The organism is Salinibaculum salinum (genome assembly GCF_037645885.1).
Classification (GTDB): Archaea; Halobacteriota; Halobacteria; order Halobacteriales; family Haloarculaceae; genus Salinibaculum; species Salinibaculum salinum.
Map to the genome: position 1 here is coordinate 56,989 of NZ_JBBENW010000001.1, position 57,671 is coordinate 114,659.

The following is a 57,671-nucleotide window of genomic DNA, read 5'->3' on the forward strand; positions in this document are numbered from 1 at the left end:
TTTTGCCACGGCGTAGGTGGGAACGTCGAGGTCCGGGTCGAGCAACACACCGTCCTGGAGCAAGACGAGACATGCGTCCTCGTCTCCGGCGGCGGTTCGGAAGGCGATGTCGGCCATGGGTTTGTCGACGAGATAGAGCATTGTTAGAAATCCAGCGTGTAGTCGGCGTCTCGAATGATCGCTGCGACGGTCTCGCCCGAGCGGACCGTGATATCCTCGGCAATCGACTCTTCTTGTACGCCGCGCTCGGCCATCGCAGCGGCGTCGACGACCATCTCGCCGCCCTCTCGCAGGAGATCGTCGATGTGACCGGGCATGTTCAGCGCGGCTCGGTCGACAGATTCGCGGGCGGCGTAGACGCCGTCCTGCGTAAAGACGACCGTCACGTCGTGACGGTCGAACCCCGCCGCGACGCCGCGGGCCGCGCGCAATCCTTCGGGGACGTGCACCCGGCCGTACGGTGCTCGCGTCAGGAGGACACTGACGTCTTGTTTCACAGGGAGATCACCCGGTCTGCCTCGCCGAGCAGGTCCGCGAGGTCGGGCAGCAGTCCGACCTCGACACCGTCGGGATAGTCGGTTTCGGCGTCGATGCCGCGGGCGTTGACGCAGAGTCCACAGCAGATGACCGACGCGCCGTCGGCGACGAGTTCCTGAAACTTTACCGTTGGCATCGCGTCGTACAGACCGGTATCCGAACAGTTCGGCAACTCCTGGTCTGCGACCGGGACGAGCGCCCCGTCGAGGTAGGCGAAGTAGGTCACCTCGTGGTCCGCGTCGAGTGCCGAGCGCCCGAGTTCGTAGGCCGTCCGCCACCGCTGGCTGTCGAAAGGGCCGCCTGTGAGCAGGAAACCGATGTGCGCCATCTACGCCTAATTCTGCCTGCGAGATAATAATCGTTCGCCTCGTCCCGAAGAATCGCCACGAACGGGCGGTTCCGTGCCGGAGGCCGTCTCACTGCTCGTCTGGGTCGGCGAGTTTCGCCGCGATATCCTCGGCGGTTATCGGGAGGCTGTTGACGCGTACGCCGACGGCGTCCCGGATGGCATTCGAGAGTGCCGGCGGGACGCCGTTTGTCGGGAGTTCGGCGATGGATTTCGCACCGAAGGGCCCGGTCGGTTCGTGGGTCTCGACCAGTATCGTCTCCATCGACGGGTGGTCGGTCGTGCGTGGCATCCCGTACTGTCGGAAGCCCAGCGTCTGTGGCTGCCCGTCGTCGTCGAACTCCAACCCGCCGCTGGTCGCGTACTCGAGACTCATGTGTTCGCCGCCCTCGATCTGCCCCTCGACCTGGGCCGGGTTGAGTGCGACGCCGCAGTCGGCGGCAAAGACCAGCTTCTCGAGTTCGTACTCGCCGGTGCGTTCGTCGACGGTCACCGAGACGAACTGCGCGCCGAACGGCGGCGGACTCTCGTCGGTCGAGTGGTTACCCTTCCCGAGAATCTGCTCGCGCTCGTCGTCGCCGTAGGTCGTCTCGTAGCCGATCTCTTCGAGTGTCACGGCGTCGCCCGTTGCCTCGCTGTACACGGTCCCGTCTCCGGTCTCGAGGTTCTCGACCGGTTCGTCGAGCATGCGCGACCCCCACTCGAGGAGGCGCTCTTTGGCGTCTTCGGCGGCCTTCTTGACCGCTGCGCCGCTGATGTAGGTCGTCGAAGAGGCGTACGCGCCGTAGTCGAACGGCGTCAGATCGGTGTCGGAGGACTTGATGATGACGTCTTCCGGGTCACAGCCGAGCACCTCCGCAGAAATCTGACTGAACGTCGTGTCCGTTCCGGTTCCGGTGTCGACGCCGCCGACCTGGAGGTGAAAGGAGCCGTCCTCGTTCATCCGTATCTGGGCGGCCCCGAGTTCCTTGCCGGCGACGCCGCTGCCCTGCGCGATGAGTGCCATCCCGACGCCGCGGTGCAGGTGATCTTCGTCGGGTTGTTCGATATCGTCGTAGCCGATGGCGTCCTTTCCGCGGTCGATACACTCCCGGATGCCACAGGAGCGAATCCGGCGGGCGAAGCGGTCGTCGTGCTTGAGGATTGCGACGGCCCTGTCGAGGTCGCCTTCACGGACGGCGTGCTTGCGCCGAAACTCGATGGGATCGTGGCCGAGTTGCCGGGCGACTTCGTCCATGTGGGATTCGACAGCGAAGTGCCCCTGCGGTGCGCCGTACCCTCGCATCGCCGCGCCCATCGGGAGGTTCGTGTGCACGACATCACCTTCGAAACGGACGTTCGGGACGCGCGGATAGAGCGGGAACGGCTTCGTCCCGACGTTGTTGGCCACAGTCATACCGTGGGTCCCGTAGGCGCCCGAATTCGACAACGTGTAGAGGTCCATCGCCGTCAACTCGCCGTCCCCGGAGACGGCGGTCCGAACTCGCATCTGCATTGGATGGCGGAACCTGAGGGCGAAAAACTCCTCCTGACGGGTCATCTCCAGTTTCACTGGGACGCCCGCGGCCAGGTGGAGCGCGAAGGCGATCGGCTCGATTGCCATCTCCTGTTTCGACCCGAACCCAGCGCCGATGCGAGGCTTCTTCACGCGGATATCGCGGATGGGGACGTCGAACAGGTGCGCGAGCTGCCGGCGGGTGTGAAACGGGACCTGCGTCGCGGTAATAAAGGAATAGCGGTCGTCCTCGTCGGTGTGTACGATGGTCGCGTGCGGCTCGGGGACGCAGTGGGACTGGTAGGGCGTCTCCCACTCGGTCTCGATGACGTGCTCGTCCGGGGCCGCCTCGACGGCCGACTCAACGTCGCCGATCTCTCCCTCGAAGTGTGATTCGAGATTGCGCTCGTAGTCTGCGCCCGACTGTTTGTTCTCGACGTCATCGACCTCGAATAGCTGTGGTGCGTCGGGGTCCATCGCCTCGCTCGGGTCGAAGACGCCGTCGAGTCCCTCGTACTCGACGTCGATTTTGCGTGCGGCGCGGTCGGCCGTCTCGCTGTCGACGGCCGCGACGGCGGCGATCGGGTCGCCGACGTAACGGACGTGTTCTCTGAGGACCGTGAGGTCCCAAGGGCTCGGTTCGGGGTAGGACTGGCCGGAACTGGAGTACAGTTTGTCCGGAACCTCCTCGGACCACGGCGTGATGACGGCGTAGACGCCGTCCATCGCTTCTGCGGCCTCGGTGTCGATGTCGGTGACGTAGCCGTGGGCGATATCGCTCCGGACGACTTTCCCTTCTGCAAGTTCCGGAAACCGTCGGTGGTAGTCGGCCGTGTACCGCGCGTCACCGGTGACGATTTTCCGGGCGTCGTTCTTCTCGGCCTCGGTGTTGATGCTGTCGCGTTCCTCCAGTGTTTTCCGGTTGTTGTCCGGTTCGTCCCACGTCATCGGGTGGTCCTGCAAATCGACGACACCGTCCGCACCAGGACCGTCTCCATTGCCGCCACTCTCAGCGCCGTCCGATTCGGTAATTTCGTCCGGCTTGCTCATTTTTGCGCCTCCCGAGCACAGCCACACGGGCCCCCGTGGTCGGGTAGCTGTCCGCCGTCGGCGGCGACAGACTGGGACTCGCCGTCATCCATCGCGTCGGCAGCGTCCTGAACGGCTTCGACGATTTTCTTGTAGCCCGTACACCGACAGAGGTTGTCCGAGAGCGCGTCCCGGACCTCTTCTTCAGTCGGGTCGGGATTCGCATCTAGCAGTGCCTTCGAGCGCATAATCATGCCCGGAATACAGAACCCACACTGGAGTGCAGTGTTGTCGACGAAGGCCTGCTGAATCGGGTGGAGGTCCGACTGGCTGCCGAGTCCTTCGATAGTTTCGACGGTCGAGCCGTCCGCTTTCGCGGCCGGGAGGACACAGGAGTTTCGCGGCTCGTCGTCGACCAAGACGGTACAGAAGCCACACGCGCCGGTGTCACAGCCGCGCTTGGCGCCGGTGTAGCCGTGCTCGCGTAGCACGTCCAGCAGGCTGTCTGATTTCGATGCATCGAACGTCTCCGTTCGCCCGTTGATTGTTAACGCTACATCCATAGCTATCTCAGTCGAGCGGCTAGCTCCAACTATCACACTAATAGGCTGTCTTTCGCATAAATAGATTTGTGAGGTGGCGAATTCTCGCACGTCCGTTCATACTTCCGGGATCCACGCGGTGATCTTCCCGGGGTCCACGCGGTGATCTTCCCGCGAACACCCACTGTTAAGTAGCGTGCCAGAGGATCTGACAGGTATGAAGCGCATACTCAGCACTGACGACGCGCCCGCAGCAGTCGGCGCGTACAGCCAGGCGACGACGGACGGTTCGCTCGTCTTTACCGCCGGACAACTCCCGATGACGCCGGACGGCGATCTGCTCGACGACGAATCGGTCGCTGTCCAGACCGAGCAATCGCTCTCGAACATCGAAGCCATCCTCGCCGAGGAGGGACTCAACATGACCGACGTGCTGAAAGTGACCGTGTTCCTCGGCGATATCGAGGACTTCGACGAGATGAACGAGACGTACAGCGACTTCTTCGATGCGGAACCACCAGCGCGGAGCGCGGTCGAAGTCGGAAACGTGCCGAAAGGTGCGGCAGTCGAAATCGAGGCGATCGCTGCAAACGAGTAGTCGGCGGACGTGCGGGCACCGTTTCGTGCGCCAAACGCTTTCCGTCACCTGTTTTTCGTGGTCGGTGGAGAGTCGGTACTATTGACGACTTTCTCTCTCTCATCCTACGCTGCCACACTTGATTAATGAGAACTAAAACACGAATATAGTGGATGAATATTTTATAATCTATGCCGATTGGCGCAATATTCAACATATTCGCCGCATATAAGTTATGGTAGTATAAAGACTGGCCGTAGATATGGCAGAGCAAGAGCGTTTCGTCGGGAGAAGAACTCTATTGAAAGGGCTCGGGGTGGCCGGTGTGACCGCACTCGCCGGCTGTAGCGCCGGTGGGGACAGTGGCGGAGACTCGGACACCGTCCAGGCCGCGTTCGCGTATCTGACCCAGCCCGGTGACCACGGGTGGACCGCCGAACACCACGAGGCCGTCGAGGCGGTCGACGAGAAGTTCGACTGGCTCGAAGTGTCCACGACGAACGAAGTGAGCAACGAGGATGTCGGTCGAATCATGCGCCAGTACGCCGAGAGCGGCCAGGACATCTGTGTCGGAACCTCCTTCGGATATATGGACACGATGCACGAGGTAGCGAGCAACTACGAGGACACGCTCTTCGAACACTGTGCCGGGTTCCGAACGCGCGAGAACATGGGTCGGTATTTCGCCCACATGGACCAGACGTACTTTCTGGCCGGCGTCGCGGCAGGGATGGTGAGCGAAACAGACACGATCGGATTTCTGGCGCCGTTCCCGATTGCGGAGGTCCTCCGATTCGTCAACGCCTTCGCGATCGGGGGTGCGCTCAACAACGAGGACATTTCGGTGCGGGTCCGGTGGATGGACAGTTGGTTCGACCCGCCGACGGCAAAACAGGGCGTCAACAGCCTCGTCGATTCGGGGGCAGACGTGGTGACCGGTGCGATGGACTCCCCGGCAACCGTCGAGGCGACGAAATCCAACGGCGTGTGGGGAATCGGCGCGAACTCCCCGATGAAGTCCTTCGGTGGAGACACCTACCTCACTGGCGTCGTCTACAACTGGGAACCGTTCTACACGCAACTGATGCAAGACGTCCGGAACGACGAGTGGGACTCGGACTTTTACTGGGGACACATCCGCGACGAGGCCGTCGAACTCGACGAGTGGGGGCCACAGGTCCCGAGCGAAGTCAAGGACGCTGTGGAGACGGAAAAACAGGCGCTCGTCGACGGCGACCGGACCATCTGGGACGGGACGAAATTCGAGGGCGAGAGCGACGAGTTCCTCTTCTCGGAGATGGGGTCGTTCGTTCCGGAGGTCGATTCCGAGATCCCCTGACGGTTCTGCCGCCCGAGCAACTGGCGGCTTTTGCGGCCACTGTCAGACGAACCGGTCGAGAGCTACCTGTTCGAATTACAGTTCCGTTTTCGGCGTAGGACTCGCGCTGCTGGAATATTCTGACGAAACTGCCCACATTCACTCTCCATTTCTGACAATCGGGCAAAGATATTTCAATACTTCTGCTGATTAGACGCTTGATGACAGAATATCTCGACACGGACGCACACGGCTCCCTCCAGGAGACCTCGAAGACGCTCGTGGCGGTTGCTCGCGGCGACAGAGAGCCAGACGTGATAATCAGGAACGGCGACCTCGTGAACGTCCACACGGGCGAAGTCATGCCCGGCACCGACTTGGTCATCAGCGAGGGCCGAATCGTCCGCATGACTGATACGGGAGCGGTTGAGGCTGGCGAGTCGACCGAGGTAATCGACGCCGACGGCCAGTTTCTCTCGCCGGGCTTTCTCGATACACACGTCCACTACGAGTCGAGCATGGTCACCGCGACGGGATTCTGTCGCGGCGCGCTCCCGACGGGGACGACGGGCGCGTTCATGGACCCGCACGAAATCGGCAACGTCCTCGGACTCGACGGTATTCGACTCCTGCTCGACGAGGCGGCGGACCTCCCGCTGAAGACGTTCTGTACGATCCCCTCGTGTGTTCCCGCGGCACCGGGGTTCGAGGACGCCGGTGCAGTCATCGGTTCGGCGGACATCGAGGAGGCACTGGAGTGGGACGACGTCATCGCACTCGGCGAGATGATGAACTACCCCGGCGTCGTCTCGGGCGACGAGGAGGTCCACGACAAACTCGCAGCCACCTACGAGACGAACAAACGTGCGACGGGGCACTTTGCCAGCCGCGAGACTGGCGCAGAACTCGACGCGTTCATCGCGGCCGGTATCTCGTCGTGTCACGAATCGATTCGGAAGGAAGAGGCACTGGCTCGGCTCCGCCGCGGGATGTGGACGATGCTCCGACAGGGCTCCGCCTGGAAGGACATTCCCGAGACGATCAAGGCGGTCACAGAGACGGACGTGGACACGCGCCACCTGCTCCTGGTGAGCGACGACACGCACCCGGATACGATCACGGAGAAGGGACACCTCGACCGGGTGCTCAGGGTCGCGATTTCGAACGGATTGGACCCAGTTACGGCCATCCAGGCCGTGACACTGAACGCGGCCGAGTACTACGGCGTCGACGCCGACCTCGGTGCGCTCTCGCCCGGCAAGATGGCCGACGTCGTTTTCCTGGACGACCTCGCGACAGTCGACGTGAGCCGGGTGATGGTCGACGGGTCGATGGTCGTCGAGGACGGCGAGTGGGTCGACGAGGGCGCGCTCCCGTCGGAGAGCGAGCATACCGCAGCAGTCCACGAGGTCTTTCCGGAGTGGGCGCGGGACACGGTGAAACTCGACCCGCAACCGGCCGACGCATTCGAGATACCAGCGCCGGAAGGAGCCAGCGAGGTGTCCGCCGAGGTTGTCCGGGTCCACGAGAATCAGGTCGTCACCAGCCGGGAGTCGGCGACGCTGCCGGTCGAGGACGGCGCAGTCGCGCTGGACGGTGATATCTCGAAGGCGGCGGTACTCGAACGTCACGGCGGCGACGAGTCGGTCGGTCGCGGCTTCGTCACCGGCTTTGGCTTCGAGCGCGGGGCTGTCGCCTCGACCGTTGCCCACGACAGTCACAACCTGCTCGTGGTCGGCACCAGCGACGAGGCGATGGCGCGCGCCGCTGAGCGGACGATCGAACTCGACGGCGGGATGGTCGCCGTCGACGACGACGGCGTCCTCGCCGAGGTTCCCCTCCCTATTGCGGGGCTGATGAGCGACCTCCCGCTGTCGGAGGTGTCCGAACGGGTCCACAACCTCGAAGACGCCTGGGAAGCGCTCGGCTGTGACCTCGACTCGCCGTTCATGACGATGTCGCTGCTCGCGCTGGCAGTGCTCCCGGAGCTTCGCATCACGAACCGGGGCGTCGTCGACACCGTCGGATTCGATTTCATCGAGCCGGTCGGAGCCGACTGATACTGCCGGCTACAATCTGATAGATATTCGGCACCCTGAGGTGCCGAAATTATTCAGAGGATATAGCCGACAGTATGACGCGGCGGCGCTCTCACCTTGTCAGGGTTCGAGGACGACGCGGAACCGTGCCTCGTTGTTCGCCATCCGCTCGTAGGCCTCCTCGACCTCCGCGAGCGGGTACGTTTCGACTGTCGGTGTAATCTCCTGCGTAGCACTGAACTCGAGTGTGTCCTGCGCCTCGCGTGGGTGGCCCGACGACCAGCCGCTGACGCTGCCACGGGTCGCCACGAGTTGACCGATGTCGACTTCGGTTGAGTCGCCGGGGACGCCGACTGCGACCAGTTCGCCATCGATTCCGAGGCCGCCAACGGCCGCCGAGATGGCGTCGCTATTCGGTGCAGTTGCGAGGATGACTGATGCGCCACCGAGGTCCTGCAACCGCTCGGCAGGGTCGGTTGCCGTGGTGTCGACGAAGTGGTCCGCGCCCAGCGACCGGGCGAGCGATTCCTTCCCGGATGACTCGGACAGTGCAACCGTTTCGTATCCCGCTTCGTGCGCGTACTGGAGGCCGAGATGACCCAACCCGCCGATGCCCTGTACCGCCACGAGGTCTCCCGCCCGGGCGTCGGTGTGGCGCAACGCGTTGTACGTGGTGAGCCCGGCACAGAGCAAGGGAGCGGCCTCGGTCGCTGCCAGCGTTTCCGGGACGGCCGCCAGCGCCTCGGTCGGCAGGGTGACGTACTCGGCGTAGCCACCGTCGGTCGTGATGCCGGTCACCCCACCAGTTTCGCACTGTCGGAACTGCCCGCGCCGGCACGGTTCGCAGGTGAAACAGTGGCCGCCGTGCCAGCCAGCGCCGACCCGCTCTCCTGGGTTCCAGGTCTCGACGGCACTGCCGACGGCGTCCACGCGGCCGACGATCTCGTGGCCGGGAATCCGCGGATACGAGATGCCTGGAAACGAGTCCTCGCGGACGTAGGTGTCGCTGTGACAGATACCGCAGGCGCTCACGCTAACTCGAACCTCTGTCGGCCCCGGGTCGGGCACCGGCAGCGTCTCGATGCTGAACTCTCCACCGGGCTCTGGCACGACCGCCGCGCGCATCGTCTCCGACATACTGTCTCTCTATACTGGTAGCACCGCGAAAAGCGCTTGCCCTCCCGTCACTACAATTAAGTCATATCGGCCGTGTTTGCACCTGTGACCCGAACGATCGAAACCGACGACGCGCCCGCAGCAGTCGCGACGTACAGTCAGGGAGCCACCGACGGCAATCTGGTGTTTACCGCCGGGCAGGTACCGCTGACTCCCGACGGGGAACTCCTCGAAACCGAGTCGATGGCCGTCCAGACCAAACAGGCACTTTCGAACATCGAGGCGATACTGGCCGCCGAGGGCGCAGCGCCGAGTGACATTCTGAAGACGACGGTGTATCTCGTCGACATGGACGAGTACGAACAGATGGAGGAAGCGTACGCCGACTGGTTCGAGGGGTTGTCACCCGCGCGAACCGTCGTCGAAGTCGGGCGCCTCGCGGTGGATGCCGCAATCGAAATTGAAGCGATCGCGGTGAGTGGATAGCGCGCGCTTCCCGGACCTCAGGAACCGTCTCGCCGCCGTAACACGTCTCTCGTCGCCTGTTCGTGCCGGGTGAGGAGGTCTGCCCGGTCTGCGTGGAGGAACGTACTCTCACGGACGACCCACTCCCCATCGACCATCACCGAATCGACGTCAGCGGCCTGCGCGGCGTGGACGATGTTCGGCACGACGTTCCGGTAGCCGTCCGCCGCCGAATCGTGGAGCACTGGACTCATGTGGTAGTTCTGGAGGTCGAGCGTAATAATGTCGGCTCGTTTGCCGGCCTCGAGAGAGCCAATCTGGTCGTCGAGACCGAGCGCCCGCGCCCCCTCGATGGTCGCCATCCGCAGCGCGCGCTCGGCCGGCAAGACCGTCGGGTCGAGCGTGTCGACCTTTTGGAGGAGCGCCGCCTGCTTCATCTCCTGGATGATGTCGATCCGGTTGTTCTCTTTGATGCCGTCGCCGCCGAGACCGACCGCGACGCCGCGGTCGAGCATATCTGTGACCGGTGCGACGCCCGACGCGAGTTTCATATTGCTCACCGGGCAGTGAGCGATGCTGGTTCCGGTTTCCGCGATCAAATCGCGTTCGACGGGGTCCAGCCAGCACGTGTGGGCGAGTACTGTTTCGGGCCCCAGGATGCCTCGCTTCTCGAACTCGACGACCGGCGGGTGGCCGTACTCTTCGGTCAGCCGTTCGTGCATCTCCTTGGACTCCTCGCCGTGCGTGTGAATCCCGACTCCCTCTCCGAACTCGTCGGCGTACTCGGCGACCGCGTAGTACGCCTCCTCGGTACAGTACGTGAGATGCTCGAGTCCGAACCACACCCGGATGCGTCCGTCCGCGTCGCCGTGGCGCTGCTCGACGAGTCGGCGGTTGTCCTCTATACTTTCGAAGTAGTCGTACTCGTCGGCGACGTACGGCACGAGCGTCACTCGGAGGCCGTACTCCTCGGCGACGTCGGCGGCCTCGTCCATGAACCGGTACATGTCCATCGCGGCCGTGATGCCCGCGTGAGCCATCTCGGCGTAACAGAGTTCGTAGGCGACGCGGGCTTCCTCGCGTTCGAGCGCCTCGTGTGTCGGGTCGACGTGTTCGTTCAGCCACTCGAAGACGGCCATGTCTTCGGCGAGGCCGCGGATGAAACCGCTGTGTAAGTGGGTATCGACGAACCCTGGCAACACCGCACAGCCACTCGCGTCGACAGTCTCGTCGACCTGTTCGTCTCTCGTTATCTCGTCTGCGTCACCGACGGCAACGATGTGGCTGCCGTCGATCAGCACAGCGGCGTCACTGTGGACCGTATTCTGCGCGTCGACCGTGACGACGATACCGTTCTCGATGAGCGTCGTCCGTGTCATCGTGCGCTGACACCACTGGCTGCGGCCGTCGAACTGGCGTCACTGATACGCTTTTGACGAGGCGCGTGACCGCTCGCCATCGTGAACAGCGAGCGAGCCGTACGACCGAAGTTGCCGTTTCGGCTCGTCTGTGAAGTACTATCTATTCCAAACATTCGAGTGGTTAAAAACCGCTTCACGCACATACCGTTTTTCGTTGGTGGGGATACTTGCCCATCCGGTCACTTTTCAGGATTGGGTCAGTTGGTCCTCCGCCACGGACTCGTGCCCGAAACCTGTCGCAGCCACTCGCGTCGTCGTTCAGAATAAAAGGACAGCGGTCGGCCGGGCGTGGCGTTACGGGACCGTTCCTTCGACGGCGTCGACGTAGCTTCCCATCTCCTGGAAGAGGAACTCGTCGCTCTCGCCCTCGAACTGGGAGCCGGCCCAGACGTCGAGATCGCCGTTGACGATACCCTCTCTCGCGGACGAGACTTCGTCCTGCACGTCCTGTGGCACTTCCGGCCCCCAGTCGTCGAGGCTACAGATACCGGAGTCGAGTCCCTCCCAGTATGCGTCGGATTCCCAGTTCCCCTCGTTGACCGACTCCAGGGTTGGCCCGTAGAACTCTTCCCAATGCCAGATCGGGGACGTGAGGTAATTCTCTCCGGCCTGCTCTTGCATGGGCGCGTCGTAGCCGGTCGCCCAGATCCCCGTATCGGCTGCTTCAGTGAGCGCGGCCGGGGAGTCCTGGTGCTGGGCCATCACGTCGACGTCCTCGTCCAGGAGCGCGCTGGCCGCCTCGCTTTCTGTCGGTGGGTCGAACCAGGTGTTCGTCCATCTGACCTTCGTCGTAACGGAGTCGTTGACCGAAGCCGCACCGAGTGTGAAGGCGTTGATACCGCGAACGACTTCCGGAATTGGGAACGCAGCGACGTATCCGAGCGTATCCGTCTCGGTGACCCGTCCAGCGGCAATACCTGCCAGATACCGGGCCTGGTAGATGCGGCCCATATACCGGCCCATGTTTTCGAGGGTCTGGTACCCGGTGTTGTGTTCGAAGTACACCTCCGAATTCTCTTCTGCGACCGTCGCCATCGGATCCTGATACTCGAACGTACACCCAAAGACGATATCGAATCCGTTGTTCGCGTACTGCCGGAAGATACGCTCTGAGTCGCCGGGTGCGACTGCTTCTGTGTACTCGGTCTCTAGCCAGTCGTACTCGTCTGCGACGGCTTTGCGCCCCTCGTTGTGTGCCCACGACCAGCCGAGGTCGCCGACCTCCGAGTTGTACACCCAGGCAGCCCTGACTGTATCTTCTCCCGACCCGTTGTCGCCGTCGCCGCTACACCCGGCCAGCGCGAATAAACTCGTCGCTCCGATTCCCTTGATCGCGTCACGTCGTGAAATATGTTCTCTCATGATCCGTGTCTGTTGTGAATCTACTGCAAGTGCGTTGCCGCTGTTTACTATCCATTCGATAATTTGGGCATTAGCTTATAAATCTACCCATAAGAATGAATATCAGGGCCCATATCACGATATCTCCCAAGAGATATCGCTATACGCCCTACAATTCTATTTTTCTCTATCCGCACACCTTTTCGGCCGTATTGTTGTCTCTTTGTCCAGTCTTCGCTACAGTCGAGATACCATGTCACACAATATCGTGCCTAATTGGCCAGGCTCCGTCGTACCGCTGGAAAACTGTTGCGGGTTGAATTGGAAAGCCATACGCATATTTCGAGCAGAGAGAGACGATTGAGTATCTACCGCAGTAGAAAAAGTTATGTTTAGTCATTCTCCATATCATGGCGTGAACATCTAGTATGGATAATCGCGCGTTTCTACAGATGGAAAACATTCTGAAGGAGTTCCCCGGCGTGGTTGCAAACGACCGCGTAAACCTCTCCGTCGAGCACGGTGAGATACACGGACTGCTCGGCGAAAACGGCGCCGGGAAGAGCACTCTGATGAAGATTTTGTACGGGTTGTACACGCAGGACGAGGGTGATATTTATCTCGGTGGGAACCGCCTCGAATTGGGCTCGCCCCAGGACGCGATAGACGCCGGAATCGGGATGGTCCACCAGCACTTCCAGTTGATTCCCCGTCTGACCGTGGCCGAAAACGTCGTTCTCGGCGAGCGCGAACCGGCGACGATGTTCCGGTCGGACACCAGTTCGGAGAGCCCACTGCCAGACGCGTTCCTCTCCAACAGCCTCGTCCAGTCTCTCGCCGGGCAGTTCTCGCTCGGACTAGATGTTCCAGAACAACGCATTCAGGACCTGGCCGACCAGTACGGGTTCGACATCGATGTCAGCGCGAAAATCTGGGAACTCGACGTGGGCCAGCAACAGCGCGTCGAGATTCTCAAGGCCCTCTATCGCGACGTGGACCTGCTCATTCTCGACGAGCCGACGGCAGTTCTGACGCCGACGGAGGCCGAACAACTCTTCGAATCACTGGAGCGCCTCACCGACGAGGGGCTCTCTATTATTTTCATCACGCACAAACTCAACGAGGTCGAGGCAATCGTCGACCGGGTGACCGTCCTCCGCGAGGGGAAAAACGCCGGCACGGCGTCTGTCGCCGACGTAACCCAGGCCGACCTCGCGGAGATGATGGTCGGTCGCGAGGTGCTCTTCCAGATCGATAAGGAGGGACTCGACTTTGGCGACTCCGTTCTTCAGATGAGTGGTGTCAGCGCCGATAATGCCAGAGGTATCGAAGCGCTCTCGGATATCGATCTGACTGTTCGGGAGGGGGAAATCGTCGGTATCGCCGGTGTCAGCGGAAACGGCCAGAAAGAACTCGCAGAAGTCGCGGCTGGTATCCGCGATGTCACTACCGGCGAACTCGTCGTCGGTGACACCGACCTCACCGGAGCCAAGCCGAAGGAGTTCGTCGACAACGGCATCTCGTTCGTTCCCGAGGACCGACTCCGGTACGGCTGTGCCGAAGACCTCTCGGTGATGCACAACGCGACGATGAAAGGCTTCGACAACGGGAAATTCAACCACCGATCTGGTCTCGACTACGGTGAACTGCAGTCCTACGCCGAAACGCTGGTCGAGGAGTTCGACGTCCGTGGCGTCGACGACGTAACTTCCACGCCCGCTGGTGACCTTTCCGGCGGGAACCTCCAGAAGCTAATTCTCGCCCGCGAAATCTATCGGGGCCCTGACCTCCTCGTCGCTAACCAGCCGACCAGAGGTGTCGACGTGGGTGCGATCGAGTTCATCAGGGAAGCGATTCTCGAACAGCGAAATGAGGGAACCGGCGTCATACTCCTCTCCGAAGACCTCGACGAGATAACCGACCTGAGCGACAGAATCCTCGTCATCTACGAGGGCGAGTTCGTCTACGAGACGACTCCCGAGGAGGCAAACCGCGAACGTCTCGGTCTCGAAATGACCGGTGGCGGCGGAGAGGCGGACGACCCGGAACCGGCCCAGAAACAGCGCGCCGCCAGCCAGGAGAGTGAGAGTTGATGAACGTCGAAGTAGATCTGGCCGCGCGTGAGGACGTCCCGCTCTGGCTCGCGTACGGAACGCCGGTGTTCACAGTGCTTGCGGCACTGGCGGTGAGTGCGGTCGCGCTTCTCGTCATCGATGTCAGCCCTCTCGAGGCGTATTCGACGATGTTCGTCGATACGCTCACCAGTGACTTCGGCCAGACGGAGACGCTGATAAAATCGGTGCCGCTGATTCTCACCGGACTCGCGGTGTATCTCCCGCTGAAAGCCGGCCTGTTCAATATCGGTGCCGAGGGCCAGCTGGTGTTCGGCGCGATCGCCGGCACGTGGATCGGACTGAACGTTTCCCTGCCAGCCGTTGCACTGGTGCCGCTGATGTTGTTCGCTGCGGCCGTCGCCGGCGGCTTTCTGGCAGCGATTCCGGCCTGGTTGCGCGCAAAGTGGGATGTCAACGAAATTATTACGTCGCTGTTGTTGTCCTTCGTCGCACTGCAGATCCAGAGCTACCTGATTCGCGGCCCGATGCAGGGCGGCGTCGGGAACTTCCCACAGTCCGCCCGGCTCTCAGACGCTGCGCGGATTCCGGAAATATTCCTCGGTGTCCACGCCGGTATCCTCGTCGCCGTTCTCATGGTCGTCGTCACCTATCTTCTGATGACGCGGACGCGACTCGGATTCGAAATCACGTTCGTCGGATCTAACGACCAGGCTGCAATTCAGGCCGGGATGAGCAAGTACAAGGTGTATCTCGTCGTGTTCATCCTCGGTGGCGCCTTCGCTGGGATCGCAGGAATCAGTGAAATCGCTGGCCTCCAGGGACGGCTCCGAGCAGGTTTCGAACCGGGGTACGGATTCACGGCGATTCCCATCGCACTGCTGGGTCGCAACAGCGCGATCAAGGTCATGCTCGCCGGCCTGTTTTTTGCGCTGCTGTTCGTCGGTGGGACGAGCATGGAAGTGTTCCTCGGCGTCCCGGCCGCGCTGGTCGAGATCATCCAGGCACTCGTCATCCTCTTTCTCATCACCGCGGAGTTCTTCAAGAGCTACCGCGTCAGTATCGGCATCGACCGCAAGCCGAGTCCGACGCCTGCCGAACCACACGGAGGTGATGACTGATGGTGGAGGTTGGGTTCCTCGCTGGCCTGGCCGACGCGACCGTACAGGCAGCGACCGTGTTCATTCTCGCTGGACTCGGCGAACTCATCAGTGAACGGGCGGGCATCCTCAACCTCGGCGTCGAGGGGATGATGCTCGTCGGCGCGCTCAGTGGCTTCATCGTGACCGTCGTGACCGGGAGCTACTGGCTCGGCTTCGGCGCTGGCATTCTCTGTGGGATGTTGCTCGCGCTCATCCACGCGTTCCTCTGTATCACGCTGAAATCCAACCAGGTGATAAGCGGCGTCATGCTAACGCTGCTCGGAACCGGTATTACGACCTTCTACGGGTCCCAGTGGGTCGAAAACTCTATCGACGGGTTCCCAAAGATTACGCTTCCATTGGTCGGCGACTATCTCGTTCAGATTCCGATTCTCGGTGAGGCGCTGTTCCGGAGCACGGCGACCGACTACATCGCACTCGCGCTCGTCCCGCTGACCTGGTACTTCCTCAACCGCTCGAATCTCGGGTTAGAGCTCATCTCGGTCGGTGAAGACCCCGAGATGGCGGATACGATGGGCGTGTCGGTGTTCAAACTCCGCTATCTCGCCGTGATTCTCGGCGGCGGGTTCGCCGGTGCTGCCGGGGCGCACCTCTCGCTCGCGTTCTCGCAGCTCTGGGTCCCCGGGATGACCGCTGGCCGTGGCTGGATTGCCGTCGCGCTGGTCATCTTCGCCCAGTGGCGACCCGACCGGATGCTCGTCGGTGCGTACCTGTTCGGGATGCTCGACGCCCTCCAGTTACGCTCGCAGTCGCTCTCGCTCTCGGTCGACCCCGGGACGCCGCTTGCCGGCATTATCAACCCGGTCGTGGATTTCCTGATGAATCCCCAGATTATGGGGACGTACCCGTACCTGGCGACCATTATCGTCCTCTCGTACGCGGTCATCAAGACGAAAAGCGACCGGCTTGCGGTCCCCTCTGCGCTGTTGCAGTCCTACAGTCGCGAAACAGACTAATTCGACCGTACTTTGTTCGATTGCCGGATGAAACCGAAACTCCGTCTCAGTCGTCGAGCGCCTCCGCAATCTTCTCGCTCGTGATCGGCATCTCCGTAACCCGAACGCCGACGGCCTCCCGAATAGCGTTCGAAAGTGCTGGCGGAACGGTGTTGGTCGGCACCTCCGCGACGGACTTCGCCCCGAACGGACCGGTCGGCTCGTGCGTCTCGACGAGAATCGCCTCGATTGGTGGAGACTCTGTGGCCGTCGGGAACCCGTACTCATCGAAGTCGGTGACCTCGGCGTGCCCGTCGTCGTCGATGGTGACGCCCTCGCAGGTCGCCATCTCGTAGCTCATGTGATTCGCTCCTTCGACCTGTCCTTCGGCCATACCGGGGTTGATGGCGACGCCACAGTCGACGCCGACGACCAGCTTGTTCACCTCGAACTCGCCGGTACGCTCGTCTACGGTCACGTCGGCGAACTGTGCAGCGAACGGTGGCGGGCTCTCCTCGGTGGAGTGGGTACCTTTGCCGAGAATCTGCTCGCGCTCGTCGTCGCCGTACACCGACTCGTAGCCGATCTCCTCGAGGGTAACTGAATCGCCCGTCTCGCTACTCACGACTTTACCGTCTGCGGTGTCGAGATTCTCGACCGACTCCTCGAGCATGCGCGAGCCCCACTCGAGGATACGTTCTTTCGCGTCTTCGGCGGCTTTCTTGACTGCCGCGCCGCTGATGTACGTCGTCGAGGAGGCGTACGCGCCGTAGTCGAAGGGGGTCACGTCGGTGTCCGAGGACTTGATGACGATGTCTTTCTCGTCACAGCCGAGCACCTCCGACGCGATCTGGTTGAACGCGGTGTCCGCGCCCGTCCCGATGTCGACGCCACCGACCTGGAGGTGGAATGAGCCGTCCTCGTTCATCATCATCTGGGCGGCACCGAGTTCGTCGCCTGCGACGCCGGTTCCCTGTGCGGACAGTGCCATGCCGATGCCGCGGTGGAGGTGCTCCTCGTCGGGTTGCTCGATGTCGTCGTAGCCGATCGCCTCTTTCCCACGGGCGATACACTCGTCGAGACCGCACGAGCGGATACGCCGTTCTGCGCCTTCGCCGCCCATCATCCCCGCAATCTCGTCGATGTCGCCGACCTCCATATAGTGGTTCTCGCGGAGTTCGATGGGGTCGAGATCGAGGTCGCGCGCGACCTCGTCGAGGTGACCCTCCAGCGCGAGCGTGCCCTGTGGCGCGCCGTAGCCGCGCATCGCGCCCGTCTGTGGCGTGTTGGTGTGAACGATATCAGCTTCGAAATTGACGTTCGGCACTTTCGAGTACAGCGGCAGTGGTTTGCTGCCGACGTTGCCGGCGACGGTCATTCCGTGACTTCCGTACGCGCCGGTGTTCGAGAGTGCGCGGAGTTCGAGCGCCTCGATTTCACCGTCGTCGGTGACCGCAGAGCGCGCACGGACTTTCATCGGGTGCCTGGAGCGCATCGCACCGAACTCCTCTTTGCGGCTGGCCTCGTAGATGACCGGCCGGTCGATAGCCAGCGAGAGCGCGAGCGGAATCGGCTCGACGACCATCGCCTGCTTGCCGCCGAAGCCACCGCCGACGCGGGGTTTCGTCACCTGAATATCCCGAAGCGGGATGTCGAACAGGTCAGAGAGCTGTCGTCGCGTGTGGTTGGGGACCTGCGTGCTGGTGACGAGCACCTTCCGATCATCTTCGTTGGTGTAGGCCAGCGTCGTGTGTTTCTCGACGTTGGCGTGGGATTGCCGAATCGTCTCCCACTCGGTCTCGTGGACGTTGAGGTCGTCGGACTCGAAGGCGGCAGCCGCGTCACCGACTTCCCCACCGATGGATGCCATCCGGTTGCGCTCGTAGTCGTGGCCGACAATCTTGTTCTCTACTTCGTCCTCGTCGAAGAGTCGCGGCGCGTCCTCGTCGTAGGCCTCCTCGGGGTCCAGGACGAACTCCTCTTCCTCGTAGCTGATCTCGACAGCGTCGGCAGCCGCCTCCGCAGTTTCCGGTTCGTCGGCCGCGATAGCCACGATCGGGTCGCCGACGTAGCGGACGTGTTCGTTGAGAATCTGCATGTCCCACGGGCTCGGCTCGGGGTACGACTGGCCCGCACTGGTGTACTTCCGATCTGGTACCTCCTCGGACCACGGCGTGAGCACGGCGTGGACCCCCTCCATCTGCTCGGCGGCCTCGGTGTCGACGTCGGTCACGTAGCCGTGGGGAATCTCACTCCGGACGACCGCGGCGTGTGCGAGGTCCGGGAACTGCGTCTCGTAGTCGGCGGTATACTTCGCTTCGCCGGTGACGAGCTTCCGGTCGTCGTCTTTTTCGGCGCGCTGGGAGACGCTCGCCCGTTCGCTGGGTGCTTTCCTGTTGTTTTCCGGCTCGTCCCATTCGAGCGGGAGATTCTCCAGTTCTTCGGGTTCGTCAGGCGTCGACTGCGACGCGGAACCACCGTCGGTCTTGGGGTCGGATGCGTCGTCACTCATCGGTCACACCCCCGCAACAATCCATCCGGCCACGGCTGGCCGCTGACGTCGTCGACCCACCGTCTGTCGCGACGCGCTCGCCGCGCATCCGGCCGGCAGCATCCATAATCGCCTCGACTGGTTTCTGGTAGCCCGTGCAGCGACAGACGATGTCGTCGATTGCCTCCCGGACCTCTGCCTCCGTCGGGTCGGGATTCTCGTCGAGCAACTCCTTCGTCTGCAGTATCATCCCCGGGATGCAGAAGCCACACTGCACCGCGAAGTTGTCGACGAACGCCTGCTGAATCGGGTGAAGGTCGTTCTGTGTCCCGAGTGCGGCAATCGTCTCGATGGAACTGCCCTCAGCGTCGGTCGCGGGCATGCCACAGGCCATCGTCGCTTCGTCGTCGATCAGAATCGTCGACGCGCCACAGTCGCCGCCGTCACAGCCACACTTGACGCCGGTGTAGCCGTTTCGCCGGAGCGCGGCAGCGAGGTGTTCGCCCTCGCGGGCGTCGATACTCGTCGATTCGCCGTTGATAGTCAGTGCGACGTTCATAGAGATGCCTCCGTTGGAACGGGAACTCGCATGTGCTAATACTGTGGTATGATTCCACAAATATCTATGGGTGGATTCCGGCGCAGAACCGAGTCAGACCGCCGCTGTCGGCAGAATTTGCGAGAGCAGTATCCTCTCTATCTCGGCCCGTGACACGCTCAGGCGTCAGTGTCGGCAACCGACTCGGTCAGCGTTGCCGACTCCGTGACTCGAATCCGGACGGTGAACGTGCCGTCGTCCTCGACAGGTGACCCCGTCGCCACGTCGTAGCCGTGTTTGTAGCAGGTTCGCCTGATGCTGCGTGCGGCGGGCGGGTAGTCGCCGGTGACGACGAGCTCCTCGCCCGGGTCGAGTTCCGCCAGGCAGCGCCGGACGACCAGGACAGGTTGCGGACAGACCAGACCGCTCACGTCGAGTTCCACACACGTCCATTTTACAGCGAGCATAATAACCATTCTGCCAGTGGCAGGTGGTGTTTGCACCGACCCGAACTGTTATTCGGGCGCTGACGAATGGGTGTGTATGGCGCGCTCGCAGTTTCCGACCAGCCGTCGGTCCTATCTCGCGGCTGTCGGAGCCACACTCGCTACCGCTGGCTGTCTCGGATTCGGCCAGGGGAGTGCCCAGACAATCGAGATGGGTGTCGTCCCTGACGTCGACCCGGACACAGCGATTCAGCAAAACACCGGTCTTGCCGAGTATCTGGAGAACCAACTCGACGTGACTATCGACCTCAGCACCTCCGCGGATTACGCCGGAATGGTCCGCTCGATGGCGTCCGGACAGGTCGATATCGCCTATTTCGGCGGCGTCTCCTACGTCCTCGCTCACCACCGCGCCGACGCAGAACCAGTCGTCGTCGGCTCGAAGGATGGCTCGACCGACTGGCACTCCGTATTCATCACGCACGAGTCGGCGGACGTTGCAGCAATGGAAGATATCACCGCCTCGCCCGGCCAGTACGACCTCGTCTTTGGCGACCCAATCAGCACGAGTGGGACCGTGATGCCGACCTACTACCTCCAGACTGAGCACGACACCAGCCCTGCCGACTTCGCTTCGAGTACTCACGTCGGGGCGCACGACGCCACCGCAAAGACGGTTGCCAACGGCAGTGGCGACGTTGGTGCGCTGAATGCCCGTATCTACGATTCCCTGGTCGAAGACGGTACGCTGGGCGACGGTGTGACCGAGGTGTGGCGAACGCCAGGCTTTCCGGACTACCCGTGGGCCGTCGCCCCGTCAGTCGGTGAGGGTCGTATCGACGCTGTTCGCGACGCGTTCACGTCGCTCGACGAGAGCGATAACGCGGACATTCTGGAGACACAGAACGTAGACGAGTATGTTCCCGTCACTCACGACGATTTCACGTCGCTCAACGACGGGGTCGAGATGGCGGGACTGCTCGACGACGGAGGGCAGACGACGGGATGACCCAATCGAACCACGAGCTCCGCTTCGACGGCGTCACCAAGCGCTTCGACGGCGAGCCGGCGGTCGAGAACGTCTCCGCTCGTATCGTCGACGGCGAACGAGTCGCGCTCGTCGGGCCGTCGGGGGCCGGCAAGACGACGCTCCTGCGTCTGGCCAACAGCTCACTTCAGCCAGACAGCGGCGACATCACGTTCGACGGCGAGCACGCGACGAGCGACGACATCGCACTCGCCTATCAGGGTGGGACGCTCGTCGACCGGCGAACGGCGCTTTCGAACGTCCTCAGCGGGCGCGTGGGCGACCTCTCGTGGTGGCGCGGGCTGCTCGAACCCATCTCGCCACGGAATCCCGAGCCCGCGCTCGAACTGCTGGACTCGGTCGGCCTGCGAGCGAAGGCCAGCCAGCGAGTCGACCAGCTCAGCGCCGGCGAGCGCCAGCGCGTCGCCTTCGCCCGCGCGGTCATCCAAGATGCCCCTGCCGTGCTGGCTGACGAACCGACCGCGAATCTCGACCCCTCCTCCCGAGCGACGGTGCTCGACGTGCTCGATTCGGTGACCGAGGACCGTATCCTCCTGACGGTCCTGCACGACATCGACCTCGCACTCGACCGCTACGACCGTGTCATCGGCATCGCTGACGGTCGCGTTCGCTTCGACGCCCCACCCGCCGACGTGACCGACCAGATGCTCTCCGATCTGTTCGCGGCTGGGGCCTCGACTCGCGACAGCGACGAGCGGACGGGGGGTCGAGATAGTAAAGCGGCGACCGAGGAACCGCAGTGGTATGTCTGAACGCACCTCGAAACCCGCAGCCGACGAGTTCGACCCCGACCGCGGCGAGTCCGTCCTGTCGAAGCGACAACTCGGCTGGCTTCTAACTGGTACCGTCGCTCTCGCGCTCGCAGCATGGGTTGTCGAGGTCGACATTCCGGCGCTGGTCTCGCCGGCGGCACGCGAGCAGATGGTGGCGTTCGTCGCCGAGGGGATTCCGCCGGACACCAGCAGCGAGTATCTCTTTGGACGGAATCTCCGGGAGGGTTTGCTCTGGGCAGTCATCGAGACGCTGGCGATAAGCGTCGTGGCCACGGCGCTCGCAGTCGTGTTCGCTGTCCCGCTGGCGCTCGCCAGTTCGGCGCCGGTCATGCACCGCGGGCCGCTGTATGCCGACGCCTCCCGAACGCGACGGACGTTCGGCCGGACGGTCGCACAGGCGAGCCGATTTTTCCTTAGTTTCCTCCGGTCGGTCCCCGGACTCGTCTGGGGATTTCTCTTCGTCACCGCCGTGGGACTCGGCCCCTTCGCCGGCGCGCTGGCACTTGGCGTCCACAATACCGGCGTCCTCGGCAAACTTTACGCCGACTTCCTCGAGGATACGGACCCGATGACGACCGAAGCGGTGGCGACGAGCGGCGCAACGCGTTTCCAGGCGGTCTGTCACGGCATGATTCCGCAGGTGACAGCCACCGTCGCCTCCTACACGCTGTATCGGTGGGAGTGTACCATCCGCTCGGCGACGATTCTCGGCTTCGTCGGCGCTGGCGGCATCGGCTACTATCTGGTTATCACGATTCAGCGGTTACAGTACGCGAAACTCCTGACAGCCATCGTCGCCGTTTTCGTTCTCGTCGTGTGCAGTGACGCGCTGGCATCTCGACTGCGTGAACGGCTCACCTGAGCTAACTGCTCAGGGTTTGGCGTCCTGGGCGGTCTTCCGCGCTTCTTCGAGGTCGAGGTCGATATCTCTCGCCTGCTGGCGAATGTCGTCGGCATCGACAGTCGTCACTTCGCCGTCGTCGACCAGCACGTTGCCGTCGACCATCGTGAACACCACGTCGTCGCCGTGGGCAGCGAAGACGAGATGCGAGAGCACGTCGTGCAGCGGTGCCGCCCGCGTCACGCCTTCGGTCTGGACGCCGACGATGTCCGCGCGCCACCCCTCCTTGAGTTTGCCGACGTTGTCGAACCCGGCGGCTTCCGCACCGTTGACCGTCGCCATCTCGAAGATATCCGCGGCGGGCGTCGCGGTCGGGTCGAGGTGTTCGACCTTCTGGAGGAGGCTGGCCTGGCGCATCTCGGTAAAGGGGTCGAGCGTGTTGTTACAGGGGGGGCCGTCGTTGCCGAGCGCGACGTTGATACCGCGGTCGAGGTAGTCCCAGACGGGGGCGACGCCGGAGGCGAGTTTCATGTTCGAAGAGGGACAGTGCGTGACGTGGGTGCCGGTCTCTTCGAGGATTTCGCGCTCGCTCTCGTCGGTCCAGACACAGTGTGCGAGGACGACGTCCTCGCCGGTGATTCCGACCTCGTCGAGCCAGTGGATGTTCCGCATCCCGGTGTCGGCCTCGACCGTCTCGATTTCGCTCCGGTTCTCGCTGGCGTGGGTGTGAATCCGGACGCCGTCGTACCTGTCTGCGATCTCTCGAGTGCCGCGGAGACAGGCTTCGGTACAGGAGACGGCAAAGCGTGGCGTCAGCGCGTAGCGAATCCGGTCGTCGAACGAGCCGTGGTACTCCCGGATGAGTTGCTCGCTCTCGTCGAGCGCCTGCTCGGTCTCCTCGGCGAGATTATCGGGCGAGCGCTGGTCCATCATCACCTTGCCGAGCGCACCCCGAATCCCCATCTCGCCGGCGGCCTCGAAGGCGCGGTCGGCGTGGTTGACCGAGAGGTGGTCGACGACCGTCGTCGTCCCGCTCTCGATGCATTCGAGGTAGCCGAGTTTCGCGGCGACTTCCATCTCCTCGGCCGACAGCGACGCCTCCATCGGGAGAATGTAGTCGAAGAGCCAGTCCAGCAGTTCGGTGTCGTCCGCGATACCCCGCCCGAGGCTCTGGACGGAGTGAACGTGTGCGCCGACCAGCCCCGGCAGGAGAATGTCGTATTCGGCCTCCTCGTGGCCGGGATACTGCTCGACGACATCGGTGCGATCGCCGACGGCTTCGATGTGCGACCCCTCGACGACGACGCTGCCGTCCTCGATGACCGTAGACGAATCTGGGACGACGGTCCCGGAGAGTATCATACCGTTCATACGGATACAGAGCCGGATACAAAAGCGTTCCCACCGCCGCTGATACTGCGCTGAGTACGGGCCCCGCGCGGTGAGTTATTCTGCTGCCCGCTTCTGGACGGCTTCGAGGAGGATTTCGGTGCCGACGACGATATCCTCCCACTCGGTGAACTCGCTCTCCCGGTGGCTGATGCCGTCGACGCTCGGGACGAAAATCATGCTCGACGGGCAAATTTTGTTCAGATAGTTCGCATCGTGGCCGGCGCCGCTCACAAGTCGCGTGTAGTTGTGGTCTAACTCCTCGGCGGCCGCAACCACGGTATCGATACACGCCTCGTGGAACGGGTCGGCGTCGACGCGCATGATCTGCTCGAACTCGTAATCGAGTCCCTCCCGTTCGGCGGCCCACTCGATTTCCTGCTGGATGCGCCCGACGGCGGCGTCGACGGCGTCGTCGTCGTACGACCGGAAGTCGACGGTGAACTCGACGGTCTCGGGGATGACGTTGATGGCGTTGGGCCACACGTCGACACTACCGACGGTCCCGACGAGGTCAGTTCCCTCCGTGGCGGTGATGCGACGGACGGCCTGAATAACGTCGCTCGTCGCGACCATCGCGTCGTGGCGCATGTTCATCGGCGTCGGACCGGCGTGGTTGGCCTGTCCCTCGAAGGTGACATTCATCCACGAGAAGCCGAAGACGCCCTCGACGGCCGCGACGGGGAGCCCCTCCTGTTCGAGGAACGGACCCTGCTCGACGTGCATCTCGAAGTAGGTGTGAATGTCACGCGGTTCGCAGGGTGCATCACCCTTGTAGCTGATGCGTTCCAGTTCCTCGCCGAAGGTGTTGCCGTCCTTGTCCTCGCGAGCGTAGGCGTAGTCGAGGTCGAACACGTCACAGAAGACGCCGCTCCCGAGCATGTCCGGCTGGAAGCGAACGCCCTCCTCGTTGCTCCAGCAGACGATTTCGAGGGGGCGGCGGGTGGTCACGTCGGCTTCGTTGAGCGCCTCGACGACCTCGAGCGCGCCGAGGACGCCGGTGACGCCGTCGAAGCGCCCGCCGTTGTACTGGCTGTCGACGTGCGAGCCGAACAGCACGGGCGCGAGGTCGTCCTCCTCTCCGTCGCGGCGGCCGAAGATGTTTCCCATCTCGTCGATAGTCACGTCCAGCCCGGCGTCCTCGAACCACTCGACGACCCTGTCTCGGGCCTGTTTGTTCTCGTCGGAGAGTGCCGGCCGATTGACGCCGCCCGCGTCGGTCGCACCGATCTCGCTGAAGGAGTCGAACTTCTGCCGAAACCGCTCGCTATCCACAGCTGGGTCTGCCATGGTGGCACCGACTCGGTGGCCAAACTTGAAGATTCCGCTGACAATCCTCTCTATGGCGGTTAGCTCGCAGAATTTGCGTGAACTATGGATTTTCCCAGCGTGTGTCACTGGGTCGCATAACCGAAAGAAAATAGAGGGTTGTTCTCCATCGTTGTGGCATGACAGTATCGTCAGACGAGTCTCTAGAATTTCAACACGCGACGGTTCTCGACGGGAGTGGCAGACCCGCATTTACTGCCCACGTTCTGATTTCCGGGAACGAAATTCGACGAATCGGCGACGAACCAGCGGGTGCCGACCGTGAAATCGACCTCGGGGGATCGTATCTCGCCCCGGGATTCATCGATATGCACGCCCACTCGGACCTGCGTCTGTTGCATACTCCCGGTGCGACAGAAAAGCTCACGCAGGGAATTACGACGGAAGTCCTCGGCCAGGACGGGATCAGCGTCGCACCGGTGCCAGCAGCACTGCGAGAGCAGTGGGAGGAGCACAACGAATCCCTCAACGGGAGCCTCGACGAACCCTGGCCCTGGAACTCGGTCGGTGAGTATCTCGACGAACTCGACGCGGCCGACCCCGCCGTCAACTGTGCCTACTACGTCCCGCACGGCAACCTGCGCTCGCTCATCGCGGGATTCGAGGACCGCTCGATCTCTGGCGAGAACGTGGTCGTCTCGGGCTCAAACGAACTGGTGGTTTCGAAGTCCCAGTGGCAGGGCAGCGACACCGACGCTGCGCCCGGTGCGCTCGGGGCCGTACAGAACGAACTCGCGGTGGCGCTGGACGAGGGGGCGTTCGGGATGTCGAAAGGGATGATCTACCCGCCGAGTTCCTACGGGCGCGACCAGGAACTGGAGGCGCTCGCAGAGGTGCTTGGCGAGCGTGACTCGTTTATGATTTCACACGTCTGGAACGAGACGAACCGCGTCGTCGAGTCTATCGATCGCTATCTCGATATCTGCGACCGGGGTGGCTGTCACGCACACGTCTCTCACCTCAAGGTCGGTGGGCAACAGAACTGGGGCAAATCCGAACAGATCGTCGACCTGTTCGACGACGCCATCGAGCGGGGACAGCGAGTCACGTTCGACCAGTATCCCTACACCGCTGGCTCGACCATGCTGACCGCGCTGTTGCCGCCCTGGGCGCGAAAAGGCAAGCCGAGAGATATCAGAACTCGTCTGCGAGACCCCGAGACCGTCGAAGATATTACCGAGGATATCAACTCGCCCAGCGAGTGGGAGAACCTCGCTCGCGCCGCTGGCGACTGGGACAACATCCTCATCACGCAGACCGGGAGCGGCGAGTCTCAGGGGGACACCATCGCGGACATCGCGACCGAGCGGGATCTCGACCCCGTCGAGGCGATGTGTGAACTCCTGCTCGAGGAGGATCTGGCAGTCACGATGGCCGATTTCATCATGTCCGAGGAGGATATCGAGCGATTCCTCGCGGACGACCGCGGCACCTTCTGTACAGACGGTATCTTCGGCGGGAAACCCCATCCCCGCGCTATCGGTGCCTTCGCCCGGATTCTCGACCACTACGTCGACGACCGCGAGACGCTCACACCGGAACTGACGGCCTACAAGGCCGCTGGCAACCCCGCGGACATCCTCGGACTGCAAGACCGGGGCTACGTCAGAGAGGGGTACGTCGCCGACCTCGTCGTCTTCGACCTCTCCGACGTCCGGGAGAACGCCACCTACGAGGACCCGCTGCAACTCTCCGATGGATTCGAGTACGTCCTCGTCGGCGGGGAAATCGCGGTCCGCGACGGCGACCCGACCGGCGAACGGAACGGAACAGTCCTCCGGTCGACTGAGGAGTGGGGCGGCCCGAACCGGCCCGAACTCGACCGGCAGACCGCGTCGCCTTCTCCCTAGCTCTGACTTCGATTTTCGGGCACGGTCTCCGATGAAGGTGGACGGAAACAGAACATTTCGACAGGAATCGGGCCGCTCGCTGGAGAAATACGTTCCCGTGTACCTCAGCCCATAACTATTTAAAATGTCTCGAACAACACTCTACAGTGTTCCATGAGCGAGAGCAAGCGAGTTAGTGAGAGAGGCGACCGTGTCGGGATGTACCTGCAGGACAAACACTCCATCCGGGAGAACATGGAGCTGGTCCAGCGCGCGGAGAACCACGGCTTCGACGAAGTCTGGCAGGCGGAGTCCCGACTTGCCCGTGACGCGATCACCCCGATGGCCGCCTACGCGGCGGTCACCGACGACATCAAGATCGGCTCGGGCGTCATCAACAACTGGACGCGTAACACGGCGCTCATCGCACAGACGATGAGTACGCTCGAAGAGCTAGCAGGTCGTGACCGCATCCTCTGTGGTATCGGCGCGTGGTGGGACCCCCTCGCCGAGAAGGTCGGTATCGACCGCAGCGGCGCGCTGCGCGCGATGCGCGAGTGCGTCGAAGTGACCCAGGACCTGCTGGACATGGAGAACGTCACCTACGACGGCGAGTTCGTCAATATGCGTGACGTCGAACTCGACATTGTCCACGGCGACGCCGGCCCCCGAACGGTTCCGGTGTACGTCGGTGGAACGGGCTTCAAGATGCTCGAACTGACGGGGCACTTCGCGGACGGCGCGCTACTCAATTACCTCGTCAGCCCCGAGTACAACCAGAAGGCCCTCGACGCGCTGGAGACCGGCGCAGAGCGGGCCGACCGCACGCTTGAGGATATCGACCGGCCACAACTGGTCGTCTGTTCGATGGACCACGACCTCGACAAGGCACTCGACAACGCCCGCGAACTCATCACGCAGTATCTCGGGCAGCAGCCACACATCATGAAGGCCTCCGGCGTGAGCCAGGACCTCATCGACGAGGTCGGCGAGGCAATCGGTGGCTGGCCGGCCGACGAGGAGGACATCCAGGAGGGAATGCACCTCATCCCCGACGATGTCGTCCACAAACTGACCGCGAGCGGCACGCCCGAACAGTGTCGCCAGAAGGTCGCCGAGTACGCCGACAACGGCTGTCAGTGTCCCATCCTCTATCCGCTCGGGGACGATCCCGAACTGATGATCGAGGAGTTCGCCGACGGCTACCTGTAGTGGGGAGACTGCCGGCAGACGTCGTGTCGATCCCCGCTATGCGGCCGGAATGAGTCTCGGGACCCCCCCACTGTGCGTTCTCTCTGTGAACGCTGAGCAGCGAAAACCCCCAATTTTACTATTTTATTGTGTGTTTTAAAGAAAAAATTCATAAAATAAAACCGCACGACTCAGCCTGGCCGTTCGGTGTATTCGCCAGCACCCGTGTAAATTCCTGCTGGCATCTATTGCCCGAAAACAGTCTAAAATTGTGAATTAATGAACAATCAGGTGGTAAATCTCGCACAATAGGTAAGATTAAAAATGGGTGCTGTTGACAAGTCGAGTATGAGCGGTTCAGAAACCACCAGTTCGACTGATTCAGTGGTACTGTACGATATCGAGGACAGACCTCCGTTGGGTGAGGCGGTTCCGCTGGGTATCCAGCACGTGCTGGCGATGTTCCTCGGGAACGTCGCACCCCCACTCATTCTGGCAGGTGCGGTTGGCTCTGTCACTGGGGAGACGACGTTCCTCGTCCAGATGGCTCTCATCGTCGCTGGGGTTGCGACCATCGTCCAGGCGTTCCCAATCGGACCGATCGGGGCGCGACTCCCAATCGTCATGGGAACCAGCTTCGCGTTCCTGGGGCCACTCATCGGCATCGGCAACCAGTTCGGGCTCGCGGCGGTGTTCGGTGCAGCGCTCGTCGCTGCACCCATCGAGATGGTGATGGGCTTTTCGCTCGACCGGTTTCGGAAGTTCTTCCCACCGCTCGTCACCGGCATCGTCGTGATGCTCATCGGGCTGACGCTCATTCCGACCGGCATGGACTACGCCGCGGGCGGTGCGGGTGCAGCTGACTACGGATCGTTTACCAATCTCGGTCTTGCGGGGCTCGTACTGGTGGTGACGCTGGTTCTGAACCAGTTTTTCGGGGGGTTTCTTCGAGTCATCAGCGTCTTCGTCGGTATCGTCGTCGGCTACGTCGCCGCGATTGGGCTCGGCGTGGTCGACTTTTCGACCGTCGCGTCGGCCGGCTGGATTACCGTTCCAACCCCGCTGAAATACGGCCTCGCTTTCGAACCCAGCGCAATCCTCACGGTCGGATTCCTCTACATAATCACTGGGATGGAGACGATCGGTGACATTTCGGGAACCGTCTCCGCGACGGGGAGAGATGCGCGCGGAACCGAACTCCGTGGCGGTCTCATCGCGGATGGCGTCATGAGTGCGTTCGGTGCGGTGTTCAACGCGATGCCAAACACTTCGTTTTCGCAAAACGTCGGGCTGGTAAACTTCACTGGTGTCGCGAGTCGACACGTTGTGGGTCTCGGTGGCGGTATTCTGGTGGTTCTCGGATTCGTGCCGAAAGTCGGGGCAATCGTCTCCGTGATGCCCGACGCTGTGCTCGGTGGTGGCGCACTCATTTTGTTTGCGATGATTTTCTCCGCAGGCGCCCGCCTCATCAACCAGAATGTCGAACTGAACCAGCGGAATTCGACCATCCTTGCACTGTCTGTCGCGCTGGGTCTCGGCGTGGCGTTCCGACCAGACGTTCTCCAGGCCTTCCCGAACGAAGCCCAGACGCTGTTTGGCTCCGCACTCGTGACGGGTGGCTTTGCCGCAGTGATACTCAATATCGTCCTCCCGGGCGGTGGTGTCGGTACCGGTCCCACGGAATACACGGCGGGACTCGCACCGGATACGCCTGAGGGTTCCGAGCCGGGGATTTCCGAGCCGGCGACAGCGTCGGCTGAAGACGACGACTGACAAGCGGACGACGGCACAGCGTTGGTCCGTTCGCCGAAAAAATCAGCGGTTCCGATACCGTCAGTCGTCTGCTGCAGCTTCCTCGGCAGTGCCGTAGAGTTGCTCGACCTCACTAATTTCGGGGTCGATACGGTCGACGCCGCCAGTCGCCGTTTCCGCACTCTTGGTGTCTTTCAGCCCGAACCCGGTCGAGTTGACGACGACCGTTTCGTCGCTGTCGATGATGCCCTCGGCGAGCGCCTTTTTGACGCCAGCCAGCGGCGTCGCGCCCGCCGGTTCGGTGTAGATCCCTTCAGTGCTCCCGAGCAGGACCTCTGCATCGAGGATGTCCTCGTCGCTGACGAGCACCGAGGTGCCGCCGCTCTGTTCGAGCGCGCGACAGGCCTTGATCGTGTTTCGCGGGCGTCCGACCGAGATGCTGTCGGCCAGCGTCTCCGCGATGTCGTCGATGTTGTCGTGGCCGTGGAACGATTCGTGGATTGCCGGGGCGCCCTCCGCCTGGACGCCCAGCATCTTGGGGTGGTCCTCGACGTAGTCGAGGTCGTAGAACTCCTTGAACCCCTTCCAGGCACCGGCGATGGTACAGCCGTCACCCATCGAGAAGACGACCCAGTCGGGAACCTCACCGCGGACGACTGACTGCTCTGCGAGCTCGTGGCCGACGGTGCGCTTGCCCTCGACCTGGAACGGATTGATAGCGGCGTTGCGGTTGTACCAGCCGTACGTTTCGGTGACCTCGACAGAGAGGTCGTAGGCCTCGTCGTAACTGCCCTCGACGGCGAGAACGTCCGCGCCGTAGACGAGCGGCTGTGCGAGTTTGCCCGTTGGCGCGTCGCCAGGAACGAAGATGCGGCAGTCGAGGCCGCCGCGGGCTGCGTAGCCCGACAGCGACGCCGCCGCGTTGCCGGTCGACGCGCAGGTGATGATGTCGCGCCCGGCGTGTTTGGCCTTCGTGACCGCGATGGAACTCGCGCGGTCCTTGAAACAGCCCGTCGGGTTGCGGCCATCGTCTTTGACCAGCGTCGTCACGCCGAGTTCCTCGCTGAGATTCGGCGCGTCGAAGAGGTCCGTTCCGCCCTCGTTGAGCGTGACGCGCTCGGCCTCGTCGTGGACTGGCAGGAACGCCTCGTACTTCCACTCGCTCCGGATGTCACCGTCCAGGTCGGCGTCGAAATTGTCATGGATGACGTCGTAATCGTACTTCACCTCGAGAATACCCTTTACACCATCGTGCTCCGGGCAGGTGTAGATGATCTGGTCGGGGTCGTATTCGGCCCCGCAAATGGTACACTCTAGCGTGGTGACGTGCTCCATCGTCATACTGCACACCACAGCAGCCGAGAACTTAAACGACCCGCCATGCGATCGCTGGCAGGTTCACAGTTCGCGGCGGTGAGTGTCAGTAACGACTGATTGTGTGTGCAGAATGTACACAAATCAGATATTCGTACAGCAAACCCGCCACAAGACGAGGTTTTATACAGTCGTGCTTCGACCTGGCAATATGGCTGATACGTTCCGGGCGGGAGCGACGAGTCCGTCCGGCCGAGTAACGTACGAGTACCGGCCGGAGACCGACCAGTCCTTTCAGAACGCGCTAGCGAAGGCCAGAGACGGGTCCCGACTCACCGTTGACGACGGCATCGAACTCCTGACGACCGGGACTGACAAACCCGGAATCGACACCGAGCGCAAGGAGCAGGTACTCGAAGTAGCGGACCGCCGTCGCGCCGAGATGGTCGGTGACGAAGTGACCTTCGTCGCCAACGTCAACAACAACGTCACCACCGCCTGCAACACCGGCTGTCTGTTCTGCAATTTCAAAGACAGCGCCGACGCCTTCGAGTCCGACAGCACAGAGAGCCACAGCGGGTTCACGAAGACGCCTACCGAATCCCGTGCGGCCGCACGCGAGGCCGTCGAGCGTGGCGTCTACGAGGTCTGTTCGGTCAGCGGCCTCCACCCCGCGTTTGCGCTTGACGACGAACACCGCGAGATTCTGGAAGCCAGCGACCGGGAGCCGCTCAACTACAAACCACCCGACCGGTACGAGACGAATCCGGGGACTTACTGCGAGCAGATGGCCGCGATGAGCGCTGATGGGGCGCATCTCCACTCGATGACGCCCGAAGAAGCCTACCACGCCAGACGTGGCACCGACTGGTCCTACGAGGACGTGTACAGCCGTCTGAAACGGGCTGGCCTCGACAGCGTTCCCGGGACGGCGGCCGAAATCCTCGTCGACGAAGTTCGAGACGTGCTGTGTCCCGGGAAAATCGGGACGGCGGAGTGGGTCGGGGCGATGACGGCCGCTGCCAGCGTCGGGCTGCCGATGACGGCGACAATCATGTACGGCCACATCGAGAACGAGGCTCACCGCGTGAAACATCTCGACGTGATTCGGGACCTGCAGGACCGAACCGGCAACATCACGGAGTTCGTTCCGCTCTCCTTTGTCCACCAGCAGACACCACTCGCGGAGTACGGAATGGTCGACGGCGGTGCGACCAGAGCAGAGGACGAACTGATGATTGCCGTCTCGCGGCTCTACCTCGACAACGTCGACCACATCCAGTCCTCCTGGGTCAAGTACGGCGACGAACACGGGCTGAAGCTGCTGAACTGCGGTGCCGACGACTTCATGGGAACGTTGCTCTCGGAGGAGATCACTAAGCGAGCGGGCGGCACACACGGCGAGTTCCGCTCGTTCCGGGACTACGCCGACATGGTGTCGGCAATCGGTCGCACGCCAGTCGAGCGCTCGACGGACTACGAACAGCGCCGACGAATCGACCCCGACGAAACGCTCGTCGGCCCGACGCTCGGTCCGCAAGCAAACGGGACGCCACTGCTCCGGTAGTCCCCTATTTACGGCATCGATTCGCGGTGGAGGAATTCGCCGTCGCCCTCCTGGCTGTGTACCTCGTGGTCGCGAGCGGCCGCCTCGCCGCCGACGAACACCGTATCGACGCGTGCGGTCCACTTCCTCCCCTCGTACGGGGTCCACCCGCCGACGTAGGCGAGCTCATCGGCCGCGACAGTGTACGCTTCGTCCCTGAGCAGGACGATGTCCGCGTCGGACCCGACCGCCAACGAGCCTTTCTGTGGGTAGATGCCGGCCTCCCGTGCCGGTCGGGCACAGACCAGTTCGTGGAGCCGTGGCCAGCTGAGGCGATCAGTGTGGACGCCCTCGCTGACGAGAAATTCGAGCATCGTCTCGATGCTCGGCAGGCCGGCGTAGGGCTCCCAGATATCGTCCCACCCCTGCTCGCGGTTCTCGCGGTAGGTGGGGAAGTGCTCGCTCGCGATAAGGTCTATCGTTCCGTCCTGGACGGCGTCCCAGAGCTGCTCGACCTCTTCGGGGGATTTGAGGCTCGGGTTCACCTTCAGGAACGGCCCTTTCTCCGCGACGTCGTCCTTCGAGAAAGCGAGATAGTGTGGGCAGGTTTCGAGTGTGACCGGGACGGTGGCCCGAGAGACGAAGCGCGCGCCCTCTCGGGCACCGCTTCCGCTGGAGACGTGTACGACGTGGAGCGGGCAGTCGGCGTACTCCGCGAACCGTCCCATCCGGTTGATCGCGTCCAGTTCTGCCTCGAGTGGCCGCGAGTCCATATACACCTCGGGGTCGTCGCCGTCGATTTGCGCGCGAGCGTGGTCCAGCAGCCCCTGCGTCTCACAGTGGACTCGCACCTTTCCGCCGGCCTCGCCAACTGCTACCATGAGTTCGACGATGGTCCTGTCGTCGGCCAGATACGGGTCGGCTGTGAACGTCTTGAAATCCCGCGTTCCTTCTGCAATAACCGATTCCACGTCGATATCGCTGTTCTCGACGTTCCCTGCCACCAGCCCGAAGTCGACGTGGGCGCGTTCCTCGCATGCTGCCCGTTTCTTCCGGAACGACTCGGCGTCGGTCACCGGTGTCTGTGTCGGGAGTTCGACGACGGTCGTGACGCCGCCGGCGACGGCACTCGCTGTCTCCGAGGCGAAGTCGATACCTTCGGGAAACAACTCGTCGTCGTGCATGTGGTTGTGTACGTCGACGACACCGGGGAGTGCGACCATTCCTTCGGCGTCGACCGTCTCGTCGGCGTCAGCGTGGCCGTCGACAACGTCCGGGCCGACACCAGTAATCAATCCGTCCTCGATAGCGATTCCCCCCGTCACCGTCCCCGATGGCCGGACAATCCGCGCGTCCGAGATGAGCGTGTCCGTCATGGGCGTACGCACGCCCGGTACGAGTAAAACTGTTGCCGAACCTTCCAATACTGTGCCGTGTACGCTCAGTCTGCAGTGGTGGCACGCAAACGATTGTCACGCCTGCCGAATTCGCCGGCAAGAAGTCGTCTCGCAGGTAATTTTTTGTGCGACCCCGGTGATGGAATACTGTGATACTGAACGCTGGTACGCTCGTCACGATGAACGACGAGCGCGAGGTCCGACAGGAAGTACACGTCGCCGTCGACGACGGCGAAATAACCGACATCGCTGACGGGTACGTCTCGGATGCCGACGTCGACGCCCGGGACGAAGTCGTGATTCCCGGACTCGTCAATGCCCACACGCACATGTACGCACTCCCGATACGGGGTGCGCCGCTGTCGGCGGCACCCGAGAGCTTCTACCAGGCGCTCGTCGATATCTGGTGGGAGGTCGACGAGGCGTTCACGATGGACGACGCCCGGCTGTCTGCGCTCGGGTCCTGTGTCGAGATGCTAGAGGGTGGTGTCACGACGTTCTGTGACAACTACTCCGGCCCGAACACGCTCCCCGGTGCGCTGGACGCCGTGGCTGACGGCGTTGCACAGACGCCTATCCGCGGGATGATAACCTTCGAGACGACTGCGCGGAACTCGACCGAGGAGGCGATGGCCGGTATCGACGAGAACCAGCGGTTCGTCCAGGAGGTCGAGGACGATTACGACCGCGTCAACGGCCACTACTGCCTGCACACCCTCTTTACGAACACTGAGGAAGTCGTCGAGGAATGCGTCAGCCGCGCGACCGGCGACGACAGACCGGTTCAGATACACCTCGAGGAGGGACTCGTGGACGTGCACAAATCACTCGAAGAGTATGGGAAGCGTCCGGTCCCCGCCCTCGAAGAGATGGGCTTTTTCGAGTCCGATGTCATCGCCGCTCACTGTGTTCACTCGACCGAGCGCGAAATCGAAATCCTGGCCGACCACGACGTGTCCGTCGCCCACAACCCCTATTCGAACATCAACAACGCTGTCGGCATCGCCAACGTCGAGAAGATGGAGGAAGAGGAGATAACCATCGGCATCGGCGACGATGGCTGGGACCCCGATATGTTCGAGACGATGCGCTCGGCGGTCGGAGTTCACAAACTCAAACAGAACAACCCCAGCGGCTTCGACATGGCCAAGGCGCTGGAGTGGGCGACTATCGGTTCTGCGAGCGTGCTCGGTATGGACGACGAGGTCGGCAGTCTCGAAACCGGCAAACGCGGCGATTTCGTGACGCTCGACCTCGGACCGAATCCGGTGCTCGCCGATAGTGCTCCCTACTACGTGGTGAGCGCAGCGAGTCGTGCCGACGTGACCCGGACTATCGTCGATGGCGACGTGGTGTACGAGCGAGGCGGCTCTGTCGACGGCGTCGACGAGTCTGATATGGCTGCTGTCGGGACTGCGAGTGAATCGTTGTGGGACCGACTCTGACTGGAACTACACAGATATTAACAAACTTAGTCTGTTAATTGATAGCTGCCGTCGCTCGTAAATAGAGCGTATACGAAATGAATACAGGGTGTACAGAATAGCTGGGCACCGTCGTCACGCCGCATCTCTCGAAGGAGGGGACTCATTTCGATCTGTGTCGACGACGGAGAGACTGCGACTGACGACGAGATTCGTGAGTTCTGTCGCGTCGAGGACGGAGGTATCCCCGTCCGGATGTTCGTCCGAGTAGCGTCTGATACGATAGTCGTCGACGGCACCACGCGTATCAGTGATCGATTCGAGTACGTCGAAGCGGTCGCCCGTCACCGTGTTTCGGTACCTCTGCTCGGGTCGGACACCGACGACCGGCACGTCCGAGGGCCACGACCACCCGAACTCCTGGAGGTACTCGTTGTACTTCCAGACGCGTCGTTCAGTTTCGATCTGGTCGTCATCGTGGTCTCCCGCTGCAACAGCTTCGAGACTCCGATCCCAGTAATCGACGACACACCGTTTCAGGTCCTCTTCGAGTGTTTCTTCGACGATACGCTCTTCGATTGGGTAGCCGACTTCGATGCCCACCACGACGTACTGGTCGAGTCGTGCCAGGCACCGTTGACACTCGATTTCGATGACTGACATCGACATGTCGTCGTCGAAGCCGATGTGTGCGATTTCGCTGGCGCAGTTCGGACACCAAAAAAAGACGACGCCGTTGTCGACGTGTTCTAACTCTGCTAGTACCGTCAAATCATCAAATAGCGTGTCAGCGTGTTGCGGGCTAGCGGAACAATCCGATTCCTTCGCCTCTTCAGTTGCCGTTCCTGCAAACTGCGCAAGTTCCCGATCCTTGAGTAGCGCTTTGATGACTGAGTCGTGGGAGGAGTGCGATTCTGCCTCGCGAATCTCTTCTATCTGTTCTTTCGTCCAGTCGCGAACACGTATTGTGGCCATATGGTGCACACACTGCACACATTGACTTAATTCCTTCCACCAGTTATCCCGTTATGTACTGCTTTCTCCAGTCTGGGCTCGTGGCGCATAAATACTCTGGTCGAATAATAAACAATTCAGAAAAATTGTATTAGTCTAAAATAGTCGGAAAAATATAACTTAACTCTGTCTTCAACCAGGTGATTGGCTGCCTCACTCCGCTTGAGGTGCCGTCTACAATACTGGTGAATTTTCGGTTATAACTGTGAATATAATGGATTATATCCTATATTAGTCGCGCTCTCGAAACCATTTCTACTGTTGATGACTGCTACACACATTGGATTTCAACGTTGTAGTTACATTTCTGTTGTATGGGTCCGGCATCTCTCAAAAGCTTATTATATAAAGAATATTTATAAATATCGATTCCAGTCGAAGTAGTGTCTGTGTGACTATACCATCTCAACCAGCAACCGACTGCAGAGACTTTCCGTTCTCTGGACCGATCAGTACGGTTCTCCAACACGTGAGCGGATAGTCGACGGAGTTCTTTCTCTGCGAACGCTTCCGTCAGTGTCCGCTCTCGTTCCTGGTTGCGGGTAACTCCAGTGTGACCGTAACACGAATGTATTCGGGGGACTCCTCACCGTGGTGGGACCCATCAGTGAGGCCATGCGACCACTGCCGTCTGCAACGGCATATCTGGGATACATCGTCGGACTCTGTTGTGCAACTGCCGGATTTGTAGTCTCTGGGCTGGATGCAGCAATCCTCTGGTGTGTCGTCGGATACTTCCTCGGCAAATCGGTTCAGAGCATGCTCTGGTCACTGACGCGTGGACCGGCTACCTGATGCCCGTTCGCCGCAGTGGTTACCCGAAGGTATTCGTGGCAATTGCCTCGGTAGCGATGTAATGGCCGAACAGCAACTTGATCTGCGAGAGATTCCGCCGCCGAAACGACACCCAAAAATCTTCGACGCGTTCGAGGAGTTAGCGAGCGGTGAAGCGCTGACGCTGGTCAACGACCACGAACCGACGCCATTGTACCACCAGATGGCTGCCGAAGTCGAGTCGTCCGATGCCGATGGATACACTGTTGACCGTATCGGCCCGAACGAGTTCATCGCAACTCTTCCAAAAAAGTAGCTGCTGTCTTCGTTCGGTGGCCGATTTCCTCTCTGTTGCCGTCGGAAGTGGGCCCGGACGGATTGTGAACCTCAGTCACTCCACTTCGTTCCGTTCCTTGGTTCAAACCGCCGGACGTACGATTTGCTTCTCGCGTCCACTCGTCGCAAAATCGCATGGGCCCGGACGGATTTGAACCATCGCATACCCGGTTATGAGCCGGGGGCTCTAACCAGACTGAGCTACGGGCCCGCTGTCTTTCCGTACCAAATCGCCCAACTAAACTCTACCGTTGTGCGAACATCTCCCTCGGAACTCTTTTCGGGTAGACGACCGTATTCGTGTGTAACTATGGGAATCGGTGGCTCGGACATGTACCGGCAGCAAATCCTCGACCACTACAAGAACCCCCGAAACTACGGGGAAATCGAGGACCCAACGTTCACCCACACCGGCGAGAATCCGATGTGCGGTGACACGATCGAGATGGACGTCGTCCTCGACGACGACGAGGAGACAATCGAACGCGTCGCGTTCCGCGGAGATGGCTGTGCCATTTCACAGGCTTCCGCCTCCATGTTCTCGCAAGAACTCGCCGGCATGGCACTCGACGATCTGCAGGAGATGGATCGTGACGATATCGTCGACATGCTCGGCGTCGACATCTCTGCAATGCGCATCAAGTGTGCTGTCCTCGCCGAGAAGGTCGCACAGGACGGCGCGGAAATCTACTTCGGCGAGAAAGACGTCGACAAGACGACCACCGAAGACGACTAACTACGTTTTGCAGTACTTTGACCGATAGCATCCGCGCGCCGACGGCGCGCGGTTCTCCGAGCACGAACGTAGTGAGTGCTCGGCTTTTTTCGCCCACGTTCGAAAGAGCAGAGCTCTTTCGCAGCCCGGCAGAAATCTTCGATTTCTGCGGACGTTTTTCAAGTAACGAGCGAGCGAAGCTCTCTCGAACCATGCGAACGGCGCGAAGCGCCGTGAGCAGAGAGTGGTTCGCGCTCCGCGCGAACCCGACGCAGAAAAAGGTGGTTAGGCGAACGCGATCGGCTGGCCCGCAGTATCTTCCTCTTCGCGGACTTTCTGGAGTGCGTTCTCGAAGTCGGCCATCTCGACGGTGGTGCGCTGGTCGCGGATGGCGAACATCCCGGCTTCGGTCGCCAGCGAGGCCAGTTCCGCACCGGAGAAACCCTCCGTTTCGGTTGCGAGCGCTGCCATGTCGATGCCGTCTGCCAGGTCCATCTCTCTGGTGTGAATCTCGAGGATGCGCTCGCGGCCGTCCCAGTCCGGGTTCGGCACTTCGATGAGACGGTCGAAGCGACCCGGGCGGAGAATGGCGCGGTCGAGCATGTCGAAGCGGTTGGTCGCGGCGATAATGCGGATTTCACCGCGCTCTTCGAAGCCGTCCATCTCCGAGAGGAGTTGCATCATCGTCCGCTGAACCTCGGCGTCACCGCTGGTCTTCGAGTCCGTCCGCTTGGCGGCGATGGCGTCGATCTCGTCGATAAAGATGACGGCGGGTTCGCGCTCGCTGGCGAGTTCGAAGAGGTCACGGACGAGGCGCGCACCTTCCCCGATGAACTTCCGAACGAGCTCCGAGCCAGCCATCTTGATGAAGGTAGCGTCGGTCTGGTTCGCGACGGCTTTCGCCAGCATCGTCTTCCCCGTCCCCGGTGGACCGTGCAAGAGCACGCCGGATGGGGGCTCGATACCCACGTCCTCGAACTGCTGGGCGTTGATGAGTGGTTCCTCGACCGCTTCGCGAACTTCCAGAATCTGGTCTTCGAGGCCGCCGATGTCGTCGTAGCTCACGTCGGGGCTGGCGTCGATTTCCATCGCCTGCGCGCGAGCGTCGGTTTCGGGGTTGAGGATGGTCTGAATGGCGAAGGAGTCGTTGATCGCGACGCGGTCCCCGGATTCGAGGTCCTCGCGGAGCGTCGGTGAGACTTCGGTCAGCACTTCCTGGTTGTTGCCGTGCTGTTTGACGACGACGCCATCGTCGGTAATCTCCTCGGCGGTCGCGATGTACAGCGAGGACGATTTGAGCGTGTCGTTCTCTCGTTCGAGCCGGTCGACCTGCTCGGTGAGGTCGTTCCGACGCTCCTCGGCCGACCCCAGTTGCTCTTCGAGTTTGTTCTGTACCTTGACGAGTTCTCTGTAATGGTCCCGGAGAGCCTCTAACCGTTCGTCCTGGGTCATTTCGGGGTCCAGGTCTAGCCGTGGGCGCTCGGGAAGCGACGAACTACGCGACATCTGATTGTAGAGTATTTGCCATCGGGAGACATAGGTCCTTCGGCAACGGAACCGATTTCCGTCCTCGAAAGGGCGTCAGAATCCCACCCCGTTTGTCTCAGACCAGTCGTTCGAACTCGTCGAGATACTCGCCGTACACGTCGAGTGCCGACTGAACAGTCGCAGCGTCGGTCATGTCGACACCGGCGTCGTCGAGCAACTCCAGCGGATAGCCCCGTGACCCGCTCTCCAGGAAGTTCCGGTAGCGCTCGGCGGCCGGTTCGCCGTGGTCACGAATGTTTTCCACGAGGGCAACCGCGGCGGAGATACCGGTCGCGTACTGGAAGACATAGAACGCGCGGTAGAAGTGCGGGATGCGCATCCACTCGCGGGCGATACGGTCGTCTACCTCGGCCGGTTCGTAGTAGTCGCCTTTCAGTTCCTGATAGAGTTCGTCCAGTCGGTCGGGTGTCAGCGGCTTGCCGGCCTCGCTCATTTCGTGGGTCCGCTGTTCGAACTCGGCGAACATCGTCTGCCGATACAGCGTCGAGCGGAACCGTTCGAGGTACTGGTTGAGAACGTGACGGCGAAGCTGTTCGTCCTCGACGGTCTCCAGCAGGTGATGGGTCAGCAGCGTCTCGTTGACGGTGCTCGCGATTTCGGCGATGAAGATGGTGTAGTCGGCGTAGACGTACGGCTGGGCCTCGCTGGCCAGTTCCGAGTGCATCGAGTGGCCGAGTTCGTGTGCCAGCGTGTACATCGACTCCACGTCGTCCTGGTAGTTCATCAGGATGTACGGCTGGGAGTCGTAGGTCCCGCCGGAGTAGGCGCCCGACTGCTTGCCCTTCGTCTCGTAGACGTCGACCCACTGGGAGTCGAGCCCCTCCGCGAGCCGGGACTGGTAGGCCTCTCCCAGCGGCGCGACGGCCTCGGTGACGTACTCGCAGGCGTCTTCGTAGGACACCTCTGGACTCTCTTCGGTGACCAGCGGAACGTAGAGGTCCCACATCTTGAGGTCCTCGCCGTCGGTCACCGTTCGCTTGAGGTCGCCGTGACGGTGCAGTTTGTCGAGGTTGTCCCGAACCGTGTCGACGAGGGTGTCGTACACCTCCGTCGGAATGTTCGGGCCGTCCAGTGACGCCTCCCGAGAACTGTCGTAATCGCGCGCAGCAGCCAGTTTTTCGTCGGCTTTCACGCTGTTTCGGTAGGAAGTACCGACGGTGTTGCGCACGTCTTCCCACTCGTCGTAGAACGTCTCGTAGACGCGCTGGCGAAAGGCTCGGTCGGGATTTTTCTGGAGCGTGGTGAAGTTGTTCAGCGTAATCGGCTGGGGCTCGCCGTCGGGGTCGTCGACTGCCGGGAACTCCATGTCTGCGTTGGCGAGCATGTTGTAAATCTCGCCCGACGCGCCCGTTACCTCCCCCAGTTCAGCCAGCAGGTTTTCGACTTCCGCGGAACGGGTGTGCGGTTTCATTCGCAAGATATCGTCGATGTAGTGGTCGTACGCTTCCAGTGCCGGCTTTTCCTCCTGCATCTGTTCGATATCCTCCCGGTCGAGCTGCTGGAGTTCTGGCTCGATGAAGGACGCGGCGCTCGCGGCTTCGGAACCGAGCGACTGGGCGCGGGTCGCCAGCGCCTGTGCGTCGTCATCGCGTGTGTCCTCGTCGCGGCGCATTCGAGCGTACGCACCGACGTTTGCGACCTGCCGCATCACCTGCTCGTAGGTTTCGAGCAGTTCGGTCAGCGTCGCCGCGTCCTCGGCCGCTCTGCCCTCGTAGGCGCGAAGGTCGTCGAGACTGTCGCGGGCCTGTTCGAAGGCCGTCTGCCACGCCTCGTCGCTGGCAAACAGCGAGTCGAGGTCCCACTTGTACGCTTCGTCGATGTCACCGCGTTCGGGGACGGAACTCATTGGACGGGGTTAGACTGGCCGGCAGGTAAGCCTTTGCTGTCCGCTACCGGGACGCTCTCTGCAGCCATCTTCCGTCTTTGCAGTGCCGTCGCAGTCGGTCTACATCGTGAGACTGCCGACGCACTGAACTGTTTTCTCGGAGCGCCGACCGACAATCAGTCGCGCTGGAGTTCTATCGTCACGACACTCCCGCTGGGGTCGTTGTCCGAAAACCGCAGCGTCCCGCCAGATTGGCGGACGATCCAGTAGACCAGCCACAGTCCCAGCCCGCTGCCGTGATACAGTGGCTCGAGTTCCTCCTCGCCCAGCAGTACCTTCCGTTCCATCTCGGGGATACCGGGACCATCGTCTTCGATAGCGATACGGACCGTCTCTGCGTCCTGTGCGACCGAAACGGTCACTTCCGGTGACGGGTTGTCGCTGTGGACGAGCGCGTTCTCCAGCAGTTCGGCTACTGCCCGGTTGAGCTGTGTCGTCCCCTCCGCGGTGACTCCGTCGGGCAGGTCACTGGTGACGGTGGCGTCGGGGAAGTCGGACTGCATGCTCCTGATGACTCGGCTGACGAGTTTGGTGACATCGACTCGCTGCCGTGGTGCGTCCGACAGTAGCACTCGCGTCACCGCCCGCTCTTTGTCGACGAGCGCGACGAGTTCGTTCGTCTTTTCGACGATGTCGGTCGCGTCTGTCGCGAACTGTGGCGGGGCGTCGGTTTCAATTACTTCGGCCCGCGCCTGAATCACGTTCAGCGCGTTGTTTAGATTGTGGCGCAACACCCGGTCGAGCACCCGAAGTTGCTTTTCGCGCTCCTTGCGCTCCGTGATGTCGCTCTGGATTGCGACGAACTCCTCGACGCTCCCGTCGTCGAAAATCGGCGCGATCGTCTGATGGGCTTCGTACAGCTCTCCGTCACTGCGTCTGTCGGTGATCTCTGCCTCCCAGACATCGCCGGCGAGCAACGTCCGCCACAGCTTCTCGTAGTACTCGTCGTCCATCTCGCCCGATTTGAGTATTCGCGGGGTCATCCCCGTCGCTTCCGCACGACTGTACCCGGTGATCTCTTCGAACGCAGGGTTGACGTACTCGATCGTCCCGTCCGTGCCGGTAATGTACACTCCCTGTCCGGCCGATTCGACGGCCCGTTTGAACCGGCGAAGCTTCCGCTCCCGGTCGCGTTGCTCGGTCATGTCTCGCGTTATCTTCGTGAATCCGCGGAGCGCCCCGTCGTCGTCTCGCAGTGCGGTCACGGTCACACTCCCCCAGAAGCGCGAGCCGTCCTTGCGAACGCGCCACCCCTCCTCTTCGTAGCTGCCTCGCTCGGCGGCAGCGTCTAGCACTTCCTGTGCGTGGTCGCTCTCGACGTCGTCCGGGTAGAACGTCGAGAAGTGTTCCCCGAGAATCTCCTCGCGGGTGTACCCTTTCAATCGCCGCGCGCCGTCGTTCCAGCTCACGACGGTCCCCGACGGGTCTACCCGGAAGATTGCGTACTCTTCGACTTCCGTAACCAGCTGCCGAAACCGCTCTTTCTCCTCGGCGAGTCTGTTGCGCATCTCGACCGTCGCCAGAGCGTGCGCGATGTCGTCACCGAGCTCCGACAGCACGGCCACTTCGTCGTCGTCAAACGCGTTCGTGCGGTCGGCATAGACGTTCAACACGCCGTACTGTGTCCCCTCGTATAGCAGCGGGACGGAGGCCAGTGACTGGTAGCCTCGTTCGAGTGCGTCCGCTCGCCAGGGTGCAAACTCGGGATCGTTCTGGATGTCCTGTATGACCGAGATTTCACCGTTCTTTACGGCCCGTCCGCCGGGTCCGTGTCCGGTCGGGGTATCGTCTGCCGTCACGGTGATGTCGGAGAGATACCCCGCTTCGAGACCGCCCCACTCGCGTGGCTCTACCTCCCTCGTCTCCTGGTCGAACTCGCCGATCCACGCGAAGCGGTACGGCTCGGCACTGCTGAGAATCTCACAGACTTGGCTGTCTATTTCAGCCGTACTGGTTGCGTGGACTAGCGCCTGGTTGACTTCGCTGACGAGCGAGCGGATGCGCTCGAGCGTTGCGTTCCGTTCGCTCGCTCTGGCACTCTCGACGACGGTTCTGAGCCGCGCTGGCAGGATTCCGTCTCGCGCGTCCGCCAGCCGGAAGTAGTCCGTCGATCCGGCGGCGATCACGTCGGGTGCTGTCTCGTCGCTGGCAAGCGCCACGACTGGCGGACCGTCCCGTTGCTCGGAGATCTCGTCGAGTGCTACGAAACCAGCCGAATCCGGCGCTCGGGCGTCAACGAGAACACAGTCGACACGATTCGACGCGAGATGTGCCAGCCCCGCGCCCGTCTCCGTCGCCGTGATAACGACAAACTGCTGATCTGTGTCGGCCAGTGCCGTTGTTATCCGGTCGGCGATCCTCTCCTCGCAGCCGACACACAGCACCCGTATCTCGCCGTCCATCGTACGTACACGACTGTGTGTCTCGGCAAAAACGTTCGCTATGCTCGTGCGTTCACTCTCGATAATCAGTCAGCGCCCCGGCCACGCGGCTCCGCGTCGCGCGGTCGACCCGTTGACGTTCGAAGACGGCCCGAGCGCTGGCGGCCGCCGTCTCGTCGACGGCGAACTCGAGTGTGGGATACGTGACCCCGGTCAGTACCAGTCCGGTCGCCGGTGCGGGAGCGACTCCCTCGGGCCCGTCGAGTGGCTCCGGTGCCAGCACCTGCTCGATACGAGCGAGCGGCGCGTCTCTCTGTGCTATCTCGGCGACGACCGAGACGATCCGCCGGACCAGTTGCCGGGCGAACCCACCCGCGGTGAGTTCGACCACGAGGAAGGGCCCCTCACGGTCGAGTGCCGGTGACAGCGTTCGGACGGTGCCGTTATCGTCGGGCGTGAGATTGTGGAAGTCGTGTTCGCCGGCGAGCGCGTCGAGTGCGTCGCGGGCGCGCTCGTCGCTCGCGTCGGGTGCGTGCAGGTAGTACGTGTAGGTCCGACTGGTCGCGTCGTGCGTGGCGTGGAACTCGTCGGGCGCGTCGGCGCTGGCCCACGCCCGCACGTCCGCCGGGAGTTCGCTGTTCAGCGCGGCAGGTGTGAGCCAGTCGGGGGCGTCGAAGGCGACGGTCTGGGCGAGTGCGGAGACGCCGGCGTCGGTGCGTCCGGCAGCGGCGTACCCCGGCGGCGTGTCCGCTGTGGTTCCGAGCACGTCCAGCGCCCGGAGTGCGTCGAGAATGGTGTCTTCGACGGTCGTCACGTCCGGCTGGCGCTGGAAGCCGTAGAACGGCTGGCCGTCGTAGGCGATACGGTAGGCGCGCACGGCTCACTCGACCAGCGTGTGGCCGGTCATCTCTGGTGGCTTCTCGATATCTGCCAGCGCCAGCATCGTCGGTGCGATGTCGGCGAGCGTGCCGCCGTCGCGGACGCTGCGACTTCCGTCGGTGTCCGTCGCCGGGAGATAGATGAGTGGGACCGGGTTGGTCGTGTGTGCCGTCTGGGGCTGTTCCTCGGTGCCAATGTCGTCGGCGTTGCCGTGGTCGGCAGTCACGAGAACGTGTGCGCCCGCCGCCTGCATCGCCTCGACCAGCCGCCCCAGCTGTTCGTCGACGGCCTCGACGGCTTCGATGGCGGCCTCGAAGTCACCAGTGTGGCCGACCATGTCCGGGTTGGCGTAGTTGAGCACCATCGTGTCGGGATTTTCTGACTCGATAATCTCGATAGCCGTGTCGGTCACCTCTGGCGCACTCATCTCCGGTTGCAGGTCGTAGGTCGGAACATCCGGGCTCTCGACGATACGCCGGATTTCGCCGTCGAACTCCACCTCGCGACCGCCGTTGAGGAAGTAGGTGACGTGGGCGTACTTCTCGGTTTCTGCCAGCCGGAGCTGCGTCTTCCCAGCATCGGCCAGGACCTCGCCGAGCGTGTTCTCGGGCACGCGCGGCGGGAACGCGACCGGCAGGTCGAACGTGGCGTCGTACTGCGTCATCGTCACCAGCCGAATCTCCGGTGGGGTGGTCTCGAACTCCCAGTCCTCCGGTCGGATATCCGCGAGCATCTGGGTGAGCTGTCGGGCGCGGTCCGAGCGGAAGTTCACGAAGATGGCTGCGTCACCATCGGAGAGAGCGGTTCCGCCCTCGACGAGCGTCGGTTCGAGGAACTCGTCGGTATCGCCACGGTCGTAGGACTGCTCGACGGCCTCGACGGCTGTGGGTGCGATGTGGTCGGCAGTTCGGTTCACGATAGCGTCGTACGCGCGCCGGGTCCGCTCCCAGTTCTCGTCGCGGTCCATCGCGTAGTATCGCCCGCTGACCGTCGCCACGTCGCCGGTACCGTACTCCTCGACGTGTGAGTGCAGTTCGTGGAGGTAGCCCGACCCGCTCTTGGGAGCGGTGTCCCGGCCGTCGGTGAAGGCGTGGGTGACCGCGTCGACACCGCGGTCAGCAGCGAGTTCGATCAGCGCGTGAAGGTGTGCCTGATAGGAGTGGACGCCACCGTCCGAGACGAGACCGAGGAAGTGGACCTGTCCGCCGTGTTCGTCGGCGTACTCGAACGCTGAATTGATGGATGAATTTTCGTTGATTGGGCGGTCCGTGTCGTCCACGTCCTCCGGTGTCTCTCCTTTCCAGCGGGCAATCGCATCGGAAACCCGGGCCGACTCCTGTTTGACGACGCGGCCGGCACCGATATTGAGGTGGCCGACTTCGCTGTTGCCCATCTGTCCCTCGGGGAGTCCGACCCGGCGGCCGTGCGTTTCGAGCGTCGTGTGGGCACCGTCGCGCCAGAGTCGATCGAAGTTCGGTGTCTGTGCGGCAGCGATAGCATCGCGTACGTCCTCGTCGGGGTTCAGCGCCCACCCGTCGAGGATGACGAGACCGACGTCCATACCGGCGGGAGACGGTGACGGGCCGAGACACTTTCGTTTCGCGTGTGGGAGACATGGGCCGCGAGCATCGGAGTTATGTATCCCGGCTGTTACAGTGCGAACATGGAATCGCAACTCCTGTCGGACGAGCAGGCAAACAATATCGTCACCACCGCCAGGACAGCGACCGGTGACAGCCTCCGCTCGGTCACCTACTTTACGCGCTCGGATTTCGACCAGCTCTACCTGCGCGACGACCTCGAACGCGACGCCGACCTCAACACGTTCGTCGGCCACGAGTGGCGCGGTTACCGCGAGACGCAAAACGCCTACCAGAACTCCGAACTCGGTCAGTACAAGTTCACGGTCCGTGCCTTCGAGAACGGCTACCTCCTCCGGATTGCCGCCGACCGGAAGGGCGTACTCATCACCACCGACGGCCTCTCGATGAGTAGCTACGAGGAAATCGCCGAAGCACTCCAGCGGATGCTCAAAGAAAACGCCGAAGACTAACGCAGCGTCGACGCTACGCTGCCCGGTAGGTCACCGAGACAGTCGCCGACACCTCCACGGGACCTGGCTCGATGACCGTCGATGCATCTTCTGCGACACCACTGGCAGCCCCTCTCTCGATGGGGAAGAACTCCATCTCTGACGTTGAAACCGATTTCACGCTCTGGACTGTTACGTTGCTCTCCGATGCGATAGTGTTCGCGTCAGTGCGTGCATTAGACATCGCGTCCCGGAGCGCCTGTTGGCGGAGGTCGAGACGAGTGTCGTCGGCGAGTGTGAACGTCACGCCGTTTATCTGGTTGGTGCCGTTCCCGACGGCGCTGTCGATAATTTCACCAGCCCGGTCCGGCGACACTTCTATCTCGAACTCGTTGACGGCTCGATAGCGAGTCTGTCGACTGTCGTTCGGGCGTGGCTCGCGAACTGTTCTGATGTCGAACTGTCTGGTCTGGAACTGGTCGTCAGTGATACCACTTTCGGTGAGTGCCGTCCGCGTCTGTGAGACGTTCTCGGCGACCTGTCGCCGTGCGGTTTCGGCGTCACTGGCGGTCGCGACGACGGCTGCTCGAATCCGTACCGTGTCGGGCGCTGCCTCCGCCGTTGCTGATGCGGAGACGGATATTGTCGTGTTCTCACCACTGGTGTCAGCGGTGTCACCGGGTGCTGGTTCTGCCGGGGTTTCGGATTCGTCCGGCGTTTCTTCGTCCGGTGTCTGCTCTACTGGCGTCTGTTCTGCTGGCGTCTGCTCTTCGGGTGGCGCTTCCTCAGGTGTCGCTGTCGATTCTGCTGGTGTGTCAGTCGGCTGTTCGACAGGTGTGTTACCAGTCTGTGCGACGGGTCCATTCGAATCCGCGTGGACGATACCGCCGAGTCCTGCGAGGACGACGACGAGGACGACGCCAACGGCGTAGGATTTGCGTGCCATGCACCCGGTCGGCACAGCAATTGAATTGTAATGGTGCGCTTATCTGAGCCTCGTGGGTTGTTGCGGTGCTGTAACAGCGGCTTACAGTGACTGGGGGACTTTTGTGTGCTGGCGTGAATGGACGGGTATGACACTCGACCCCGTCCACGTGGACGGCATCGCGCAGTTGGCGGGCCGGGTCAGCGAGGACGTCGCCGACAGCGACCACGGCGACGTCGCCGACCGCGCCTGGGCGGAGTTTCTCGACCCGCTTTACGACGACGGCTCGATTGTCCTCGAACCGCTCGACAGTATCGAACGACAAAAGGTGCCAATCGACGATATCGCGCTGACCGAGACCGCATTCGACACGCAACACGGCCTCGACGCCGGGACTATTAATCCCACGACGTTCAAAAACGGGCTGGTCCTCGACGTCTCGCAGGCGGCGATGGCTGCTGTCCCCTCCGATGTCGAACTCCACCGTGCGCGAACTATCGTGATGACGGTCCACACGAACGACCCATCCGTCTCGACGTACGACGACGAGTGGCACGGCGGCGACCGCGGGTTCGCTCGCCGGCGCATGTTGCAGGTGCCCCGCGTCGACCGCTACGAACAGACCGTCGTTCACGCGCTCGCGCTCTATCTCGCCGAGAGCGAGCACGCGCTCAAACAGGCCGAGGTGGTCGACGACCTGCTCGTCCTCGACGGCCCAATCTACCCGACTGGCTTGCTGAAGTGGCGCGAGCGGAACCCGGAACTCCGGCGACTCCTCGCCGACGAGGACATGCCACGGGATGTCATCTGCAACTACGTCGAACTCGTCGAGACGTTCGTCGACCGCGACGTACCGATGGTCGGCTTTGTCAAAAACAGCGCGTCGAAGGCGATTACCCGAACGCTCCGGAAAAAACTCGGCGCGCCGTGGGTCGACGACGACGCCTTCTTCCGGCGCGTCCTGGAGCGACTGGACGACCACGGCGACCCGAAGACCGACCACCTGACGTTCACGAACTGGTTTCGCTCGCGCGTGGGCACTGACGGGATGTTGTGCGATGGGTCGCTCGACATCGACCATGACCGAACCCTGGACGAGGAAGCCTACGAAGTTACCTTCTTTGTCGTCTACGACCCACGCGACGACCTCATTTACCGCGTCGAAGCACCGTATGCGTTTACGCGCGACGACGGGTTGCGTGCTCAGCTGACGACTCACCTACTCTCGGAGGTGGCCGGCGAGCGCGGACCACCGCTACCAGTCGGGAAGGCCGACGAACTCGCACGCATCGACCGGCAGGGAAAGCAGACGCTCCGGCGTCGTATCGAACGGGAGTTCGACACCACTCAACAGGAGTCGTACAACGACAAACGCTGGAACGCCGTCGAGGAGTTCCTCTAGGCGTCTTTGCTGACGCGGTACCACTCGCCGTTCCACGAGAAGACGTACTCGAAGACCGCTTTGATAGCCGAGAGACTGTACACCGGCAACAGCAGTGGGACGAACACCCAGTACCAGCTGGGCGCGCTCACCAGCCCGCGGTTGTAGTCGTGGAAGTGAATACCGAGCGTTACGAGCGTGATAGCACCTAACGGGAACACGAACAGTCCTTTCGAGCCGGAAACGACGAGCACGGCGAACTTCGAGAGCATCGTGAGCATCAGAAGGCTCCCGACGACAGTACTCGCACAGATGACCGTCGCGAACAGGTTCCGGTAGTCAGTCACCGGTCGGATGGTTGCGACGAGACGGTGGAGGACCTGCGAGTAGCCGGTCATCCAGCGTTTGCGCTGGCCCCACCAGTCGGTGATTGTGTGCGCCGCGTCGATTCGCGAGGGGTAATCGAGCAGCTCTGCCACGTCCAGCCGTTCCCGGTAACACTGGTAGGCGAAATAGAAGTCCTCGGTGAGCATCTCGTCGTCATAGCCGCCGACAGCGTCGAGTGCGTCACGGCGCATCACGACGGCGCGACTCGCAGCCATCTTGAAATCCGTGAACACGTACAGAATCCGTCGGGAGACGTAACTCAGCAGGACCGACTCGTAGTATGCCAGCGACTCGATAAAGCCCGTTGGCTCGGGAACGGTCCGGCCCTGAACCACGTCGTTGTGCTGGAGCTTGGCGACAGCTTTCGGGAGGAACTCCTCGTCGACGAGTTCGTCTGCGTCGTGGACTGAGACGTACTCACTGTCGGTCTCGGCGACGGCGTAGTTTATTGCACCGGCCTTCGAGCCGGGATTCTCGGTGTTGACGAGGTAGTCGACACCGTCGAGCGCTGCGAGTTCCTCGGCGCGCCGGCGCGTGGGACCGTCGTGTTGTTCACAGACGATGAGTATGTCGAGGTTCTCGTAGTTCGAGTTCCGCAGACTCTCGACGCTCCGACTGAGAACGTTTGCATCGCGGTAGACGGGGACGATGGCAGTCACTGTTCCGTCGTCGTAGTACGATTCGTACGGACACGACTGGACCGACCACGCCAGAAACACGAGCGCGGACGCGAGGATGAACGCGGCAAAGGACAACACCGCGAACTCTGCCTGGAGGAGGGCGATGGTGAGAACGGTGTTGAGGAGGGCAAGCTGGATGTCCATCAAAATGAATCCTGCCTGATATCCGAACAGCAGGACGCCTCCGGTAAGGGAAGCAAAACCAGCCCGGCCGAGCCACCCACGTACCGTCGGCACCAGTTGTTGGAGGTGTTTGGGGACCATACAACTCAAAGGAGTAAGGCGACATCTAATAAAATGATATGGTACAGTCACGAAGCGAAACAGAGTGGCTGGTTTTATATGTGGTTCCGGTGGGTCGTGAGTTGACCGCCTGTGCCCGAGCGAAACAACACTTAATTAAACCATTGCTCCATACCGCCACATATGAACAGAGACGCCATCTTCATCGGCGGTGCCCTGCTTCTGTGGGTGGCTTTCATCGCATTCTGGCTGAGCAACATCATCTCGCTCGGTTCGGTCGAGTTCATCGCCGGGCTGGTCTTGACTTCGATGTTCGTCATACTGCACTACTCCGGCGGGACGAGCTGGGAGCCAGCGGAGGACATCTCTCAGGACGTGCTCGAACAGCGAGCCAAGTCCGTTCCCGAGACCGACTTCCCGGAACCGATGAACCGCTCTATCGGTGGTGGCGGTGCCGTTGGACAGGTGCCTGCCGGAGAAGCCGGTGGCGAACTGGCTGAAGGCGAAGAGGAAGAAGAAGACGAGGGCTTCGATCCGTCGTCGATCGCCGACGACGAAGTCGAGTACTACGAGATCGAGTTCGCCAAAGAGGGTGAGACCATCGAGGTCGCCAACAACGAACCGCTGCTCGATGCCGGTGAAGACGAGGGGTGGGACCTGCCATACGCCTGCCGCGAGGGACAGTGTATCTCCTGTGCCGGTCACATCGAAGACGGCCCGGCAGAGGATTACATCCGCCACTCACAGAACGACTCGCTGATGGACGACGACATGGAAGAGGGGTACTGCCTGACGTGCGTGGCCTACCCGACAGACGACTTCACGCTCGAGACGGGCGAGTCCCCGTAGGACGCAACTGTTTTACCGGTCTCTCTGCTATCGCATTTCGAGGGCGGCTAGTTCAGCGGACAGAACGCCTGGTTCCGGACCAGATGGTCGGGGGTTCAAATCCCTCGCCGCCCGTCACAGAAACGCCTGGTGTCACAAGTTGTCTTTGAGTTGGATGCCTCTCGCATAGTACAGGTACCAGGCGACCGCGAGAAGTACGAGAATCACACCGAGAAGTTGCGACAGCGGCTGCATGAACCCGATCAACGCGAAGCTTGCGACGCCACCGATTATCGGGACGGTCGGGTACCCCGGACATTCGAACGCGGGGTCGTACCACGCTGGCTCTCGCCGCCGAATCACGACCAGTGCGACACAGATGAGCCCATACATGATGAGATGGAGGAACGACGCCACCTCGGCGAGTACTTCCGTCCGGCCGGTGGCCACTAGGACGACAGTTACCCCGCCGACGAACGACAGCGCGAGGTGTGGAGTCCCGTACTCGCGGTTAACCTTGGCAGCCGCCTCCGGGAGGAGAGCATCCGAACTCAGCCCGTACAGCGCACGGGAGGCACTCAGAATCGACGCATTCGCAGAAGAGATGGTCGCAAGCAAGCCAGCGAGAAGAATCACGACGACACCGCCGAACCCAAGATACTCACGTGCCAGTTCAACAATCGCTGTCTCGCCCATGGCCCCAATCACGCTCGGTTCAAACGTACTCCCAGCGATGAACAATGTCACGATGTAGAGTACCCCTACGAGTATCACTGAGCCGATCATCGCCAGCGGGAGATTCCGATCCGGTTCAACGATATCTTCCGCGACAGTCGCAATCTGAGCGAACCCGAGATACGACGTAAACACCAGTGCAGCAGTCGTCAGAATGGGGCCAAATCCCCTGGGAGCGAACTGCTCAGGCAGCCGCGACGTCCCGCGAACGCCCAATAAATCGAGACCGCTGATCGAAAGGAAAATAGCCAGAATTGCCAGCAGGAAGCCGACGACAGCGTTCTGAAGCGATTCAGTGTTCTCGGTCCCAAAGACACTCAGAATAGTCAACAAGATTCCGGCGACGATACCGAATAGGGGGACGATGCCAATCGGCCCAACCGAGATAGATGTCGTGTTCACGATGCTAGCCTCGGCCAGAATCGCTGCCGCATACTCACCGAGACCAACGAGGTAAAACGCCGACGCAAACATCAACCCAAGCGTGAGGCCAATTCCGACGACCGCACCGGGAAGGGTACCGAGCCCACGTGAGATGAAATAGTATCCGCCCCCGCTCTCCGGCATTGCAGTTGCGAGCTCCGAGGCCGGCAGTGCGACCAACAGCGCGATCACGGCTCCGATAGCGAACGAGACGGCCGCCGCTGGACCGGCCCGACCAGCAGCCAGACCGGGAAATACGAAAATCCCCGCACCGATCATCGTCCCCGTCCCAATCGTCATCGCTCCTGCCAGGCCGATGGTTCGATCGAGTTCGCCCCCTCCCCCCGAATCGGAACTTTCGGACACTATCAGGGTTATTGTCAGAATTTGTTATAAAGATGGCGTGAGCAAACGCTCGCTTCCGAGGATTGCCAGTCCTGGACATTTGTCGTCGGTCTGGACTATCCCGCCCACCGTGTTTTGTCCTGACAGCTCTGGTGAAGATGCTGAAGTAGTCTTCGGGCGGACTTTGGACACTACGTGGACTCACATACACGAGCACCGGCACGCCAGACCCTTGGGTAAGGTCGATAGCGTTGTCAGGTGTCCTCCCGAACACCAGACGCCCAAGTCAGCGAAGACCGACAGTTTCCAAGATGTACGTTGTTCCGAGGTCGAATGTCCGCTCATCGACTCCTCAGTGCCGCTGTAGCCAGCCAGTACACGATTCGAGAGACTATCACATAAGGTAACAATCTATCCCTGCAACAGGTCTTAAACCAGTTCGGGACGAAAACCCACTATGGCGACTTCAGAGGGAAGCGTGGTGATTCCAGTTCGACTGAACCAATCTCCACCACCTCGTGTCGAGGCTCGCTACGATGTCTCCGACACCAATCACGTTAGCAAGGCGATGGTCCAGTCGCTTGCTCCGTCACAGGTCGTCGTGCTGGGGTACTGGCCGGTCCCGGATCAATCGTCTCCAAAACAGCTCCGTGAACAGTTCGAAGACGAAGCCCGAGCGAGTCTGGAAGTAATCAGAAAATCCCTCGAGGACGACGATTCCGAGGCGGTCTCGGAGTTGAGTTTTACCAAGAACCGCGACCACCTCATCGATCGCGTCGCAAACAAGTACGGTAGTACGGCGGTGTTGTTCCCCGGGACGGTTCGGTCAACACCACGGGAGAGCGTACTGGTCTTGCTGACATCCGATTCAGACATGGACCGTATCGTAACGGCGGTTGGCACGCTATTCGGGGACAGTGACGTGGACATCATGCTGTTTCACGCTGTCGAGCGCGGCGATGATGTCGAGGCCACCAAATACATGCTCCGCGGTGTCGCCAACCGACTCGCAGACCATGGCATTAGCTCCGACCGGATCCAGTTAAATCAGTCAGACCGGAGTTCTCGGGTCGAGAGTATCGTCTCGGAGGTCTCAGACCACGATCTAGTGGTGCTCAGTGAAAGCGAGCCGACAGTGCGTGACCGGATCTTCGGCCCAGTTCAGTCGAGTATCTCTGACAAGACCGACCGTCCATCACTGACCATTCGAGCGAGTACCTGACCGCTCGTCGGAGGTCTCGATTCGGTGAATGGACACCTCTAAACCCCCCGACAATATAGTCCCATGCACGGAGATCGCCGATGCCAGAGACCGTTCCCGGGCCGACGATTCTCGTGCCCCTCGACGCCAGCGACCCTGGAGAGCCGTCTCAGGCGCTCGTCAACCTGTTGAGCCCGCATCAGCTAGTCGTGCTTGGCTACTACCCTGTCCCGGATCAGACGGCGACAGACCAGGCACGGTCCCAGTTCGGAGAGGAAGCAACTGAGGCAATCGAAGCTATCGCGGACCGCTTCGCTGAAAGCGGTGCTGGAGCCAAATCTGTTGTCGTGTTCACCCACAACCGTTCGGAAACGATCGACAATACTGCGGTCGAGTATGAGGTCGACGCTGTGCTCACTCCCGGCCCCGTTGGTGACACACTGGACCGCATCCTTGTCCCATTGCGCGGAGACGACAATCTCGAACGGATTCTCGGGTTCGTCGCTGTCCTGTTGCGCGAGAGCGACGCGACAGTGACGATGTTCAACGTGACAGAATCCGACGAGAATGATTCACGGGGCGAACTTCTCGTCCGTGGGGCTTGCGACCGCCTGGAAGATGAGGGAATCGATCCGGAGCGACTCACCTGGCGCCAGGAGACCAGTAGCTCGGCGCCAGATGCGATTACTGCCGCAGCAGAAGACTACGATCTCGTCATTGTTGGTGAATCGGAACCCTCGCTGACTGAACGTATCTTGGGAGATGTCACGGACCGCGTGATAGACCAGTCATCCGATCCACTGCTCATCGTGCGCGATCACTAGCCGGCTAAGCTGTCTCTGGCAGCTATCGTCCACCCTCCATCGCCCTTCTGGAGAGAACCACCTCTGTGACAATCCCGAAGACGCTCATCCGAGCCAGACGTACCGCGATGGATGTCAGAACCATCTCAACGGTCACGCGAACGCGGGACTTAGCTGGATTTAGGCGCTAAGCCCCCTTCCTCAAGGAGCAACGCAACGAGCGAAGCGAGTGAGTAGCGCAGTAGGGAGAGGATACAGCGTTCACGAGAGCAGAGCTCTCGTGCGCGAACGAGACGCTTCGCGTCTCGTCAACGCCGCACAGTTCTCAAACACGTTCGACCCTCAGCCCACAGGCCCACGCCACCGAAAATAACATGCGTATATCGTGCATAGCGTGCATTATAGTGAAACGGAAGACAATCACCATTCGAGAGGACCAAGACGAGTGGATAGAGGACCACCATCTCAACCTCTCGTCGTTCATCCGTGAGCAACTGGATGAACTAATTGAGGAGCGAGAGTAGCGGATGTACTACGCCTACAAGTACCGTCTCAAGCCGTCCGACGCCCACCGCGAGGAGTTGGACCGCCACCGCGATATTTGTAGGCAACTCTACAACCATACGCTCTACCGGCTCAACGAGTACCAAGACGAACGCGGTGAACTGCCGTCTATGACCACGCTTCGGTCGGAACTCCCCGACCTCAAACAGTGGTGGGACGGCCTCTCGGACGTGTACTCGAAGGTTCTCCAAACCGTCGTGGAACGCCTGTTCGACAACCTCAAAGGACTCTCCAAACTCAAGGACAACGGCTACGGCGTCGGCCAACTCAAGTGGAAACCGCCACGGGAGTTTCGCAGTTTCACGTACAATCAGTCTGGCTTCAAGCTCGACAAGAAGGGCGGTCAGGCTGTGCTGTCACTCTCGAAACTCGCGGACATACCGATTCGGCTCCACCGCGCCATCCCCGACGTTCACAAGAGCGACAGCTCTTGTGCAGCCCATCAGAAATCTCTGATTTCTGAGGACGACGCCACCGTGAAGCAGGTCACGATTAAGAAGGAACCGACGGGCGAGTGGTTCGCCACCTTCGGCGTCCAAATGGACCGAGAACCGCCCGAACCCCCCGAGAATCCAGAGCAGTGCGTCGGAATAGATGTAGGGATACTCAAGTACGCCCACGACACCGATGGAACGGCGGTCGGGTCGCCCGACCTTTCTGACGAGCGCGAACTCTTGGAGCGCGAGCAACGGAAGCTCTCGCGGAAACAGCACGGGTCAAACAATTACGAGAAGCAACGGAGACGAGTCGCAGAGTATCATGCCGACCTCCGACGCAAGCGCCGCGACTTCTTGCACAAACTCTCGGCGTACTACGCTCGGGAGTACGACTTCGTGGCGGTCGAAGACCTGAACGTGAAGGGGATGATGGAGTCGCCGTCGAACAGCCGCAATACTGCGTCTGCTGCTTGGCGAACGTTCCTCTCGTTACTCGAATACAAGTGCGAGCGTGAGGGGACACACTTCGTGGCGGTCAACCCGAGAGGGACAACCAAAGAGTGTGCCTCTTGTGGTGTGGAGACGGACAAACCGCTGTGGGTCCGTGAACACTCTTGCCCGTCTTGTGGATTTGAAGCGGACAGGGACGCGAACGCGGCGTGGAATATCCTTTCTCGCGGTCTTGAAGAAGTAGGAGTGGGACACTCCGAATCAACGCCTGTAAAGACTGCGCTCTCTACGGACACTGATTCGGTGTCTGCAAAGCGCGTCGTAGAAGCAGGAAGCCCTACCCTCAAGGAGCGAACGGCGAAAGCCGTGAGCGAGTAGGGTAGGGTAGTTCACAGAGCTATGAGCCGAGTGTACTGCGGTTTGATCCATCGCCGCCTCTCGCCGGACATACGCCGGTGCAACCGGCCGGAACCTCGTCGCCGCTCACTGTTCGCCTTCTCGACTTGGATTCTATGACGCTCGTATCAGCGTGTACAGGGGTGATAGTTCGTTCCGGTCGCAAATCTCCCCCACTGTCTGTGACAGTCTCAACCCGGCAATCAGCCTGATTCGTCTTCACCAGCCTGCCCATCTCCGCGTCCCTCCCCGTCGGCAGGCTCGTCCTCTTCGTCCCTCCGACGGCGATACGCCAGGATGAGAAGGAACAGAACGAACAGTCCAATCAGCCCGACCACGTACCACAGGATGGACATTCCATCGTTGTCCTTAACATCGGGATTGGCAGAAGCGGTAGTTGTCGCCCCTGTCGTTGTTGGAGTTCCTGTCGCCGTTGGGGTCGGCGTGGGGGTCGTCGCTGGCGTCGTGGGTTCAGTACCCGTCTGCTCGTCTGCATCGGTCACTGTGAGCGTCTCTGGCGAGATGTCAGTCGTTTCGATTTCGTACTCACCTGCACTCGTAAACCGAAGCGTGAACTGGTCAGATGCGCTCCCGTTTGGCGGTAC

The 57,671-nt window shown here is 61.6% G+C and carries 48 protein-coding genes and 2 tRNA genes (2 of these 50 only partly in view); 24 read left to right on the forward strand and 26 right to left on the reverse strand.

Going from position 1 to position 57,671, the window contains the following annotated elements:
* From WDJ60_RS00260 to WDJ60_RS00280, 5 genes are all read right to left on the reverse strand, one after another.
* Nucleotides 1-141, reverse strand: the 5' portion of a protein-coding gene (locus tag WDJ60_RS00260) for a hypothetical protein (protein WP_340097714.1). It extends 105 nt beyond the left edge of the window; the window shows 141 of its 246 coding nt (coding positions 1-141); the start codon lies at nt 139-141; the stop codon falls past the left edge of the window.
* 2 nt (nt 142-143) lie between these two features.
* Entirely contained in the window at nt 144-497 is a 354-nt protein-coding gene (locus WDJ60_RS00265) for a DsrE family protein (RefSeq protein WP_340097715.1), read from the reverse strand.
* Nucleotides 494-865, reverse strand: coding sequence for a DsrE/DsrF/TusD sulfur relay family protein (locus WDJ60_RS00270; protein WP_340097716.1), 372 nt, complete (start codon nt 863-865; stop codon nt 494-496). The genes WDJ60_RS00265 and WDJ60_RS00270 overlap by 4 nt, the downstream gene beginning before the upstream one ends.
* An 88-nt stretch (nt 866-953) precedes the next feature.
* Complete coding sequence (locus tag WDJ60_RS00275; RefSeq protein WP_340097717.1) at nt 954-3,428, reverse strand: xanthine dehydrogenase family protein molybdopterin-binding subunit; 2,475 nt, start codon at nt 3,426-3,428, stop codon at nt 954-956.
* Nucleotides 3,425-3,970 carry a (2Fe-2S)-binding protein gene (locus tag WDJ60_RS00280; RefSeq protein ID WP_340097718.1) on the reverse strand — a complete coding sequence of 182 codons (546 nt, stop codon included), beginning with the start codon at nt 3,968-3,970 and terminating at the stop codon, nt 3,425-3,427. The genes WDJ60_RS00275 and WDJ60_RS00280 overlap by 4 nt, the downstream gene beginning before the upstream one ends.
* Nucleotides 3,971-4,166: 196 nt before the next feature.
* Between WDJ60_RS00280 and WDJ60_RS00285 the strand changes: the two genes are divergently transcribed.
* The 3 genes from WDJ60_RS00285 to ade all read left to right on the forward strand — a co-directional run bounded on the left by WDJ60_RS00285 (nt 4,167) and on the right by ade (nt 7,904).
* The gene (locus WDJ60_RS00285) at nt 4,167-4,547 is read left to right on the forward strand and encodes a Rid family detoxifying hydrolase (protein WP_340097719.1); all 381 of its coding nucleotides are present in this window, start codon (nt 4,167-4,169) and stop codon (nt 4,545-4,547) included.
* A 280-nt stretch (nt 4,548-4,827) separates the two neighbouring features.
* A complete protein-coding gene (locus WDJ60_RS00290) occupies nt 4,828-5,865 on the forward strand; it encodes a BMP family ABC transporter substrate-binding protein (protein WP_340097720.1) in 1,038 nt (345 codons plus the stop codon).
* Between the two features lie 200 nt (nt 5,866-6,065).
* Nucleotides 6,066-7,904 carry an adenine deaminase gene (gene ade / locus WDJ60_RS00295; protein ID WP_340097721.1) on the forward strand — a complete coding sequence of 613 codons (1,839 nt, stop codon included), beginning with the start codon at nt 6,066-6,068 and terminating at the stop codon, nt 7,902-7,904.
* Between the two features lie 99 nt (nt 7,905-8,003).
* Here ade and WDJ60_RS00300 read toward each other — a convergent pair whose 3' ends face one another.
* A complete protein-coding gene (locus WDJ60_RS00300) occupies nt 8,004-9,008 on the reverse strand; it encodes an alcohol dehydrogenase (protein ID WP_417750425.1) in 1,005 nt (334 codons plus the stop codon).
* 96 nt (nt 9,009-9,104) lie between these two features.
* Between WDJ60_RS00300 and WDJ60_RS00305 the strand changes: the two genes are divergently transcribed.
* Entirely contained in the window at nt 9,105-9,485 is a 381-nt protein-coding gene (locus WDJ60_RS00305) for a RidA family protein (protein ID WP_340097723.1), read from the forward strand.
* A gap of 17 nt (nt 9,486-9,502) precedes the next feature.
* On the opposite strand, the gene WDJ60_RS00310 is transcribed toward WDJ60_RS00305, so the two are convergent.
* Nucleotides 9,503-10,843, reverse strand: a complete 1,341-nt coding sequence (locus WDJ60_RS00310) for an amidohydrolase family protein (RefSeq protein WP_340097724.1) — start codon at nt 10,841-10,843, stop codon at nt 9,503-9,505.
* Between the two features lie 336 nt (nt 10,844-11,179).
* On the reverse strand, nt 11,180-12,247 hold the full coding sequence (locus WDJ60_RS00315) for a BMP family ABC transporter substrate-binding protein (RefSeq protein ID WP_340097725.1): 1,068 nt from the start codon (nt 12,245-12,247) through the stop codon (nt 11,180-11,182).
* Between the two features lie 431 nt (nt 12,248-12,678).
* Between WDJ60_RS00315 and WDJ60_RS00320 the strand changes: the two genes are divergently transcribed.
* Genes WDJ60_RS00320 through WDJ60_RS00330 form a run of 3 tightly spaced genes read left to right on the forward strand, consistent with a single transcriptional unit; the run spans nt 12,679 to nt 16,417 of the window.
* Nucleotides 12,679-14,319: an ABC transporter ATP-binding protein gene (locus tag WDJ60_RS00320; protein ID WP_340097726.1), complete on the forward strand. Its 1,641-nt coding sequence runs from the start codon at nt 12,679-12,681 to the stop codon at nt 14,317-14,319.
* Nucleotides 14,319-15,419 carry an ABC transporter permease gene (locus WDJ60_RS00325; RefSeq protein ID WP_340097727.1) on the forward strand — a complete coding sequence of 367 codons (1,101 nt, stop codon included), beginning with the start codon at nt 14,319-14,321 and terminating at the stop codon, nt 15,417-15,419. Before WDJ60_RS00320 ends, WDJ60_RS00325 begins: the two co-directional genes overlap by 1 nt.
* Entirely contained in the window at nt 15,419-16,417 is a 999-nt protein-coding gene (locus tag WDJ60_RS00330) for an ABC transporter permease (protein ID WP_340097728.1), read from the forward strand. Before WDJ60_RS00325 ends, WDJ60_RS00330 begins: the two co-directional genes overlap by 1 nt.
* A gap of 46 nt (nt 16,418-16,463) precedes the next feature.
* Here WDJ60_RS00330 and WDJ60_RS00335 read toward each other — a convergent pair whose 3' ends face one another.
* The 3 genes from WDJ60_RS00335 to WDJ60_RS00345 form a co-directional block, all read right to left on the reverse strand.
* Nucleotides 16,464-18,908 (reverse strand): xanthine dehydrogenase family protein molybdopterin-binding subunit, encoded by a 2,445-nt coding sequence (locus tag WDJ60_RS00335; RefSeq protein WP_340097729.1) that lies wholly within the window; start codon nt 18,906-18,908, stop codon nt 16,464-16,466.
* Entirely contained in the window at nt 18,901-19,446 is a 546-nt protein-coding gene (locus tag WDJ60_RS00340; RefSeq protein WP_340097730.1) for a (2Fe-2S)-binding protein, read from the reverse strand. Before WDJ60_RS00340 ends, WDJ60_RS00335 begins: the two co-directional genes overlap by 8 nt.
* Nucleotides 19,447-19,604: 158 nt before the next feature.
* The gene (locus WDJ60_RS00345) at nt 19,605-19,868 is read right to left on the reverse strand and encodes a sulfurtransferase TusA family protein (RefSeq protein WP_340097731.1); all 264 of its coding nucleotides are present in this window, start codon (nt 19,866-19,868) and stop codon (nt 19,605-19,607) included.
* Nucleotides 19,869-19,968: 100 nt separating this feature from the next.
* On the opposite strand from WDJ60_RS00345, the gene phnD reads away from it, so the two are divergent.
* The 3 genes from phnD to phnE are packed head-to-tail and all read left to right on the forward strand — an operon-like array spanning nt 19,969 to nt 22,554.
* A complete protein-coding gene (gene phnD / locus WDJ60_RS00350) occupies nt 19,969-20,880 on the forward strand; it encodes a phosphate/phosphite/phosphonate ABC transporter substrate-binding protein (RefSeq protein ID WP_340097732.1) in 912 nt (303 codons plus the stop codon).
* Nucleotides 20,877-21,671: a phosphonate ABC transporter ATP-binding protein gene (locus WDJ60_RS00355; RefSeq protein ID WP_340097733.1), complete on the forward strand. Its 795-nt coding sequence runs from the start codon at nt 20,877-20,879 to the stop codon at nt 21,669-21,671. The genes phnD and WDJ60_RS00355 overlap by 4 nt, the downstream gene beginning before the upstream one ends.
* Nucleotides 21,664-22,554 (forward strand): phosphonate ABC transporter, permease protein PhnE, encoded by an 891-nt coding sequence (gene phnE / locus WDJ60_RS00360; RefSeq protein ID WP_340097734.1) that lies wholly within the window; start codon nt 21,664-21,666, stop codon nt 22,552-22,554. The genes WDJ60_RS00355 and phnE overlap by 8 nt, the downstream gene beginning before the upstream one ends.
* Nucleotides 22,555-22,563: 9 nt before the next feature.
* On the opposite strand, the gene WDJ60_RS00365 is transcribed toward phnE, so the two are convergent.
* Both WDJ60_RS00365 and WDJ60_RS00370 read right to left on the reverse strand, forming a co-directional pair.
* Nucleotides 22,564-23,895 (reverse strand): 5'-deoxyadenosine deaminase, encoded by a 1,332-nt coding sequence (locus WDJ60_RS00365; protein ID WP_340097735.1) that lies wholly within the window; start codon nt 23,893-23,895, stop codon nt 22,564-22,566.
* Between the two features lie 84 nt (nt 23,896-23,979).
* A complete protein-coding gene (locus WDJ60_RS00370; protein ID WP_340097736.1) occupies nt 23,980-25,212 on the reverse strand; it encodes a Zn-dependent hydrolase in 1,233 nt (410 codons plus the stop codon).
* A gap of 158 nt (nt 25,213-25,370) precedes the next feature.
* On the opposite strand from WDJ60_RS00370, the gene WDJ60_RS00375 reads away from it, so the two are divergent.
* From WDJ60_RS00375 to WDJ60_RS00385, 3 genes are all read left to right on the forward strand, one after another.
* Nucleotides 25,371-27,101 (forward strand): N-acyl-D-amino-acid deacylase family protein, encoded by a 1,731-nt coding sequence (locus tag WDJ60_RS00375; RefSeq protein WP_340097737.1) that lies wholly within the window; start codon nt 25,371-25,373, stop codon nt 27,099-27,101.
* 153 nt (nt 27,102-27,254) lie between these two features.
* Entirely contained in the window at nt 27,255-28,292 is a 1,038-nt protein-coding gene (locus tag WDJ60_RS00380; RefSeq protein ID WP_340097738.1) for an LLM class flavin-dependent oxidoreductase, read from the forward strand.
* Between the two features lie 327 nt (nt 28,293-28,619).
* Entirely contained in the window at nt 28,620-30,044 is a 1,425-nt protein-coding gene (locus tag WDJ60_RS00385) for a uracil-xanthine permease family protein (RefSeq protein WP_340097739.1), read from the forward strand.
* A gap of 60 nt (nt 30,045-30,104) precedes the next feature.
* On the opposite strand, the gene thrC is transcribed toward WDJ60_RS00385, so the two are convergent.
* Entirely contained in the window at nt 30,105-31,364 is a 1,260-nt protein-coding gene (gene thrC / locus WDJ60_RS00390; RefSeq protein WP_340097740.1) for a threonine synthase, read from the reverse strand.
* 184 nt (nt 31,365-31,548) lie between these two features.
* Between thrC and cofH the strand changes: the two genes are divergently transcribed.
* On the forward strand, nt 31,549-32,904 hold the full coding sequence (gene cofH / locus WDJ60_RS00395) for a 7,8-didemethyl-8-hydroxy-5-deazariboflavin synthase subunit CofH (RefSeq protein ID WP_340097741.1): 1,356 nt from the start codon (nt 31,549-31,551) through the stop codon (nt 32,902-32,904).
* Between the two features lie 8 nt (nt 32,905-32,912).
* Here cofH and WDJ60_RS00400 read toward each other — a convergent pair whose 3' ends face one another.
* On the reverse strand, nt 32,913-34,259 hold the full coding sequence (locus tag WDJ60_RS00400) for a dihydroorotase (protein ID WP_340097742.1): 1,347 nt from the start codon (nt 34,257-34,259) through the stop codon (nt 32,913-32,915).
* A gap of 170 nt (nt 34,260-34,429) precedes the next feature.
* Here WDJ60_RS00400 and WDJ60_RS00405 point away from each other — a divergent pair, with 170 nt between their 5' ends.
* Complete coding sequence (locus tag WDJ60_RS00405; RefSeq protein WP_340097743.1) at nt 34,430-35,725, forward strand: amidohydrolase family protein; 1,296 nt, start codon at nt 34,430-34,432, stop codon at nt 35,723-35,725.
* A gap of 114 nt (nt 35,726-35,839) precedes the next feature.
* Here the strand turns inward: WDJ60_RS00405 and WDJ60_RS00410 are convergent, their stop codons facing one another.
* Nucleotides 35,840-36,679, reverse strand: a complete 840-nt coding sequence (locus WDJ60_RS00410; RefSeq protein ID WP_340097744.1) for a hypothetical protein — start codon at nt 36,677-36,679, stop codon at nt 35,840-35,842.
* An 895-nt stretch (nt 36,680-37,574) separates the two neighbouring features.
* Here WDJ60_RS00410 and WDJ60_RS00415 point away from each other — a divergent pair.
* Nucleotides 37,575-37,808: a DUF2249 domain-containing protein gene (locus tag WDJ60_RS00415; RefSeq protein WP_340097745.1), complete on the forward strand. Its 234-nt coding sequence runs from the start codon at nt 37,575-37,577 to the stop codon at nt 37,806-37,808.
* A 156-nt stretch (nt 37,809-37,964) separates the two neighbouring features.
* Here WDJ60_RS00415 and WDJ60_RS00420 read toward each other — a convergent pair.
* Nucleotides 37,965-38,039: transfer RNA gene (locus tag WDJ60_RS00420), tRNA-Ile, on the reverse strand.
* A gap of 99 nt (nt 38,040-38,138) precedes the next feature.
* Between WDJ60_RS00420 and WDJ60_RS00425 the strand changes: the two genes are divergently transcribed.
* Nucleotides 38,139-38,564 carry an iron-sulfur cluster assembly scaffold protein gene (locus WDJ60_RS00425; RefSeq protein ID WP_340097746.1) on the forward strand — a complete coding sequence of 142 codons (426 nt, stop codon included), beginning with the start codon at nt 38,139-38,141 and terminating at the stop codon, nt 38,562-38,564.
* Between the two features lie 264 nt (nt 38,565-38,828).
* Here the strand turns inward: WDJ60_RS00425 and pan2 are convergent, their stop codons facing one another.
* From pan2 to gpmI, 5 genes are all read right to left on the reverse strand, one after another.
* Nucleotides 38,829-40,049 carry a proteasome-activating nucleotidase Pan2 gene (pan2, locus tag WDJ60_RS00430; protein WP_340097747.1) on the reverse strand — a complete coding sequence of 407 codons (1,221 nt, stop codon included), beginning with the start codon at nt 40,047-40,049 and terminating at the stop codon, nt 38,829-38,831.
* A 97-nt stretch (nt 40,050-40,146) separates the two neighbouring features.
* The gene (gene pepF / locus WDJ60_RS00435; protein ID WP_340097748.1) at nt 40,147-41,937 is read right to left on the reverse strand and encodes an oligoendopeptidase F; all 1,791 of its coding nucleotides are present in this window, start codon (nt 41,935-41,937) and stop codon (nt 40,147-40,149) included.
* Between the two features lie 155 nt (nt 41,938-42,092).
* On the reverse strand, nt 42,093-44,378 hold the full coding sequence (locus WDJ60_RS00440; protein ID WP_340097750.1) for a PAS domain S-box protein: 2,286 nt from the start codon (nt 44,376-44,378) through the stop codon (nt 42,093-42,095).
* 52 nt (nt 44,379-44,430) lie between these two features.
* Nucleotides 44,431-45,234: a tRNA pseudouridine(38-40) synthase TruA gene (gene truA / locus WDJ60_RS00445; protein ID WP_340097751.1), complete on the reverse strand. Its 804-nt coding sequence runs from the start codon at nt 45,232-45,234 to the stop codon at nt 44,431-44,433.
* Nucleotides 45,235-45,237: 3 nt separating this feature from the next.
* A complete protein-coding gene (gpmI, locus tag WDJ60_RS00450) occupies nt 45,238-46,797 on the reverse strand; it encodes a 2,3-bisphosphoglycerate-independent phosphoglycerate mutase (RefSeq protein ID WP_340097752.1) in 1,560 nt (519 codons plus the stop codon).
* Nucleotides 46,798-46,899: 102 nt separating this feature from the next.
* On the opposite strand from gpmI, the gene WDJ60_RS00455 reads away from it, so the two are divergent.
* Nucleotides 46,900-47,289 (forward strand): DUF7522 family protein, encoded by a 390-nt coding sequence (locus WDJ60_RS00455; protein WP_340097753.1) that lies wholly within the window; start codon nt 46,900-46,902, stop codon nt 47,287-47,289.
* A gap of 13 nt (nt 47,290-47,302) precedes the next feature.
* Here the strand turns inward: WDJ60_RS00455 and WDJ60_RS00460 are convergent, their stop codons facing one another.
* Nucleotides 47,303-48,214, reverse strand: coding sequence for an SIMPL domain-containing protein (locus tag WDJ60_RS00460; RefSeq protein WP_340097754.1), 912 nt, complete (start codon nt 48,212-48,214; stop codon nt 47,303-47,305).
* A 127-nt stretch (nt 48,215-48,341) separates the two neighbouring features.
* On the opposite strand from WDJ60_RS00460, the gene WDJ60_RS00465 reads away from it, so the two are divergent.
* Nucleotides 48,342-49,595, forward strand: coding sequence for a DNA double-strand break repair nuclease NurA (locus WDJ60_RS00465; RefSeq protein ID WP_340097755.1), 1,254 nt, complete (start codon nt 48,342-48,344; stop codon nt 49,593-49,595).
* Here the strand turns inward: WDJ60_RS00465 and WDJ60_RS00470 are convergent.
* Nucleotides 49,592-50,905, reverse strand: a complete 1,314-nt coding sequence (locus tag WDJ60_RS00470) for a glycosyltransferase family 2 protein (protein ID WP_340097756.1) — start codon at nt 50,903-50,905, stop codon at nt 49,592-49,594. The genes WDJ60_RS00465 and WDJ60_RS00470 overlap by 4 nt on opposite strands.
* A 288-nt stretch (nt 50,906-51,193) precedes the next feature.
* Between WDJ60_RS00470 and WDJ60_RS00475 the strand changes: the two genes are divergently transcribed.
* Nucleotides 51,194-51,733 carry a 2Fe-2S iron-sulfur cluster-binding protein gene (locus WDJ60_RS00475; RefSeq protein WP_340098350.1) on the forward strand — a complete coding sequence of 180 codons (540 nt, stop codon included), beginning with the start codon at nt 51,194-51,196 and terminating at the stop codon, nt 51,731-51,733.
* A 41-nt stretch (nt 51,734-51,774) separates the two neighbouring features.
* Nucleotides 51,775-51,847: transfer RNA gene (locus tag WDJ60_RS00480), tRNA-Arg, on the forward strand.
* Nucleotides 51,848-51,865: 18 nt separating this feature from the next.
* On the opposite strand, the gene WDJ60_RS00485 is transcribed toward WDJ60_RS00480, so the two are convergent.
* Complete coding sequence (locus tag WDJ60_RS00485) at nt 51,866-53,236, reverse strand: APC family permease (RefSeq protein WP_340097757.1); 1,371 nt, start codon at nt 53,234-53,236, stop codon at nt 51,866-51,868.
* 436 nt (nt 53,237-53,672) lie between these two features.
* On the opposite strand from WDJ60_RS00485, the gene WDJ60_RS00490 reads away from it, so the two are divergent.
* The 3 genes from WDJ60_RS00490 to WDJ60_RS00500 all read left to right on the forward strand — a co-directional run bounded on the left by WDJ60_RS00490 (nt 53,673) and on the right by WDJ60_RS00500 (nt 57,048).
* The gene (locus WDJ60_RS00490; RefSeq protein WP_340097758.1) at nt 53,673-54,437 is read left to right on the forward strand and encodes a universal stress protein; all 765 of its coding nucleotides are present in this window, start codon (nt 53,673-53,675) and stop codon (nt 54,435-54,437) included.
* A gap of 80 nt (nt 54,438-54,517) precedes the next feature.
* Nucleotides 54,518-55,240: a universal stress protein gene (locus WDJ60_RS00495; RefSeq protein WP_340097759.1), complete on the forward strand. Its 723-nt coding sequence runs from the start codon at nt 54,518-54,520 to the stop codon at nt 55,238-55,240.
* A gap of 506 nt (nt 55,241-55,746) precedes the next feature.
* A complete protein-coding gene (locus WDJ60_RS00500; protein ID WP_340097760.1) occupies nt 55,747-57,048 on the forward strand; it encodes an RNA-guided endonuclease InsQ/TnpB family protein in 1,302 nt (433 codons plus the stop codon).
* 221 nt (nt 57,049-57,269) lie between these two features.
* Here WDJ60_RS00500 and WDJ60_RS00505 read toward each other — a convergent pair whose 3' ends face one another.
* Nucleotides 57,270-57,671: the 3' portion of a PGF-pre-PGF domain-containing protein gene (locus WDJ60_RS00505; RefSeq protein WP_340097761.1), read on the reverse strand. 678 nt of this gene lie beyond the right edge of the window; only the last 402 of its 1,080 coding nucleotides appear in the window; its start codon lies beyond the right edge, outside the window — the gene reads right to left on this strand; its stop codon occupies nt 57,270-57,272.

Coding starts and splice junctions, on each gene's coding strand:
- WDJ60_RS00270 (WP_340097716.1), bottom strand. CDS start 865: ATGGCGCACATCGGTTTCCTGCTCACAGGCGGCCCTTTCGACAGCCAG.
- WDJ60_RS00275 (WP_340097717.1), bottom strand. CDS start 3,428: ATGAGCAAGCCGGACGAAATTACCGAATCGGACGGCGCTGAGAGTGGC.
- WDJ60_RS00280 (WP_340097718.1), bottom strand. CDS start 3,970: ATGGATGTAGCGTTAACAATCAACGGGCGAACGGAGACGTTCGATGCA.
- WDJ60_RS00285 (WP_340097719.1), top strand. CDS start 4,167: ATGAAGCGCATACTCAGCACTGACGACGCGCCCGCAGCAGTCGGCGCG.
- ade (WP_340097721.1), top strand. CDS start 6,066: ATGACAGAATATCTCGACACGGACGCACACGGCTCCCTCCAGGAGACC.
- WDJ60_RS00300 (WP_417750425.1), bottom strand. CDS start 9,008: ATGCGCGCGGCGGTCGTGCCAGAGCCCGGTGGAGAGTTCAGCATCGAG.
- WDJ60_RS00310 (WP_340097724.1), bottom strand. CDS start 10,843: ATGACACGGACGACGCTCATCGAGAACGGTATCGTCGTCACGGTCGAC.
- WDJ60_RS00315 (WP_340097725.1), bottom strand. CDS start 12,247: ATGAGAGAACATATTTCACGACGTGACGCGATCAAGGGAATCGGAGCG.
- WDJ60_RS00320 (WP_340097726.1), top strand. CDS start 12,679: ATGGAAAACATTCTGAAGGAGTTCCCCGGCGTGGTTGCAAACGACCGC.
- WDJ60_RS00325 (WP_340097727.1), top strand. CDS start 14,319: ATGAACGTCGAAGTAGATCTGGCCGCGCGTGAGGACGTCCCGCTCTGG.
- WDJ60_RS00330 (WP_340097728.1), top strand. CDS start 15,419: ATGGTGGAGGTTGGGTTCCTCGCTGGCCTGGCCGACGCGACCGTACAG.
- WDJ60_RS00335 (WP_340097729.1), bottom strand. CDS start 18,908: ATGAGTGACGACGCATCCGACCCCAAGACCGACGGTGGTTCCGCGTCG.
- WDJ60_RS00340 (WP_340097730.1), bottom strand. CDS start 19,446: ATGAACGTCGCACTGACTATCAACGGCGAATCGACGAGTATCGACGCC.
- phnD (WP_340097732.1), top strand. CDS start 19,969: ATGGCGCGCTCGCAGTTTCCGACCAGCCGTCGGTCCTATCTCGCGGCT.
- WDJ60_RS00355 (WP_340097733.1), top strand. CDS start 20,877: ATGACCCAATCGAACCACGAGCTCCGCTTCGACGGCGTCACCAAGCGC.
- phnE (WP_340097734.1), top strand. CDS start 21,664: ATGTCTGAACGCACCTCGAAACCCGCAGCCGACGAGTTCGACCCCGAC.
- WDJ60_RS00365 (WP_340097735.1), bottom strand. CDS start 23,895: ATGATACTCTCCGGGACCGTCGTCCCAGATTCGTCTACGGTCATCGAG.
- WDJ60_RS00370 (WP_340097736.1), bottom strand. CDS start 25,212: ATGGCAGACCCAGCTGTGGATAGCGAGCGGTTTCGGCAGAAGTTCGAC.
- WDJ60_RS00375 (WP_340097737.1), top strand. CDS start 25,371: ATGACAGTATCGTCAGACGAGTCTCTAGAATTTCAACACGCGACGGTT.
- WDJ60_RS00380 (WP_340097738.1), top strand. CDS start 27,255: ATGAGCGAGAGCAAGCGAGTTAGTGAGAGAGGCGACCGTGTCGGGATG.
- WDJ60_RS00385 (WP_340097739.1), top strand. CDS start 28,620: ATGAGCGGTTCAGAAACCACCAGTTCGACTGATTCAGTGGTACTGTAC.
- thrC (WP_340097740.1), bottom strand. CDS start 31,364: ATGACGATGGAGCACGTCACCACGCTAGAGTGTACCATTTGCGGGGCC.
- cofH (WP_340097741.1), top strand. CDS start 31,549: ATGGCTGATACGTTCCGGGCGGGAGCGACGAGTCCGTCCGGCCGAGTA.
- WDJ60_RS00400 (WP_340097742.1), bottom strand. CDS start 34,259: ATGACGGACACGCTCATCTCGGACGCGCGGATTGTCCGGCCATCGGGG.
- WDJ60_RS00410 (WP_340097744.1), bottom strand. CDS start 36,679: ATGGCCACAATACGTGTTCGCGACTGGACGAAAGAACAGATAGAAGAG.
- WDJ60_RS00415 (WP_340097745.1), top strand. CDS start 37,575: ATGGCCGAACAGCAACTTGATCTGCGAGAGATTCCGCCGCCGAAACGA.
- WDJ60_RS00425 (WP_340097746.1), top strand. CDS start 38,139: ATGGGAATCGGTGGCTCGGACATGTACCGGCAGCAAATCCTCGACCAC.
- pan2 (WP_340097747.1), bottom strand. CDS start 40,049: ATGTCGCGTAGTTCGTCGCTTCCCGAGCGCCCACGGCTAGACCTGGAC.
- pepF (WP_340097748.1), bottom strand. CDS start 41,937: ATGAGTTCCGTCCCCGAACGCGGTGACATCGACGAAGCGTACAAGTGG.
- WDJ60_RS00440 (WP_340097750.1), bottom strand. CDS start 44,378: ATGGACGGCGAGATACGGGTGCTGTGTGTCGGCTGCGAGGAGAGGATC.
- gpmI (WP_340097752.1), bottom strand. CDS start 46,797: ATGGACGTCGGTCTCGTCATCCTCGACGGGTGGGCGCTGAACCCCGAC.
- WDJ60_RS00455 (WP_340097753.1), top strand. CDS start 46,900: ATGGAATCGCAACTCCTGTCGGACGAGCAGGCAAACAATATCGTCACC.
- WDJ60_RS00460 (WP_340097754.1), bottom strand. CDS start 48,214: ATGGCACGCAAATCCTACGCCGTTGGCGTCGTCCTCGTCGTCGTCCTC.
- WDJ60_RS00465 (WP_340097755.1), top strand. CDS start 48,342: ATGACACTCGACCCCGTCCACGTGGACGGCATCGCGCAGTTGGCGGGC.
- WDJ60_RS00470 (WP_340097756.1), bottom strand. CDS start 50,905: ATGGTCCCCAAACACCTCCAACAACTGGTGCCGACGGTACGTGGGTGG.
- WDJ60_RS00475 (WP_340098350.1), top strand. CDS start 51,194: ATGTTCGTCATACTGCACTACTCCGGCGGGACGAGCTGGGAGCCAGCG.
- WDJ60_RS00490 (WP_340097758.1), top strand. CDS start 53,673: ATGGCGACTTCAGAGGGAAGCGTGGTGATTCCAGTTCGACTGAACCAA.
- WDJ60_RS00495 (WP_340097759.1), top strand. CDS start 54,518: ATGCCAGAGACCGTTCCCGGGCCGACGATTCTCGTGCCCCTCGACGCC.
- WDJ60_RS00500 (WP_340097760.1), top strand. CDS start 55,747: ATGTACTACGCCTACAAGTACCGTCTCAAGCCGTCCGACGCCCACCGC.